We start from the raw sequence: 41,226 nt of genomic DNA, 5'->3' as shown, positions 1-41,226 counted from the left end.
GAAGCGGGCGAGCGAAGCGAGCGCCTTGACGCCGGGGGTCGGTCGGCTACCGCGCGGCCGCCCCAGGAGCCCCCGCACGAGGACCCCCGGACGCGTCAGACGAGCACGCTGAACGGCAGGTCGCCACAGGGGATCGACGTCCCCCGCTGCTCGGGAGAGACCAGCCGCCCGGTGGGCACCCGCGGGTCGGCGGACAGCACGACCCGGAAGTTCTGGTTGACCACGGTCGCCCCGGCGTCGCGGACCGCGTCGAGCATCAGCGACTCGAAGGTGTCGAGCAGGGTGTCGGCGCCGACGACGCCGACCATGCGGCCGTCGACCTCCACCGGGATGGTCGTGGTGAGCATGTACTCGTCGCTGCAGACGTAGTCGACGAACGGGCCGGTGACGTGCGGACGCCCGGACTCGGCGGGGATGCGGTACCACTCGACCCGGCTGTAGTCGACGGGGTCGCCCGAGCCGGAGACCGTCGACTGGGCCAGCAGCTGGTGCTCCTCGCCCTGCCACCAGGCGAGGTAGAGGTGGTGGTCGGCCAGGAAGCCGGGCGCGGCGACGAAGCCGCCGCCGAAGAGGGGGAGCCCGGCGAGCAGGTCGCGGGTCAGCGGGTGTGCGGCGGCGACCAGGTCGGCCGCGGGCAGCACGGGACGCCGGCAGACCTCGTCGAGGCCGGCGCGGAGCACGTCGAGCGCCTCGATGACACCGGTGAAGTAGGCCTCCACCTCGCGGGCACAGGCGAGTGCTTCCGGCGACGCCGAGCCGCTCGCCCCCTCGATCACCATCGACCCCATGGACACACTCCTTCCGGGGCCCAGCCGGACCGGTTCCCCTCGGCTACCGAACGGCACGTCCGGCCGCATGTCAAGGAACTCCACCCTCGATGACCTCTACCGGTACGACGCGTGCAGCACCGCGAGCTCGTCGAGCGCTCCCGCCAGCTGCCGTCGTACGGCGGCCCGGGCCGCCTCTCCGTCGTGGGCCCGCACCGCGGCGAGCAGCTCCTCGTGGCAGGTGCGCGTGAACGCCTGGAACGCCTCATCGCCGAGCGGCTGGCGCAGCAGGGCGCCGAAGTCGGCCTCGAGGGCCACCACCTGACGGGTCATCCGGGCCGACTGGCTGAGTGCGGCGAGGCTCAGGTGCAGCTCGGCGTCGGCGTGGCGCCAGTGGCCCGGGTCGTGGTCGTCGGCGGCGGGCAGGAGCGAGGCGAGCAGGTCGACGTCGGCCTCGTCGGCGAGCTCGGCGGCGAGCTCGGCGCAGCCGGTGAGGATGACCAGGTGCAGCGTGCCGCGGTCGCGCAGCTCGACGCGCGACATCGCCGCCAGCCGGGCGGCCTGGGCGTCGGGGTCGTGGAGGTTGGCGCGGGTGACGTAGCTGCCGCCGTTGCGGCCGCGGACCGTGCTGATCAGGCCCTGGGCGCGCAGCGCGACGAGCGCCTCGCGGGCGGTGACGGTGGCGACGCCGAGCATCGCGGCGAGCTCGGACTCGCTGGGCAGCCGTTCGCCGTCGCGGAGCACGCCGGAGCGGATCGCGTCGGCGAGCCGCTGCTCGACGCGGACCGCGCGACCGACGTCCTCGAGCGGGGCGAAGATCGCGCCGCGGGTGCGGGTGCCGTGCCGCGGGCTCGAGCGGGGGCGGGACGTCGCGCTCATCCTCACCCTCCTGGCGGCTCGTGCGGTGCAGTCACGGAAACGTTACAGAGACGACTCTAGACATATAACCTCTGGGATCATATGTTTTAGGTGTGACCCAAGCCACCACGCCTCCCGCCGCCGCCCCGGCCGCCACCGGCGCCCCGCAGACGGCGATCCGCCTGCGCGGCCTGCAGAAGCACTTCGGTGACGTGGCCGCCGTCGACGGCGTCGACCTCGACATCGCCGACGGCGAGTTCTTCTCGATGCTCGGCCCGTCGGGCTCCGGCAAGACCACCGTCCTGCGCCTGATCGCCGGCTTCGAGTCGGCCAGCGCCGGCACCGTCGAACTCGGCGGCGTCGACGTCACGAAGGCCGCACCCTTCGAGCGCGACGTGCACACCGTGTTCCAGGACTACGCGCTCTTCCCGCACATGAGCGTCCTCGACAACGTCGCCTACGGGCTGCGGGTGCGGGGGATGGCCAAGAAGCAGCGCCGCGAGCGTGCCCAGCAGGCGCTCGACACGGTCCGCCTCGGCCACCTCGGCTCCCGCCGGCCGACCCAGCTCTCCGGCGGCCAGCGCCAGCGGGTCGCCCTGGCCCGGGCGATCGTCCTCGAGCCGCGGGTGCTGCTCCTCGACGAGCCCCTCGGCGCCCTCGACCTCAAGCTGCGCGAGCAGATGCAGGTCGAGCTGAAGCAGCTGCAGCGCGAGCTCGGCATCACCTTCGTGTTCGTCACCCACGACCAGGAGGAGGCGCTGACGCTCAGCGACCGGATCGCCGTCTTCGACGCCGGCCGGATCCAGCAGCTCGGCACGCCGCAGGAGATCTACGAGCAGCCGTCCTCGGCGTACGTCGCCGGCTTCGTCGGTACGACGAACCTCCTCGACGCGGAGACCTCCCAGCGACTGCTCGGTGTCGCGGCGGAGCACGCGCTGCGACCGGAGCGGCTGCGCCTGACCCCGGCGAACGACACCGAGTCCGCCGACGCGGGCGAGGTCCGGATCCCCGCGGTCGTCGTCGAGACGATCTACCTCGGCACCGGCAACCGCGTGCACCTGCGCACCGAGGACGGCCTCGAGCTCGTCGCCCTCGAGCAGTCGACCGGCTCGCTCGACGACAGCGGCCACCGCGGCGAGCAGGTCACGGTGCGCTTCGCGCGCGCCGACGTCGTCGCCCTCACCCCAGCCCCCTGACCCGACAAGCTCCCGTCCCCACCATCCCTAGAGAAAGCGGACACCCATGAAATCCACCTTCCGGAGCGGCCGTGTGGCCCTGGCCTGCCTGTCCCTGGTGTCGGTCTCCGTGCTGACCGCCTGCGGCAGCAGCGACGACGACAAGAAGACCGACGAGGTCGAGAAGCTCGGCAAGATGGAGGGCAAGGTCTCGATCCTGGCGTGGCCCGGCTACGTCGAGGACGGCAGCAACGACCCGAACGTCGACTGGGTCTCCGCCTTCGAGAAGAAGACGGGCTGCGAGGTCACCAGCAAGGCCTACGGCACCTCGGACGAGGCGCTCAACCTCGCCAAGTCCGGTGACTACGACGTGATCGCCGCCTCCGGCGACCTGTCGCTGCGCCTGATCGCGTCGGACGAGGCGCAGGCCATCAACACCGACCTGGTGCCGAACTACGCCAACGTCTACGACTTCCTCAAGGACACCGAGTGGAACTCGGTGGACGGCAAGAACTACGGCGTCCCGCACGGCTACGGCGCCAACCTGCTCATGTTCAACAAGAAGGACGTCGACGCGCCCACCTCGTGGGGAGCGGTCTTCGAGAAGGACCAGCTCGAGAAGAACAAGGGCAAGGTCACGGCGTACGACTCGCCGATCTACATCGCCGACGCCGCGCTCTACCTCATGAAGACGCAGCCCGACCTGGGCATCACCAACCCGTACGCCCTCGACGAGGACCAGCTCGCCGCGGCCGTCGACCTGCTCAAGGTGCAGCGCCAGTACGTCGGTGAGTACTGGTCGGACTACCTCAAGGAGATCCAGGCCTTCGAGACCGGTGACTCCGTGGTCGGCACGACCTGGCAGGTCATCAAGAACAACATCAAGAACAAGGACGTCGACGTCACGCTGCCCACCGAGGGCGCGACCGCGTGGAACGACACCTGGATGCTCTCGTCGCAGTCGAAGAGCCCGAACTGTGCCTACGCGTGGATGGACTACATCCTGAGCCCCGAGGCGAACGCGCAGGCCACCGAGTACTTCGGTGAGGCCCCCAACAGCCCGCAGGCGTGCGAGAAGACCACCGACCCGAAGCACTGCGAGACCTTCCACGCCGGTGACGAGGAGTACGCCAAGCAGCTGTGGTTCTGGCGCACGCCGGTCGAGAAGTGCCTCGACGGCCGTACGGACGTCCAGTGCACCAACTACGCCCAGTGGACCCAGGCCTGGACGGAGATCAAGGGCTGATCATGGCTGGCGACGTGACTCATGACGGGATTGCCCGCACGCGTGCGCAGGGTGCGTGCATCGCAAGGCGGCCGTGCGAAGGCATACCGGGCCGTCTTCCGAGCGCGGCCAACGCCGCGAGGCGCGTGCCCGGCGCGCGCGGGTGGGTGATCCAGGCATGAGTCACGTCGCCGACCCGTCCCCCGTCCTCGACAAGGCGCCGGCCCCCGCTCTGCGGGGGCCGGCTGCCCGGCCGGTCTCCCGGCTGCTGCACCGCCGGGTGTGGCTGCGGCTGACCCTGCTCCTGTCCGCCCCACTCGCCTGGATGATCCTCGTCTACGTCGTCGCTCTCGCGGCCCTGCTGATCACCTCGCTGTGGTCGGTCGACAGCCTCAGCAGCGAGATCGACCGCACGTGGACGCTGGACAACTTCCGCACCCTCTGGGAGAGCGACGTCTACCGAAGGGTCACGATCCGCACGGTCTCGGTCGCCCTCGCGGTGACCGTGATCGACGTGGCGATCGCGCTGCCGATCGCCTTCTACATGGCCAAGGTCGCCTCACCGCGGGCGCGCCGGATGCTCGTCGTCGCGGTGCTGACGCCGCTGTGGGCGAGCTACCTGGTGAAGGTCTTCGCCTGGCGCATCGTCCTCTCCGAGGGCGGCCTCGCCGACTGGTCCGGCATCGGCTCCCCGGGCTACGGCCTGACCGCGGTGATCATCACGCAGTCCTACATCTGGCTGCCGTACGTCATCCTGCCGATCTTCGCCGCCCTCGAGCGGGTCCCCGACTCGCTGCTCGAGGCGGCCGGCGACCTCGGCGCGCCGAGCCCGATGGTGCTGCGCTCGATCGTGCTGCCCCTGCTCGTGCCCGGCATCGTCGCCGGCGCGATCTTCAGCTTCTCGCTGACCCTCGGCGACTACATCACCGTCAACATCGTCGGCGGCGCCAACCAGATGCTCGGCAACCTGGTCTTCGTGAACGCCGGCGCGGCCAACAACCTGCCGCTGGCCGCTGCCATCGCGATGATCCCGATCGTCGTCATGCTGGTCATGCTCACCGCCATCCGGCGTACCGGCGCCCTGGAGAACATCTGATGACCCTCTCCACCACCGCCAAGCGGCTGCTGGCCGCCGTCACCTTCGGGGTGCTGGCGCTGATCTACCTGCCCCTGCTGGTCGTCGTCGCGAACTCGGTCAACTCCAACGAGTCGATGACCTGGCCGCCCGACCACCTCACGTTCGAGTGGTGGCAGCGCGCCTGGCACAGCGCCGGAGCTCGCGACGCGCTGCTGACCAGCCTCGAGGTCGGCGCCGTCGCCACCGGCATCGCGCTGGTGCTCGGCACCCTGCTCGCGATGGCACTGCAGCGGTACTCGTTCTTCGGCAAGAACACCGTGAACCTGCTGGTGATCCTGCCGATCGCGCTGCCGGGCGTCGTCACCGGCATCGCGCTCAACAACGGCTTCCGCGGGATCCTCGGCATCGACCTGACGCTGTGGACAATCGTGATCGCGCATGCGACCTTCTGCATCGTCACGGTCTTCAACAACGTGCAGGCGCGGCTGCGCCGGATGGGCACCAGCCTCGAGGAGGCGTCCGCCGACCTCGGCGCGGGCGTGTTCACGACCTTCCGGCTGGTCACCCTCCCGCAGCTCCGCTCGGCCTTGCTCGCCGGTGGCATGCTCGCTTTCGCACTCAGCTTCGACGAGATCATCGTGACCACCTTCACCGCCGGCGACGGCGCGACGACCCTGCCGATCTGGATCCTGAACAACATGTTCCGGCCCAACCAGGCACCCGTCGTCAACGTCGTGGCCGTCGTCCTGATCGTGTTCTCGATCATCCCCGTCTGGCTGGCGCAGCGCCTGTCCTCCGACGTCGACGCCGTCCGCTGATCCCCCACCTCCCGAACCTCCCCGAACCCCCAGGAGCACCGCATGACCACCCCGATCGAGTACGCCGTCCGCAACCCCGCCACCGGGGAGCTGGTCGAGTCCTTCCCCACGGCCACCGACGCCGAGGTGAGGGCCGCGGTCGACGCGGCCGCGGCGGCGTACGCCACCTGGGGCCGGACCTCGGCCCTCGCCGACCGGGTCGCGCTGATCCGGCGGGTCGCCGAGCTGCACCGCGAGCGCCAGGCCGAGCTGGCCGCGGCCATGGTCGAGGAGATGGGCAAGCCGCTCGAGGACGCGGAGGGCGAGGTCGACTTCTCGGCGTCGATCTACGAGTTCTACGCCGACAACGCGGAGCGCTTCCTCGCCGACGAGGAGATCGCGCTCGGCGAGGGCGAGGGCACCGCGGTGGTCCGCCGGACGCCGGTCGGCCCGCTGCTCGGGATCATGCCGTGGAACTTCCCCGTCTACCAGATCGCCCGCTTCGCCGGCCCGAACCTGACGACCGGCAACACGATCGTGCTCAAGCACGCGCCGCAGTGCCCGCGCTCGGCCGCGCTGCAGGAGCAGATCTTCCGTGACGCCGGCTTCCCCGAGGGTGCCTACGTCAACATCTACGCCACCAACGAGCAGATCGCCGACGTCATCGCCGACCCGCGCATCCAGGGCGTCTCGCTCACCGGCTCCGAGCGGGCCGGCGCGGCCGTCGCCGAGATCGCCGGGCGCAACCTGAAGAAGGTCGTGCTCGAGCTCGGCGGCTCCGACCCGTTCATCGTGCTCTCGACCGACGACCTCGACGCGACCGTCGACGCCGCGGTCTTCGCCCGCATGGACAACGCCGGCCAGGTCTGCAACGGCGGCAAGCGGTTCATCGTCCTCGACGAGCTGTACGACGACTTCGTCTCCCGCTTCACCGAGAAGGTCCTCGCCGCCTCCGAAAGCTCGCCGCTGTCGTCCGCGACGGCCGCCGACAACCTCGCCACCCAGGTCGAGGCAGCGGTCGCCGGCGGCGCGAGCCTGGCCAGCAAGGGCGAGCGCAACGGCGCGTTCTTCCCGAGCGGGGTGCTGTCGGGCATCACGACCGACAACCCGGCGTACCAGCAGGAGCTGTTCGGCCCGGTCGCGATGGTGTTCCGCGCGAGCGACGAGGCCGACGCCGTACGGATCGCCAACGACACGCCCTACGGCCTCGGGTCCTACGTCTTCTCCGCCGACCCCGCGCAGGCGCAGCGCGTCGCCGACCAGATCGAGGCCGGCATGGTCTTCGTCAACGGCGTCGGCCTCGACGCGGCCGAGCTGCCCTTCGGCGGCATCAAGCGCTCGGGCTTCGGCCGCGAGCTCGGTCGGTTCGGCATGGAGGAGTTCGTCAACAAGAAGCTGATCCGGACCGTCTGAGGAGCGGCCGTGCCCGACCTGACCCCTCCCGCGCCGCCACAGGAGCGCCGGCTCGTCACGGCGATCCCCGGCCCGCGCTCCCTCGAGCTGCAGGCCCGCAAGGAGGCCGCCGTCTCCGGCGGCATCGGCGTGATGCTGCCGGTGTACGCCGTGGCGGCCGGCGGCGGCGTGCTCGTCGACGTCGACGGCAACTCGCTGATCGACCTCGGCTCCGGCATCGCGGTGACCACGGTCGGCAACGCGCACCCGCGGGTCGCCGCGGCGGTGGCCCGGCAGGTGGCGGCGTTCACGCACACCTGCTTCATGGTCACGCCCTACGACGGCTACGTCGAGGTCTGCGAGGCGCTCAACCGGCTCACGCCGGGCGAGCACGCCAAGCGGTCGGCGCTCTTCAACTCGGGCGCGGAGGCGGTCGAGAACGCCGTCAAGATCGCCCGCCACGCGACCGGGCGCGACGCCGTGGTGGTCTTCGACCACGCCTACCACGGGCGGACCAACCTCACGATGGCGATGACGGCGAAGAACATGCCCTACAAGGACGGGTTCGGTCCGTTCGCCGCCGAGGTCTACCGGGCGCCGATGTCCTACCCGTTCCGTGACGGCTGCGACGGTGCCACCGCCGCGGCCCGGGCGATCGACGTGATCGACAAGCAGGTCGGCGCCGCCAACCTGGCTGCCGTCGTCATCGAGCCGATCCAGGGCGAGGGCGGCTTCGTCGTCCCGGCCGACGGCTTCCTGCCCGCCCTGGCCGCGTGGTGCCGCGCGAACGGCGTGCTCTTCGTCGCGGACGAGGTGCAGACCGGCTTCGCCCGCACCGGTGAGCTGTTCGCGTGCGACCACGAGGGCGTCGTACCGGACCTGATCGTGACGGCCAAGGGCATCGCCGGCGGCCTCCCCCTCGCCGCGGTCACCGGCCGCGCCGAGCTGATGGACGCCCCGCACGCCGGCGGCCTCGGCGGCACGTACGGCGGCAACCCCGTCGCCTGCGCGGCGGCGCTCGCCGTCGTCGAGGCCATCGAGACCGAGGACCTGGTCGCCCGGGCCGCCGGCATCGGCGCCCGCCTCACCGCCCGGCTGACCGCGCTCCAGGCACGCGACCCGCGGATCGGCGACGTCCGCGGCCGCGGCGCGATGATCGCCGTCGAGCTGGTGCGCCCCGGCACGCTCGAGCCGGACGCCGACCTCGCCAAGCGGGTCGCGACCGCCGCCCACGCCCAGGGCCTGATCGTGCTGACCTGCGGCACCTGGGGCAACGTGCTGCGCTTCCTTCCGCCGCTGAGCATCTCCGACGCTCTCCTCGATGAGGGGTTCGACGTGCTCGAGGAGATCTTCGCGTCGCTCGCCTGACGCGCCGGCGGCACGGGCCAGTCCCAGCACCGAGCCCAGAGGTTTCGAGGCTCGTCGCTGGCGCTCCTCGCACCTCAACCACCGGGAGGGAGCGGTTTCAAGGGGTCGTCGCTGGCGGCTCGTGCCGCCAACTCGGGGAGCCGGGCGGCACCCGATAGCCTCGGACCCATGCCCAGCGTGCGCCCGATCAGCCCGACCGAGCACCGTGATTTCCTCACCACGCTGCCGTCCGCGAGCTTCCTCCAGACGCCCGGGTGGGCGGCCGTGAAGGGGGAGTGGCGTAGCGAGTCGATCGGATGGTTCGACGACGAAGGCGTGCAGGTGGGGGTCGCGCTGGTGCTCTACCGGCAGCTGCCGAAGCTCAAGCGCTTCCTGGCCTACCTGCCCGAGGGCCCGGTCATCGACTGGGCCGGCGACGACCTCGCCGCGTGGTTGGACCCGATGGTGGCGCACCTGAGGAAGCAGGGGGCCTTCGCCGTACGGATCGGACCGCCGGTCGTCACCCGGCGCTGGACCACGGCGCAGGTCAAGGAGGGCATCGCCGACGCCGAGGTCGCGCTGCTCAGCCAGATCCCGCCGGCCGAGCGGAACCCGGTCGGTGCCCGCGCGGTGGCCCAGCTGCACGAGCTCGGGTGGCGCCACCAGGGCGTCGAGGGCGGGTTCGCGGCGGGTCAGCCGCAGTTCGTCTTCCAGGTCCCGCTGCGCGACGCCGACGGCGCCCAGCTCTCCGAGGACGACGTGCTCAAGGGCATGAACCAGCTCTGGCGCCGCAACATCAAGAAGGCCGCCAAGGAGGGCGTCGAGGTCACCGTCGGCGGCCGCGACGACCTGGCGGCGTTCCACGAGCTCTACGTGCACACCGCCCAGCGCGACCACTTCACCCCGCGTCCGCTGCGCTACTTCCAGACCATGTACGACGCCCTGACCGCCGACGCCCCCGACCGGTTCACCCTCTGGCTGGCCCGCCACGACGGCGACCTGGTCGCGTCGACCATCGCGATCCGGGTCGGCGAGCACGCGTGGTACTCCTACGGCGCCTCGTCCACCGAGAAGCGCGAGGTCCGCGGCTCGAACGCCGTGCAGTGGGCGATGATCCGCGACGCGATCGCCCACGGCGCTGCCGTCTACGACCTGCGCGGCATCACCGAGACCCTCGACGCCGACGACCTGCACGTCGGGCTGATCCAGTTCAAGGTCGGCACCGGCGGCGAGGCGGTCGAGTACGCCGGCGAGTGGGACATGCCCGTCAACCGGCCGCTCTACAAGGCCTTCCAGCTCTACCTGGCGCGACGGGGGTGAACCGAGCATGAGCCTCACCCTCACCGTCGACGGCCCGCGCTGGCGGGCCCACCTCGAGCAGGTCGCCGCGACCCACGCCGGGCTGGTCCCGGTCGCCAAGGGCAACGGCTACGGCTTCACCCTCGGCCGGCTGGCCCGCAAGGCGCAGTGGCTCGCCGACCGCGGCCACGACGTCCGCACGCTCGCCGTCGGCACCTACGACGAGCTGCCCGAGGTCGCGCAGCGCTGGGACGGCGACCTGCTGGTGCTGACCCCGTGGCGCCCGTGGGTGCCGCTGCCCGACCCCGCGACCCGCCGCCGCCTGGTCCACACGGTCAGCCGCGTGGTCGACCTCCGCGACCTGCTGCACGCCGACCCGAGCGCCCGCATCGTGCTCGAGCGGATGACCTCGATGCGTCGCCACGGCATGGCCGCGCGCGAGCTGTGGGAGGCCGGTGAGCTGCTCCGCAAGCACCCCGGCGCCCGGATCGAGGGCCTCGCGCTCCACCTCCCGCTCGGGCAGGGCACCCACCTCGGCGAGGTCACCCGGCTGATGAACGACTTCGTCGCCGCCGAGGTCCCCACCCGCGGGACGCCGGCCGTCTGGGTCAGCCACCTGACCGACGCCGAGCTCGCCACCCTCCGCGGCCAGTACGGCGACTTCGCCTTCCGCCCGCGCATCGGCACGGGCCTCTGGCTCGGCGATCGTGGCGCGCTGAGCGTGACCGCGACGGTCCTCGACGTGCACCCGGTCGAGCGGGGCGACGCCTTCGGCTACCGCGGCCGCACCGCGCCCAAGTCCGGCCACGTGCTGGTGGTCAGCGGCGGCACGGCCCACGGCATCGGCCTCGAGGCGCCCACCGGCGAGCAGACGATCAAGGCACGCGCCGCCAGCCTGGCCCGCGGCGGCATGGACGCGGTCGGCTTCGTCCGCTCGCCGTACTCCATCGACCGCAAGCAGCGCCTCTTCGCCGAGCCCCCGCACATGCAGGCCTCGATGCTGTTCGTGCCGCACGGCGCGCGCGTGCCGGAGGTCGGCGAGGACGTCGACGTCCGCGTCCGCTACACCGCGACCACGTTCGACCGGGTCGTCATCGACCAGTAGTCCGCGAGGAACGAGCGGGCTGCGTCGGTCGACGAGGTTGAGCAAGCGCGTCGACGCGAGCTTGCGAGCGGCGAGGACCGCGCGTCGAAACCCGTCGTCTCGCGCAGCAGAGGTGCCCGCCCGGTCCCAGCACCACGGCCAGACGTCTCGAGACGGTTGCTGCGCAACCTCCTCGACGAACGAGGGCGGGTCAGCGCCGCCGGAAGCCTGCGATCTCCAGGCTCCGCGCGGCCGGCTCCCGCGGTGCGACGGGTACGTCGAGCAGCGGGTCCTCGCGCGCGGGGTCCCGGTCGGGGCGGTACATGTCGCGGACGATGACGGCCGCGAGGTACAGCTCGCCGAGCACGCGCACCGCGATGCCCACCCAGTAGAACCCGGCGTCACCGCCGCCCGCGGGCTGGAGGTAGCCGCCGAGGTACCACCACACGGTGCAGAAGTAGAGGACCTCGGTGGCCTGCCAGATGATCTGGTCGCGCCAGCGCGGCCGCGCGAGGACGGCGAGGGGCAGCAGCCACAGCACGTACTGCGGCGAGTAGACCTTGTTGACCAGCAGGAAGCCGACGACGATCAGGTAGCCGAGCTGGGCCAGCCGCGGCACCGTCGCCTCCGGGCGGATCCGGCGTCCGGCGGTCATGCCGATCACGAACACCGCGGCGCACCAGGCGCCGAACAGGATCCACGACCAGACGTTGATGGTGTGGGCCCGGAAGCCGACGTCACCGGCCTGATCGATCAGCATCCAGACCGAGCCCAGGTCGGCCGTGCGGTCGGCGTTGAACGTCCAGAAGTGCTTCCACTGCTCCGCCCCGCTCAGGTACGCCGGCGCGTTGGCCAGCAGCCAGGCGACGACCGCGGCCAGCGTGGCCGCCGCGAAGGCGCCGTAGCGCCGCCGGCGCAGGCAGATCACGAGCAGCCCGCCGAGCAGGAAGAGCGGGTACAGCTTGGCGGCCGTGCCGAGGCCGATCAGCACGCCGGTCAGCACCGGCCGGTCGCGCGACCACGACCAGAGCGCCCCGGCGACCAGCGCCACGGCGATCAGGTCCCAGTTGATCAGCCCGGTCAGCAGCAACGTGGGGGAGAGGGCGAAGGCGGCGGCGTCCCAGGGCCGCAGCGGATGGGCGCGCGAGAGCAGCCAGGTCGCCGCCAGCGCGAGCGCGCCGAAGCCCAGGGCGTTGACCAGCAGGAAGATGGTCTTCTCCTGCTCGACCTCGGGGTCGGCGTACAGGGCGTCGACGGGCTCCTTGTAGCGCGCCTCGACGTCGGGGGAGCCGTTGAGCCAGTGCGTCACCCAGGCCGTGCCCCAGGCCCAGTAGGAGATCCCGACGGGGTACTCCATCGTCTCGTAGCGCGCCCGGGTCTGCGCGTCGTCGCTGTAGGGCCACGCGTGCTCGGCCATGCCGCGCGGGACGTAGAGCGGCTTGAGGTCGGTGTAGCACATGTGGGAGTAGACCCAGTTCTGGTCCTTGCCCTCCGCCAGCGAGCACGGCGCCTTCTGCACCAGTCCGAGCGCGAAGGTGCACGCGGTCAGCAGGAGCAGCACCCGCAGCGGCGTCCACCACCGGTGCGGCCGGGCGCGCTCGCCCATCGGTCCGCCCACCACCTCGCTGAGCCCGGTGACGACCGGGTCGTCCAGCGTGGGGTGGACGTGCGGCCTGCGCTCGGTCGGCATCGGTTCAGGCAGCCTCAGGCGGCGGTACGACGGCGGCGGCCCGCCCTCGTGCGGGACCGTTCCGAGAGGGCGCCCGCGGGCTTGCCGTTGCCCCCGCCGCCGTTGACCAGCGGGTTGGTCGGCTGCGGGTCCGAGCCGTCGGGCGTGCCGTCACCGTCGGTGTCCGGGTTGTTGGGGTCGGTGCCCTGCGCGATCTCATCGGCGTCGGAGATGCCGTCGCCGTCGGAGTCGACCGGCGCCTCGGTGGTCGGCGGCACCGTGGTCGGCGGCACCGTGGGAGCGGTGGTGGTCGGCGGCGCCTCGGTCGTCTTCGACGGCTTCGGCTTCGGCTTCTTCGTCGGCTTCGGCGGCGCGGGGGCGTGGCCCTCGCTCGGGGCGTCACCCTTGACGTAGGCCGCGCCCGGCAGGTCGAGGACCTCCTCGCCCTCCAGCGCCTTCTCCATCACCGCGGTCCAAGTGAGCGCGGGGTACGTGCCACCGAAGTACGACGGCAGCCAGTCCTTGAGCTGCTCGTTGCCCTTGCCGCGGACGTACATCACGGCCGTCGAGAGCTGCGGGGTGTAGCCGACGAACCAGGCCGAGGAGACCTCGCCCTTGCCGTTGGTCGCCGTGCCGGTCTTGCCGCCGGCGGGCCGGCCCAGCGGCAGGGTCTTGGTGCCGGAGCCGGTCTTGATCACCTGCTGCAGCGCGTAGCCCACGTCATCGGAGATACCCTCGCTGATCGCGCGGTGGTCGGTCACTTTGTGCGAGTAGCGCACGTCGCCGTCGGCGTCGACGACCTTCTCGATGATGTAGGCGTCGGCGGCCATGCCGCGGTTGGCGATGGTGGCGTAGCCGTTGGCCATGTTGATCGGGCTGACCGTCTGCGCACCGAGCGCGACGCCCGTGTCCGGCTTCAGGCCGGGGCTCGACGTCGGGAAGCCGTAGGGCGGGTTGGCCGGCTCCCGCGGCGGGATGCCCATCCGGTTGGCCGTGTCGATGATCTTCTGCGGGCCGTCGTCCATCGCCAGGGTCATGTCGATGAAGGCCGTGTTGATCGAGCTCTCGGTCGCCTTGATCAGGTTGACCCGGCCGTAGTCCTCGTCACCCTGGTTGGTGAAGGGCCGGCCACCGCCCGGCAGCTCGTAGGGGGAGTTGCCGTCGAAGGTGTCCTTGAGCTCGAAGCCGTCCTCGATGCCGGCCGCGAGCGCGAACGGCTTGAACGTCGACCCGGCCTGGCCACCCGCGACCGCCCAGTTGAGCTGCGAGTCGAGGAAGTCCTGGCCGGCGTAGATGCCGCGGACCGCGCCGGTGCCGGGCTCGACCGAGGCGACGGCGACGTGGAGGTTCCTGCCGAAGCCCTCGGGCTTCTCCTCCAGCACCCCGTCCTTGGCGGCGTTCATCGCCTTCTTGGTGAAGGTCGTGGTGATCTTGAGACCGCCGCCGTTGATCTCCTGCTCGCTGAACCCGAGCCGGACCAGCTCCTTGCGGACCATCGTCAGCACGTGGCCGCGCTGGCCGCCGTACTGCTCGACGTTGCGGATCTTCGGGAACTTCGGCAGCGCGGCGCGGATCTCGGAGACCTGTGCGGACGTCGCGGTCCCCATGTCCTCCATCGAGTCCAGGACGTACTGGTAGCGACCGAGCAGCGCGGCCTCGGCAGCGTCGCCGTTGGCCGGGTCGAGGCCGACCGGGTTGTTCAGGACGGCCGACAGCACAGCCGACTGGGCCAGGGTGAGCTTGCTGGCGTCGACGTCGAAGTACGACTGCGCCGCGGCCTGGATGCCGTAGGCGCCGCGGCCGAAGTAGATCGTGTTGAGGTAGCCCTCGAGGATCTCCTGCTTGCTCTTCTGGTTCTTGATCTTGAGGGAGAGGATCGCCTCCTTGACCTTGCGCTTCCAGGTGCGCTCCTGGGTCAGGTAGAGGATCTTCACGTACTGCTGCGTGATCGTGGAGGCACCGCGGGTGGAGTTGCCCTGCGCGTTGCTGAAGGCGGCGCTGATGATGCCCTTGGGGTCGAGGCCGTTGTCGGTCCAGAAGGTCCGGTTCTCGGCGGCGACGACGCCGTCCTTCACGAACTGCGGCATCTCGTCGTAGGGGATCGACTCGCGCTTCTGGATGGCGAACTGCCCGATCTCGGACTTGCCGCCGCTGTAGTAGACCTGCGTGGTCTGGGTGAGGAACTCCGCGTTGGGGTCCGGGATGTCGATCGACCGGTAGGCGATCCAGAAGCTGACGACGCCGAGCAGGCCCATCACGACCGCGACGACGAGACCCCACAGGGTGAACCTCTTGAGCCGCTGCTTCCACGTGCGCGGGGTCTTCTCGGCTCCCTTGCGCGTGCGCTTCGGGCGTCCGGAGGCGGACCCACCTGACTTGCGCTTTCCCTCAACCACGGTGGACAGGGTACGGCGCACGCCCGAGCCCGCCCGATTCCCCGCCGGAACCCCTCGGGGACACTCCCGATCCATCGAAAGTTCACGTTCCGCGGATATATCGCTACGATAGGTCGCATGGCACGGCGTGGAGACACCATCGAGCTGGCAGTCCTCGGACTGCTGCACGAGGGACCCATGCACGGCTACGAGCTGCGCAAGCGGCTCAACCTGATGCTCGGTTGGGGTCGACTGCTCTCCTATGGGTCGCTCTACCCGGCGCTGAAGAAGATGCTCCGCGGCGACCTCATCGAGGAGACCGTGCCTTCGGGTCCGCCGACCCGCCGGCAGCGGATCGTCTACAAGGTCACCGACCTCGGCACCGAGGAGTTCGCGCGCCTGATGTCGGAGGTGGGTCCTGCTGCATGGGAGGACGACAACTTCGACATCCGGTTCCGGTTCTTCTCCTCCACGGACATGGAGATCCGGTTGCGCGTCCTCGAAGGACGCCGCTCCCGCCTCCAGGAGCGGCTCGACCGCGTCCAGCGGGAGCTGTCGATGACCCAGGCGGAGGCCGACCGATACGCCGCGGAGCTCCAGCGCCACGGTGTCGAGTCGGTGGAGCGCGAGGTCCGGTGGCTGTCGGACCTGATCAACGCCGAGCGCAACGTGCAGGTCCAGTCAACGCCAGCTCCGGACGCACCGACGGCATCACCGTCGGCGCCGTCCTGATCATTCACGAGATGTCATGAGTACCAAGGAAGGAAACCCCATGGGTTCGGTTCGAGTAGCGATCGCGGGCGTGGGCAACTGCGCCACGTCCCTCATCCAGGGCGTGCAGTACTACCGGGACGCTGACGCCACGAGCACCGTTCCGGGGCTCATGCACGTCCAGTTCGGTGAGTACCACGTCCGCGACGTCGAGTTCGTCGCCGCGTTCGACGTCGACGACCTGAAGGTCGGCAAGGACCTCTCCGAGGCCATCAACGCCTCGCAGAACAACACCATCAAGATCGCCGACGTGCCCACGCTCGGTGTCGAGGTCCAGCGCGGCCCGACGCTCGACGGCCTCGGCAAGTACTACCGACTCACCATCGACGAGTCCTCGGCCGACCCGGTCGACGTCGTGCAGGCCCTCAAGGACGCGCAGGTCGACGTGCTCGTCTCCTACCTCCCGGTGGGTTCCGAGGAGGCCGACAAGTTCTACGCCCAGTGCGCGATCGACGCCGGCGTGGCCTTCGTCAACGCCCTGCCCGTCTTCATCGCCTCCGACCCCGAGTGGGCCCAGAAGTTCGAGGACGCCGGCGTCCCGATCGTCGGTGACGACATCAAGTCGCAGGTCGGCGCCACCATCACCCACCGCGTGATGGCGAAGCTGTTCGAGGACCGCGGCGTCGCGCTGGACCGCACCTACCAGCTCAACGTCGGCGGCAACATGGACTTCAAGAACATGCTGGAGCGCGAGCGCCTCGAGTCCAAGAAGGTCTCCAAGACCCAGGCCGTCACCTCCAACCTCAACGGCTCGCTCGCCAACGTGGGCGCCGACGACCGCAACGTGCACATCGGCCCGTCCGACTACGTCGCGTGGCTCGACGACCGCAAGTGGGCCTACGTCCGCCTCGAGGGTCGCGCCTTCGGTGACGTCCCGCTGAACCTCGAGTACAAGCTCGAGGTCTGGGACTCCCCGAACTCGGCCGGCATCATCATCGACGCCGTCCGCGCCGCGAAGATCGCCAAGGACCGTGGCATCGGCGGCCCGATCATCCCGGCCTCGGCGTACCTCATGAAGAGCCCGCCGGTCCAGATCGAGGACACCGAGGGCCGCGCGCTCCTCGAGAAGTTCATCGCCGGCGAGTGACCTCACTGCGCTGACACCAGCACCGCCCCGATCCGTTCGCGGATCGGGGCGGTCCTGTTTTCGAGGTTGCCTGACAGGGTCGGGCTGGCCGCCGGGGGTCGGTCGGCGACCGCGCGGCCGCCCCAGGCCACCGCAGCAGGGGACCGTCAGCCGCCGACCTTGAAGCAGCCCAGCTCCTGACGGAACTCGAGCCGGGTCCACACCGCGCGGTGGTCGGAGACCCCCGAGGCGAGCACGACCGCCTGCAGCGGCGTGAACCAGCCGTCGTGGAGGACGTAGTCGATCCGGTTGCGCGGGTTGCGGGCCGGCACGGTGTTGCCGGCGCCGGAGCCCACCGCCCACGCGTCGCCCAGGCCGGCCGAGCGCAACGCGCGGATCGGGGCGCCGCCGGGGCCGGTGTTGAGGTCGCCGGCGAGGATCTTCGGGCGCGGGTCGGCTGCCAGCACCTTGATCGTCGTGCGGGCCTGCGCGAGCCGCGCGACGCCGCTGGCGTGGTCGAAGTGGGTGGCGTAGGCGCTGATCTCGGTGCCGTCGACGTTGATCACCGCGTGCAGCAGGCCCCGCTGCTCCCGGCCGCTCGCGATCGGCAGCAGGGTGTTGTGCCACTCGACCACGGGGAACCGGGACAGGATCGCGTTGCCGATCGGCCCCGAGCCGCGGCTGCGCTGGTTGCCGCCGTAGACCCAGGTGAGGTCGGTGGCCTTGGCGAGCGCCTCGGCCTGCTGGATGCCGCCGGTGCGGCTGCGGCCCTGGTCGACCTCCTGGAGCAGCACGATGTCCGGGTCCCAGGTCTTGATCTCGGTGCCGATCCGGCCCAGCTGCAGGTGCTCGTCCTTGGTCGCGCCGTGGTGGATGTTGAAGGTCAGCACGGTCAGCGGCTTCTTCAGCGGCGCCTTCGGGCACAGCGACGCCGGAATGCTCGGCAGCGGCGGCAGCGGGTCGGCGCGGCTGGGCTGGAAGCCGGACGACGGCGCCGTCGGCACCGTGTCGATGTCCTGCTCCGGGAGCGCGGACTTCTTGCCGCCGCCCTGCACGAGGAAGACCACGCCGAGCACGACGAGGACGACCACCACCACGGCGGCGGTCGCGACCTGGGCGACGGGGCTGGGCCCCACGGCCGCGCGCGGCAGGGGCGGCTTCGGGGCGTCCGCCGACTCGTCGGGGGTGCCCGCTCCCTCGTCGGCCGGCTCCCCCGGACGGTCGTCGCTCACAGGGTCATTCAACCCGGCCCGCCGTCACGACGGGCCGGGACCTCCGAAGTGGCCCGGCCTCGGCCCTCAGGCCTCGGCCTCGGCCTTGATCCGCTCGAGCGTCTGGCGGATGCCCTGGCGCAGCTCGTCGGTGAAGCCCTTCTGGCCGCCGAGGACGACCTTGGTCAGCACCAGCGAGACGTTGGAGACGCCCTGCGGGGTCTCCCGGCGCTCGGTCAGCTTCGTGCCTCCGTCAGCAGTGGGCTCCAGCTCGAAGGACCAGATGGTCCGGTTCTCGCGGATCTTGAACGCGAAGTCGCCCTTGGCCCCGGCGGCCGGGGGCGTGTAGCGGACCACCTTGCCGGCCGTCGGCCAACGCTTGATGCCCTGCTTGTTGAGGTTCGAGAAAGTCGCGCCGAGCTTGACCTCGCCGCCCTTGACCGACGACTTCACCACCTGGGGGCTCCACTTCGCCATCCGCGGGAGGTCGGTGACCAGCGCCCAGACCTCGGCGGCGGGGGCAGCGATCTCGATGGAGTCCTCGAGCAGCTTCTCGTACGTGTCGGTCATGGTGGAGCCCTTCTGGTGACAGCATCGTCGGATCCCGCGAAACTACCGTCGGGTAGCAGACCGGCGGTACGTGATGCCCACCACAAGACCGGAGCGCTCCTTGGTGCCCCGAGCCGAAGACGCTAGCGGGCCGCCCACCACTCCTTGAGCGCCGCCGTGGCGGCCTCCTCGGACATCGGGCCGTTGTCGAGGCGCAGCTCGAGCAGGAACTTGTAGGCCTCGCCGACCTCACGACCGGGGCCGATCCCGAGGATGCCCATGATCTGGTTGCCGTCGAGGTCGGGCCGGATCGATGCCAGCTCCTCCTCGGCGGAGAGCAGGTCGATCCGGGCCTCCAGGTCGTCATAGGTACGACGGAGCCGGTCCGCCTTGCGCTTGTTGCGCGTGGTGCAGTCGGCCCGGGTGAGCACGTGCAGGCGCTCGAGCTGGTCGCCGGCGTCGCGGACGTAGCGGCGCACGGCGGAGTCGGTCCACTCGCCGGAGCCGTAGCCGTGGAAGCGCAGGTGCAGCTCGACCAGCTCGCCGACGGCGGCGATCTCGTCGTTGCTGAACTTCAGCTCCTTCATCCGCTTGCGGGTGAGCTTGGCGCCGACCACGTCGTGGTGGTGGAAGGTGACCGCACCGTCGTCCTGGAAGCGGCGGGTACGCGGCTTGCCGACGTCGTGCATCAGCGCGGCGAAGCGGGAGACGAAGTCGGGGCCGGCGGGGAGGTCGCTGCGCTCGGACAGCCGCGGCTCGAGGTCGATGGCCTGCTCGAGGACGGTGAGCGTGTGCTCGTAGACGTCCTTGTGGCGGTGGTGCTCGTCGCGCTCCAGCTTGAGCGCGGGCAGCTCCGGCAGCACCCGGTCGGCGAGGCCGGTCTCGACGAGGAGGGCCAGCCCGAGACGGGGGTGGGGCGCGCAGATCAGCTTCACCAGCTCGTCGCGCACCCGCTCGGCCGAGATGATCCCGATCCGGTCGGCCATCTCGGTCATGGCGCGCACGACCGACGGGTCGACGGCGAATCCCAGCTGCGCGGCGAAGCGCGCTGCCCGCATCATCCGCAGCGGGTCGTCGGAGAAGGACTGCTCCGGCGTCCCGGGGGTGCGGATCACCTGGTGGGCCAGGTCGACCACGCCGCCGTACGGGTCCTCGATCTCGCGGCCGGGCAACCGCACCGCCATCGCGTTGACGGTGAAGTCGCGGCGGCCGAGGTCGCCGGCGAGGCTGTCGCCGTAGCGCACCTCGGGCTTGCGGGAGTCGGGGTCGTAGGACTCGGAGCGGTAGGTCGTCACCTCGACGACCCAGTCGCCCTTGCGGCAGCCGATCGTGCCGAACTCGCGGCCCATGTCCCACCAGGCGTCGCCCCAGGCACGCAGCAGCTTGTCCATCTGCTCGGGTCGGGCGGAGGTGGTGAAGTCGAGGTCGTTGGACGGGCGGCCGAGCATCGCGTCGCGCACCGGGCCGCCGACGAGGGCCAGCTCGTGGCCGGCCTCGGCGAAGAGCGCACCGAGCTCGTCGATGACCGGCGCGATCCGGTCCAGCTCGGCGCCGACGGCCGCCTGGACGTCGACCAGACGCAGCGGCGTACCCGGCTCGGGTGCGGAGGGGGTGTCGGCGTCGGTCACGGGCGCTGATTCTAGGCGTCGGTCGGGTGCGTCCCCGAACCGCACAGGTGTCACCACTACCCTCGGGGGGTGGTTTCCCGACCGTCACTCCTGCGCGCACTGGTGCGAGTGGTGACGGGACTGGCGCTCGCGACGTCGGTCGTGGCGGCCCCTGCGGCCACCGCGCGTCCCGACGACGACGGGTACGACGCCCCGCTCGAGATCACCATCGACCAGCTCACGCCCGGCGTCCTCCCGCGGTCGGGTCCGCTGGAGATCAGCGGCACGATCACCAATGTCGACCTCGAGACCTGGACGACGATCCGGCTCTACCCGATGTTCAACGCGGGCTCCGACTGCTCCTCCGGTGCGTGCGCCGAGGTGATGACGACCGAGGCCGAGCTGGAGGCTGCGGCCGACTCCGACCCCGAGGCGCCGGTCGGCGTGCGCGAGACGAACGCCCGCTACGACATCGCGAAGCTCGAGCCGGGCCAGTCGCTGCGGTACACGCTGCGGATCCCGCAGCCGGTCCTCCGCTCGCTCTTCCCGAAGCCGTCCTCGGGCGTCTACTGGCTGGGCGTGCACGCCCTCGGCGCCAGCGCGAGCACCCCGAACGACAGTGTGACCGCCGACGGCCGGGCCCGCACCTTCCTCCCGTACGTCGCCGGGGCCAACCCGGACCGGGTGAGGACGGCCGTCGTGCTGCCCCTGCGCAGCCGGGTCGCCCACGACGAGGACGGTGCGATCGGGCGCACCAGCAGCTGGGAGCAGGCCCTCGGGATCGACGGCGAGCTCGGTGGACCGCTCGCCTTCGGCGCGGCCGCGGGCACCTCCCCGGTCAGCTGGCTGCTCGACCCCGCGGTCCCCGACGCCGTACGACGCCTCGCGACGGGCAACCCCGCCCGCGAGGTCACGGCGACCCCCGACCCCGAGGAGCCGTCGCCGAGCGAGAGCTCGTCCGCGTCCAGCGACGCCACGTCCGACGACGACGACCCCGACCTCGAGACCCCGCTGGCCCGCTCGGCGCGGGTCTGGCTGTCCCAGGCCCGGAGCGTGCTGGCGAACGACCCCATCGCCGCCCTGCCCTACGGCGACCCCGACCTCTCCGCCGTGGCGAGCACCCTGCCCAGCCTCTACCCGGTGGCCCGGGCCCAGCAGGGCGGCGAGCTGGCCTCGTGGGACCTCGACACGATGCCCGTCGTGGGCGCTCCCGACGGCTACCTCGACGCCCGCGGGATCGACGCCGTCGACGACGGCGCGACCCTGCTGCTCGGCCAGCAGATGTTCCCGCGCGAGAGCTTCTCCGCCCGGCCGCCGGTGGCCGGACTGGTCGGCGACCGGCCCGTCGTGGTGACCGCGACCAGTGCGGCGGAGGGCGGGCCCGGACCCGACCCGGCGCTGGCCCCGATCGCGCTGCGCCAGCGGATCCTCGCCGAGGCCGCCGTCCGGATCCTCCGCTCCCGCGGCAAGGACCCCGACCCGCTCGTCGTGGTGCTGCCCGCGAGCGTGACCGCCGCCGGCGCCGCGGACTTCTGGGCCGGGCTCGACGTGCCGTGGGTCGACCTCAGCGACCTCGACGACGTCGTCGTACCGCCCGGGTCCTCGGCCGACGGCAAGACCCCGGCGGAGCGCCAGATCGACCCGACCGAGCTCAGCTACCCCGCCACGCAGGAGGAGGCCGAGCTCCCCGGCACGGTCGTCGCCGAGGCGGGACGGCTGGTCCGGGCCGCGCAGACCTACCAGGCGATCCTCGGCGAGGACTACACCGTCGGGGCCGAGCTGGTGGAGGAGGCGCTGGCGGGCACGTCGTACGCCATGCGGGCCGACGGCGACGCGGCCCACCGGCTGGCCCAGACCCGCGAGTGGGTCGAGGACCAGCTCGGCGCCGTCACCATCGACGCCCCGAGCGGCGTCACCCTCTCCGGTACGTCGGGCAGCTTCAGCGTCTCGGTCCGCAACGACCTCGACCAGCCCGTCACCGTCGCGATCCGCGCCACCACCGACTCCGGCGCCACCATCAAGGTCGCCAACCCGATCGTCCTCGCCGCGCACAGCCGCTCGTCGGTGCCGATCGACGCCGACATGAACCGCACCGGCGTCCACAACGTCACCCTCCGGCTCACGGCCGACGACGGCACCGCGCTCGGCGACGAGGACACCCTCCCGCTGCGCACCGGCCAGGCCGGCGTGGTGATCTGGGCGATCATCGGCTCCGGCGGCGGCATCCTGTTCGTCGCCATCGCGATCCGCCTGGTCCGCCGCTTCCGCCGGCGCGGGCAGGTCGAGGACACACCGACCCCGTCGGAGGCCACCGCGTGAGCGAGGCGAACGCCGAGGACCGGAGGATCCTCGCCAACACCGCCGTGATGGCGGCCGGCACGGTCGTGTCGCGCTTCAGCGGCTTCATCCGCTCGACCCTGCTGGCGGCGGCGCTCGGCATCTCGCTGCACGCCGACATCTTCACGGTCGCCAACACCGTCCCGAACATGCTCTACATCCTGCTCGCGGGCGGCGTCTTCAACGCGGTGCTGGTGCCCCAGCTGGTGCGGGCGATGAAGAACGACGCCGACGCGGGGGCGGCGTACGTCGACCGCGTCATCACGCTGGCGGTCCTCTTCCTCGGCACGGTCACCGTGCTGCTGGTCGTGTGCGCACCGCTGGTGATGCAGCTCGTCCTCGGGTCCGAGTACGACGGCCGCGGGCTCGTCGAGGAGCGCCAGTCCGCCGTCGACTTCGCCCGCTTCTGCCTGCCGCAGGTGTTCTTCTACGGCATGTTCGTGCTGATCGGGCAGGTGCTCAACGCACGCGGCCGCTTCGGCCCGATGATGTGGGCCCCGATCGCCAACAACGTCATCTCGGTCGCCGTGCTGGTGACCTACCTGTTCGTGTTCGGCCCGGCGACCAAGGCCGAGCAGCACGGGCCGTTCACGCCCGGTCAGGAGAGCCTGCTCGGCATCGGCTCGACGCTGGGCATCGCGGCACAGCTGCTGATCCTCGTGCCCTACCTGCGCTCGGCCGGCATCCGCTACCGCCCCCGCTTCGACTTCCGCGGCGTGGGCCTGGGCCAGACCTTCAGGCTCGCGGTGTGGACGGTGCTCTTCGTCGTCGTCAACCAGGTCGCGTACGTCGTCGTGGTCCGCCTCGCCTCCAACGGCACCGCCGCGGCCGACGACGGCACCGGCATCACGATCTACTCCAGCGTGATGCTCGTGGTGATGGTGCCGCACTCGATCATCACCGTCTCGCTCGCGACCGCGATCCTCCCGCGCCTGTCCGCGGCCGCCGCCGCCGGTGACATGACGCGGCTGGCCGCGACGCTCGGGAGCACGTTGCGCACCGCGCTGTCGGTCGTCGTACCGTTCGCGGCGCTGCTGCCGTCGATCGCGCTCCCGCTGGCGCAGGTGATCTGGGGCCACGGCGCCACCAGGGACACCTTCTACCGCTTCGAGTCGTCGATGGTGCTCTTCGGCTTCGCGGTCGTCGCCTTCACCGTGCACTACCTGATGCTGCGCGGGTTCTACGCCCTCGAGCGCAACCGCACGGTGTTCTGGGTGCAGTGCGTGATCGCGGCGACCAACATCACCCTGGCGATCCTCTTCGTCGGCCGGGTCGACCCCTGGGACACCTCGCCGATGCTGATCCTCGCCTACGGCGGCGCCTACACCGTCGGAGCGACGCTCTCCAGCGTGGTGCTGGTGCGGCTGCTGCGCCGCGGCGGCCACCCGGCCGGCGGGGCGCGGGCCTGGCGCGGTTTCGTGCTGCGCCTGCTCGCCGCCGCGGCGGTCGTCTGGGCCGTGGCGCGCTTCCTCGACGTGGTCGCGAGCGACACCATCGACGAGCTCGTCAGCTCGCCGGGCTGGGTGTGGGCCGGGGTCGAGCTGGTGGTCGTGTCCGCAGGCGCCGGGATGGCGCTGCTGGGCGCCGCGAAGCTGCTGCGGCTCGACGAGGTGACCTCCGTCGTCGGGACCGTGCTGGCACGTGTGCGGCGCTGACACGGACGGCTCAACCGGCGTCCTAGGATGACGATGATCGGTGAGGACCAAGGAGGGACTCCACTAGGTGGCGACGTCGACGCGGTCGGGGGATGTGCTCGCTGGCCGCTACCGGTTGATCGACCTGCTGAGCGAGAGCGGCGGCGGGCGCTTCTGGCGCGCCCATGACGCCGTCCTCGAGCGGTTCGTCGCGCTGCACGTCATCGCCGAGGACGACCCCCGCGCACCCGGCCTGGTGGCTGCCGCCCGCACCTCGGCCGGCGTGCTCGACCCCCGCATCCTGCGCGTGCTCGACGCCGAGCAGGAGGACGGGCGCTGCTTCGTCGTCAACGAGTGGGGCACCGGTACGTCGCTCGACATCCTCGTCACGCACGCCGGTCCGCTCGGTCCGCGCCGCGCGGCCTGGCTGGTCGCCGACGTCGCCGCGGCGATCGCCCGCGCCCACGCCGCGGGCGTGACGCACGGCCGGCTGAACCCGGAGAACGTGCTGATCGACCGCTACGGCTCGGTGCGGCTGATCGGCATGTGCGTCGACGCCGCCCTCCACGGCCTGCCCGCCGGCGACGTGCAGGGTGACCTCGAGGACCTCGGCGGCCTTCTCTACTGCGCGCTGACCGGCGTGTGGCCGGGACCGTCCGGCTCGATCGTGCCCGCCGCGCCCCGCGAGAACGGCGCCTTCCTCAGCCCGCGCCAGGTCCGCGCCGGCGTCCCCAACCAGCTGGACCTGCTGTGGCGCGAGTTCGAGTGCACCGGCGTCCACGTGCGCCGCCGGATGCTCGGCAGCGAGCACCCCGACGTCAGTTCGGCTCGCGGCATCGCCGAGGAGCTGCTCGCCTTCGTCGGCGACCCCACCGGGATGCCCGAGTCGCTCGCCCAGGCCATCCCGCAGGTCAACGAGCTGCGTCCGGTGTGGCTGCCGGCCGTCGCGGACCCGCTGCCCCACGACTCCTCCCGCGACGACATCCCGGTCGTGCCCCCCGCCGTGGAGGCCGACATCGACCTCGACCGGGTCGACCTGAGCGACCCGCCCGTCGTACCCGCGGCGGGGACCGGGGTCACCGACCTGCCCACCGAGCCGGGGCTGCCCGTGTTCGGCGCGGGGGAGGACGACGTCCAGTGGCTGCGCACCCGCAGCACCCCGCCGCCGCCACCACCGCCCTTCGAGGCGCTCCCGGAGCGTCCGCTCTTCGCGTCCGAGGGCACCCGGCGCCCGCGCCCCGACCTCGGGCCCGGACCCGCCGGCAACGGCTGGCCCGCCGCGCTGCCCGACGACGCCGGCGCCGGCGGCACCGGCTACTGGCCCTGGGACACCGACGGCGGACCGCCCGGCGCCCACGACCCCGACACGACCGACGACGCCGTCCCGGGCCGCAGCTGGCTGCGGCTGGCGATGGCCGTCGCCCTCGCCGTGCTGCTGCTGGTCGCCATCGCGATCGCGTTCAACCTCGGTCGCGGGCGCAACGCGCTCGGTGGCGGGGGCAGCGAGGAGGAGCCGTCGGTCGCTCCCTCGAGCAGCGCCGGTCAGCCGGCGGTCATCAAGACCGTGACCGCGAAGGACTTCGACCCGCTCGGCCAGGACGGCGAGGAGAACTCCGGCGACGTCCGGTACCTCACCGACGGCAAGGCCGGCACCCGCTGGCGCACCAGCACCTACCGCGACCAGCTCGGCCCGCCGCCGGGCCTCAAGACCGGGGTCGGGATCCTGCTCGACCTCGGCAGCGTGCAGCAGGTCAGCTCGGTCGACGTACGGCTGGGCGAGGGTCAGACCACGATCGAGCTGTACGCCGCCACCGAGACCCCCACCGCGGCACCCACCGGCAAGCCGGTCGCGCGGACCACCGGCAGCGGCCCGGTGACCCTGGCACCGGCGGACGGGCAGGCGGTGGGCGCCCGCTACCTTGTCCTCTGGCTGACCTCGCTGCCCGAGGTCGATGACGGGGACTTCCGCGGGGAGATGGCCGAGGTGGTGGTTCGTGGCGGCGCTGCCTGAGGCCTCGGCCGAGGTCGACGACGTCGTCACCGACGCCGACCTCCTCGCTGCGCACGTCGCCGGCGACGACGCGGCCTTCGGCATCCTGTTCGCCCGCCACCGCGACCGGCTCTGGGCCGTCGCCCTGCGCACCTGCAGCGACCCCGAGACCGCGGCCGACGGCCTCCAGGAGGGCATGATCGCCGCCTTCCGCCGCGCCGGCTCCTACCGCGGCGAGGCCGCGGTCACCACCTGGCTGCACCGGATCGTCGTCAACGCCTGCCTCGACCGCCTCCGTGCCGCGAAGGTACGCCGGGCCGAGCCGCTGCCCGACGACCTCGACGAGGCCCGGCCGGTCCGCCAGGCCCCGACCGACGCGGTCGACCCCGCGCAGCACGTGCTCGCCACCGAACGCAGGGGGCGGGTGCACGCGGCGCTGCGCCAGCTCCCCGACGAGCAGCGCGCGGCCGTCGTACTGGTGGACATGGAGGGGTACTCCGTCGCCGAGGTCGCGCTGATCCTCGACTGCGCCGAGGGCACCGTGAAGAGCCGCTGCTCCCGCGCCCGGGCCCGCCTGGCCGGGCTGCTCGCCGACGTCCTCGACGTGGGCGAGCCCACCGCCACCGCTCCGGTGCCCACCGATGCCGGGGGGAACCGCCCCGCCGGCCCCGACGTCGGATCCCTGACGCGTCGTGGACCGCCGGTGGCGGACGCCCCGACCGTCGACTGACCTGCCGCACCCCGAGGTGCGGCACGCACCCCAGGGACCCGAGATGACCGCACCCCACGAGCCGGACAGCCCGCTCGAGCCGCCCCTCGACGCCGCGCGCGAGGAGGCGGTCCGTCGTACCCTCGCCGAGGCCGGGGGACCCGAGACCACGCCCGCAGAGGTGGTGGCGCGGCTCGACGGCGTGCTCGAGGACCTGGTGGCCGAGCGGCGCACTCCCTCGGTGTCCCACCCCGAGAGCGCCGGGATCGTCATCCCCATGGACGCCGCCGCCCGCCGGCGCCGGCTCCGCGTGCGCGCCCTGCTCGGCGCGGCCGCGGCCGTCGTCGCCGTGGGTGTCGGCGCGGGCGTGATCCAGGGGCAGCCCGGCAGCGACGACAAGACGATGAGCGCCGAGGGGACCGCGGCCGACGAGGCACCCGCGCGCGACGACACGGCCGCCGGGCTCGAGGCCGACCAGTCGGCCAACTCTCCGGCGGCACCCGAGGTCGCCGCGTCGGGCGGCGACCAGGCGACGCCGCAGGACACCCTCGGCGACACCTCCTCCAAGTACGCCCTCGAGCTGCGCCGGGTCGTGACCGACGGCCCGGTCCGCGCGGTCCGCCCCGACCACCTGCGGGAGGACCTGGTCGCCCTGCAGCACGTCTCGGTGCCGAAGCTCGCCTCGGCCGACTACGCGATCGGCACCTTGAGCGCGCCGGACGACTTCATGTGCGGTCCGGCCGCGTACGGCACCGGCTACCTCGTCGGCGTCACCTACGGCGGCAAGCCCGCCCTGGTCGCCTTCCGCGAGCCCGTGGGCGACAACCAGGAGGCCGAGGTGCTGGCCTGCGGGACGGGCGACGTCCTGCACTCGACGGTCCTCGCCACCACAGGCTGAGCCGTCGTACGCGCGGGGAATGCGGCCGCCTACGATCGGGTTGAAGTCTTGTCCCGTTCCACCGCATTGGGGAGTCCCATGTCCGAGTCCGTCCGCAACGTGATCATCATCGGGTCCGGCCCGTCCGGCTACACCGCAGCGGTCTACGCCGCCCGCGCGCAGCTGAGCCCGCTGGTCTTCGAGGGCTCCGTGACCGCCGGTGGCGCGCTGATGAACACCACCGAGGTCGAGAACTTCCCCGGCTTCCGCGACGGCATCATGGGCCCGGCCCTGATGGACGAGATGCGCGCCCAGGCCGAGCGCTTCGGTGCCGAGCTGATCGCCGACGACATCGTCGAGGTCGACCTCACCGGTGACATCAAGGTCGTCAAGACCGCGACCGACACCTACACCGCCCGCGCGGTGATCCTCGCGACCGGCTCGGGCTACCGCAAGCTCGACCTGCCCGACGAGGAGCGCCTGTCCGGCCGCGGCGTGTCCTACTGCGCCACCTGCGACGGCTTCTTCTTCCGCGAGCAGCACATCGCCGTCGTCGGCGGTGGCGACTCGGCCGTCGAGGAGGCCACCTTCCTCACCCGCTTCGGCTCGAAGGTCTCCCTGATCGTGCGCCGCGACGAGCTGCGTGCCTCCAAGATCATGCAGGAGCGCGCCTTCGCCGACCCGAAGCTCGAGATCGTGTGGAACTCCGTCGTCGAGTCGATCAACGGCGCCGACTCCCTCGAGTCGCTGACCCTCAAGGACACCGTCACGGGCGAGACCAGCGAGCTGCCGGCCACCGGCCTGTTCATCGCGATCGGCCACGAGCCCCGCTCCGAGCTGCTGGTCGGCCAGGTCGACCTCGACGACAACGGGTACGTCCTGGTCCAGCCCGGTTCCACGGCGACCAACGTCCGCGGCGTCTTCGCCGCCGGCGACCTGGTCGACCACACCTACCGCCAGGCCATCACGGCTGCCGGCACCGGCTGCGCGGCTGCCCTCGACGCCGAGCGCTACATCGCCGAGCTCGACCACGCCGCCGCCACTGCCGGGAATGTTCCAGCGGGCGCGTAGGTTCCACCCACAGACTTCACGTTCACCCCAGATCCGAAGGAGCGCCCCCGTGGCCGACAACATCTCCGCCGTGACCGACGCCGAGTTCGACGCGCAGGTCCTCAAGTCCGACAAGCCCGTCCTCGTGGACTTCTGGGCCGAGTGGTGCGGCCCGTGCCGCCAGGTCGCCCCGATCCTCGACGAGATCGCCGGCGCCCACGGCGACAAGATCACGTTCTACAAGCTGAACGTCGACGAGAACCCGGTCACCCCGGCGTCGTACCGCGTCACCGGCATCCCGACCATCAACGTCTACTCCGGTGGCGAGGTCGTCAAGACCATCGTCGGCGCGCGCCCCAAGGCCGCGATCCTCAAGGAGCTCGACGAGTTCATCAACGCCTGAGCACGGCTCCACGCAACCCCCGGTCCCTCAGGGCCGGGGGTTGCTTGCTTCCCGGACGTGTTCGGGTGCCTGGCGGGCGTCGCGCCGCCCGCCGTGGCTGGACGGGGGAGCGAGCGCAGCGAGCCGAGACGACTCAGACTCAGGGCCGGGGGTTGCGTGCTTCCCGGGGTACGGGCGCGGTCGCTCCGTGCGGGCGTCGTACGACACCGACGATCTTCTCCCACGCCGCCTCCATCTCGCCCCGCCAGGTCACCAGCGAGCGCATCTCCATCCGCATCCGGGGCGTGCGCGGGTGCGGGCGGTGGGTCTTGAACCCGACCCGGGCCAGGAACTCGGCCGGTACGACGCACTCGCTGGTGCCGCCCGGAGGCGCGGGGGCGCGGCCTGTCCGGGCGAAGGCCTCGACGGCGCGGATGCCGTCACGCCCGGTCAGGTCCCGCGCCATGCCCTGGACCAGCAGGCGGCCCAGCCCGCCGCCGGCATACCCCGGGCGGATCCAGGCGGTCGTCAGCAGCACGGCGTCGGCCGAGACGGGCGCGGTCGGGAAGGCGGCCGCGCCGGGGACGAACGCCGCGGGGGCGTAGGTCAGGTAGCCGACCGGCTCGCCGTCGACCACGGCCACCCGGCCGCAGGAGCCCCACTCGCGCAGCACCTCCGAGACCCACGCCTCCTTCTCCCGGGCCCGTTCGGCGGGGGAGAGGCCGTCGCGGCGCACCGGCTCGCGCTCCCAGAACAGGCAGGACCGGCACGGCGCATCGAGGGCGTCGAGCAGGTCGAGGGTGAGGGGCACGGTCGTACGGGCCATCGCCCATCATGGTAGGCCCGAAATGGACTGGCGAGCACCTGCGAGAATGGGGCTCGTGCGCAAGATCCGCCAGAGCAAGAAGCTCGCCAACGTCCGCTACGACGTCCGGGGACCCATCCTCGTCGAGGCCCAGCGGCTGGAGGCCGAGGGACACAAGATCCTCAAGCTCAACATCGGCAACCCCGCACCCTTCGGCTTCGAGGCACCCGAGGCGATCGTCGCCGACATGGTGCACAACCTGCCCGACGCCCAGGGCTACAGCGACTCCCGCGGCATCTACTCCGCCCGCACCGCGGTCGCGCAGTACTACCAGTCGCGGGGGCTGAAGGACACCGCCGTCGACGACGTGTTCATCGGCAACGGCGTCTCCGAGATGATCTCGATGGTCCTCACGACCTTCCTCGACGACGGCAACGAGATCCTCGTCCCGGCGCCCGACTACCCGCTGTGGACCGGCGCGGTGTCGCTCTCCGGCGGTACGCCGGTGCACTACCGCTGCGACGAGGACAACGGCTGGATGCCGGACCTCGAGGACATCGAGTCCAAGATCACCGAGAACACGCACGGCCTGGTCATCATCAACCCCAACAACCCCACGGGTGCCGTCTACAGCAAGGAGATGGTCGAGAAGCTGGTCGACATCGCCCGACGGCACGACCTGGTCATCTTCTCCGACGAGATCTACGAGAAGATCCTCTTCGACGACGCGGTGCACCACCACGCGGCCGCCGCTGCCGGCAACGACGTCCTGTGCCTGACGTTCAGCGGGCTGTCCAAGGCCTACCGGGTCTGCGGCTACCGTGCCGGCTGGGTGATGGTGTCCGGCCCCAAGGAGCTCGCCGAGGACTTCCTCGAAGGCCTCACGCTGCTCTCGAACATGCGCATGTGCGCCAACGTGCCGGCCCAGCACGCGATCCAGACCGCGCTCGGCGGCTACCAGTCGATCAACGAGCTGATCGTGCCCGGCGGCCGCTTCTACGAGCAGGCCATGCTGGCCGACCGGCTCCTCAACGACATTCCCGGTGTCTCCTCGGTGCGCCCGCGCGGTGCGCTGTACTGCTTCCCGCGCCTGGACCCCGATGTCTACGAGATCGACGACGACGAGCAGTTCGTGATCGACCTGCTGCGCTCGAAGAAGATCCTGGTCACCCACGGCACGGGCTTCAACTGGTTCGCCCCCGACCACTTCCGCCTGGTCACCCTCCCGGACGTCGACGTCCTCGAGGAGGCCATCGGCAGGATCGCGGAGTTCCTGGCCACGCGCCGCTGAGGTCGGGGCGGTGGTTGAGGTGCGAGGCCGGCCGCGGCCGAGCCTCGAAACCTCCGGGCCTTCTTTGTTCACGGGGAGTGAATTCCCCGGGTGAATCTGCGCGACGTGCAGTCGCGCTTTCTCAGGTGCGGCTGACAGACTCGCCTCCGTGCTCGACATCACCTACCCGCCCGTCATCGTCACCGCCAAGGTGCTCTTCAAGCTCATGCGCCAGCGCGTGGTGGTGAGCGGCTCGGAGTCCATCCCGCGCAAGGGCGGCGCGCTGCTCGCGATCAACCACACCGGCTACATCGACTTCATCTACGCCGGTGCCGGTGCGGAGCCCCGGAAGCGGCTGGTCCGGTTCATGATCAAGAAGGAGATGATGGACGCGCCGGGCGTGGGCCACCTGCTGCGCTCCTTCCACCACATCCGCGTCGACCGCGCCTCCGGCATGCAGTCGATGAAGGACGCCCTGGCCTACCTCAGGGCCGGCGAGGTCGTCGGCATCTACCCCGAGGCGACCATCTCCCGCTCCTTCGAGATCAAGGAGCTCAAGTCCGGTGCCGCGCGGATCGCCGCCGACGCCGGCGTACCGCTGATCCCGGTCATCGTCTGGGGCGCGCACCGGCTGATGACCAAGGACCACGACAAGGACTTCTCCCGCTCGGCCAAGACCATCGTCGTCAAGGTGGGCGAGCCGCTGTACCCGACCGGGGAGGACGTCGTCGCCGAGACGGAGGAACTGCGCGTGATCATGAAGCGGATGCTCGACGAGGTGATCGCCGAGTACCCCGAGGCCGAGAAGGCGCCCGGCTCCTGGTGGACGCCCGCCCGCTTCGGCGGCTCGGCTCCGACGCCGGAGAAGGCCGACGAGATGGACAAGGCCGAGCTCCGCGCCCGCGCCGCCAAGCGCGCTGCCAAGGCCGCGGAGAAGAAGGCCTGATCCCCCCCGGTCAGTGTTTCCCGTGAAACATCTGTCACAGAAGGGAGACATGTTGCCAAAGTGACATGTCGCCTTGTCGACAAATACACAACGCCCCGGCTCCCTCGTGGGAGCCGGGGCGTTCTGCGTTCGCGGGTCAGATGATCCGGTCGTTGCGGTTGCGCGGGTCGATCAGGTCGACGATGCGCTGCAGGTCGCCGGTGTTGGCGAACTCGATGCTGATCTTGCCCTTGGCCTTGCCCAGGTCGATCTTCACCCGCGTCTCGAGCCGGTCGCCCAGGCGGTCGGAGAGCTCGGTCAGACCCGGTGCCTTCGGCTTCGCGCGCGTCGTGCGCTTCGGCGTACCCGTGCCGTCGCCGACGGCGATGATCTCCTCGAGGCCACGCACCGAGATCTGCTCGGCCACCACCCGCTGGGCGAGCCGATCCTGCTGCTCCGCGTCCGGTACGCCGAGCAGGGCCCGGGCATGACCCGCGGAGAGCACGCCAGCGGCGACCCGGCGCTGCACGGCGGGGGAGAGCTTGAGCAGGCGCAGCGTGTTGCTGATCTGGGGCCGCGAGCGACCGATCCGCTGGGCCAGCTCCTCGTGGGTGCAGCCGAAGTCCTCGAGCAGCTGCTGGTAGGCGTTCGCCTCCTCCAGCGGGTTGAGGTTGCTGCGGTGCAGGTTCTCCAGGAGCGCGTCCCGGAGCATGTCGTCGTCCTCGGTCTCGCGCACGATCGCGGGGATCGTGGTGAGGCCGGCGGCCTGGGTGGCGCGCCAGCGGCGCTCGCCCATGACCAGCTCGTAGCTGTCAGTGCCCGTCCGGCGGACCACGACGGGCTGGAGGAGGCCCACTTCCTTGATGGAGTGGACCAGCTCGGCCATCGCCTCCTCGTCGAAGACGGTCCGCGGGTTCACCGCATTGGGTCGGACCTGGTCCACGGGCAGCTCGGCGAAGAAGGCCCCTTCGACCGGCGTCAGACCCGAATCCTCGATCTGAGCGCCTGTCCCGGAGCCGGTGGACCCCAGGCCCGCCGAGGTGCTGGAAGGCGCTCCTGCGCGAAGGTCCGAATTGCGGTCGTCCGGGTTGACAACCACGTCCGTCGCCGGGCCGGATCCGGGGGTCGGAGTGCCGGGCGGCGGAGCCGTCGGGATCAGCGATCCGAGGCCCCGGCCAAGGCCGCGACGGGGTGCGTTGGCGTTCATGACAGCGCCCCTCGGGTGACGATCTCGCGCGCCGCCTCCAGGTAGCTGAGCGCGCCGGGTGACCCGGGATCGTAGGTCATCACCGTCTGGCCGTACGACGGCGCCTCGGACACCCGCACGGAGCGCGGGATGGCCGTCTTGAGCACCTGGTCACCGAAGTGCTCCCGGACCTCCTGGGCGACGCCGGCCGCCAGGCGGGTGCGGGCGTCGTACATGGTGAGGACGATGGTCGAGACCGCCAGCTCGGGGTTCAGGTGCGCGCGCACCATGTCGACCGTGGCGAGCAGCTGGCCGAGACCCTCGAGGGCGTAGTACTCGGCCTGGATCGGGATCAGCATCTCCGCGCCGGCGACGAGTGCGTTGAGGGTCAGCAGGCCGAGCGACGGCGGGCAGTCGATGAAGACGTAGTCGAAGCGCTCGTCGCCGATCTCCGCCGCCGTGCCGATGCGGGGGTGGGCGTCGATCGCCTTCTTCAGCCGCTGCTCGCGGGCGACGACACTGACGAGCTCGATCTCGGCGCCAGCGAGGTCGATCGTGGCCGGGACGACCCAGAGGCCGTTGGCGTCGGGGCAGGGCTGCGCGATGTCGACGATGGCAAGGCCGTCGACCAGGAGCTCGTACGTCGACGGCGTGCCCTGGCGGTGCTCGATGTTGAGCGCTGTCGAGGCATTGCCCTGCGGGTCGAGGTCGATGACCAGGACGCGCTGGCCGAGCTGGGTCAGCGCCGCGGCGAGGTTGACCGTGGAGGTGGTCTTGCCGACACCGCCCTTCTGGTTGGCGACGACCATGACCCGGGTCTCGGACGGACGGCCGAGCTGCTCCTGAGGGATGCCCGCGCGCACCATGACGGTCGCCTGCGCGGCACGGGCCAGGGGAGTGAGGTCGTCGTCGAAACCGGCGTTCCGCTCGGCGAGCTGGGCCGCTGTCAGCACACCGGACGTGGCCGGCCTCGTCGTTTCACGTGAAACGACGGGCTCCTCCGAGGAGCCGGTTTCACGTGAAACATCCGCCGCCCGGGCGCCGAACGACTCCGCACCGGTCTGTGGATAACTAGGGCCGTCCTGTGGATGCTCACGCTCAGCACCCCCCTGTCCACCGGTGGAAAACCCGTCGGGGAACGATGAGTCGGTCACGACTTCCTCCTCTTGTTCCGACCGCGGGAAGGACGTGGATCCCGAGGACCACGCTGCGGTCGGGACGGCAACGATACGCGGGCCGGGTCGGCCCAGGTCACCCGCACGACGCGGATCGGACTCACGTCCGGAAGGGCAGCGTCGCCGCTGCCCAGGGTCTCGACGACCGGCGCCGAGCAACCGAGCCGGGCGAGCTCGGGAGCCGCCGCCTCGATCTCCTCGGGGGCAGAGCTGCCCTTCATCGCCACCAACGCACCGTGCGGCGCGACCAGCGGCATCGACCACTCGAGCAGGCGGCCCAGGGGAGCCACCGCCCTCGAGGTCACCACGTCGAAGTCAGTGGATCCGTGGAGGGCGTCAGCACGGCCCCGGACGACCACCACGTTGGTGAGGTCCAGGGTGGCGACGGCTTCCTCCAGGAAGGTCGTACGCCGCAGCAGCGGCTCGATCAGGGTGATCGTGATATCAGGCCGGGCGATGGCCAGCACCAGGCCCGGCAGGCCGGCACCGGACCCGATGTCGGCGACCCGGGCGTTCGGCGGCAGTGCGGGGGCCAGCAGCGCGCAGTTCAGCACGTGGCGCTCCCAGAGGCGGGGGGCCTCGCGAGGACCGATCAGGCCGCGGACGACCCCGTCGGTGGCGAGGAGCTCGGCGTACGCCACGGCTGCGTCGACCCGGGACTCGGGGAACAGCGTCGTGACCGCCGGCGGGGGAGAGGGGAGGCCGGGCACCGATTCATCCTCGGTCATGCTGCCCCCTCGAGCTCGTTCGGTGATGGATGGAGAAACCGACGCGACCTCGACGTTTCACGTGAAACGTCGAGGTCGCGAGGCGTGGATCGATCAGGCGTCCGCAGGGAGCACCACGACGTAGCGGCGCGGCTCGACACCCGCCGACTCCGAGCGCAGGCCGGCGGCGGCGACGGCGTCGTGGACGATCTTGCGCTCGAACGGCGACATCGGCTCGAGCGAGACCGGCTCGCCCGACGCGGCCACCTGGGCGGCCGTGTCGGCGCCCAGCTGCGAGAGGCGGGTCCGCTTGTCGGCCCGGAAGCCCGAGACGTCGAGCATCAGCCGCGAGCGCTCGCCGGTCTCGCGGTAGACCGCGAGGCGGGTCAGCTCCTGCAGGGCCTCGAGGACCTTGCCGTCCTGGCCGACGAGCTGGCTCAGGTCCGCGCCCACGATCGACACGGCGGCCCGGTCGGCCTCCACGTCGATGTCCAGGTCGCCGTCGAGGTCCGCGATGTCGAGGAGCTCCTCGAGGTAGTCGGCCGCGATGTCGCCCTCCTGCTCGAGCCGGCTCACCCGGTCGCCCTCGGCCGGGGCCTCGGTGTCGTCCGTCTCCTCGGTCTCGTCGGCGTCGTCAGCGGTCTCCTCGGACTCCACCACGTCGGTGGTCTCCTCGGTCACGACCTCGGTCTCGATCTCGGCGCTCATCGCTCTTCTCCCTCAGTGGGTTCGGTCTCCCCGTCCTCGGCCCGATCGCCCGGGCTCGACGGGTTGGTCTTGGACCCGCTCTTCGCGCGCTGCGCGCGGGTCTGCTTCTTCGGCTGCTGCCGGGCGGCGGGACGACGCTCGGTGACGGTCGTCGTACCGGCGGAGGGCTCCTCCTCGGCGGCGTGGCCGTGGCGGCGGGCCTTCTCCTTGTCGCGGTCCTGCTTCGCCTTGAAGGCGGGCGTTCCGGGCGCGGGGTTGTTCCGGATGACGTAGAACTGCTGACCCATCGTCCACAGGTTCGACGTGGTCCAGTACAGGAGGACACCGATCGGGAAGGCGACGCCACCGAGGCCGAAGGCCACCGGGAGGATGTAGAGCAGCATCTTCTGCTGCTGCGCGTACGGCCCGCTCATCGCCTCGGCCGGCATGTTCTTGGCCATCAGCTGACGCTGCGTCGTGAACGTGGTGGCCGTCATGGCGAGCACCAGGAAGGCCGCGACGATCATCACGCCGGCATGCGGGTCGTCGCCCCAGGTGCGCGAGGCCCAGAAGTTTCCGTTGATCGGCAGCGTGCCGAAGATCTTCGACTCGCCGAACTGGTGCGCCTTCTCCTTGGTCAGGAAGCCGTGCGCCTTGTCGCTCTTGGCCGCGCTCGAGAGCAGGCGGAACAGGGCGAAGAAGATCGGCATCTGCAGGAGGATCGGCAGGCAGGACGCGAACGGGTTGGTGCCCGCGTCCTTGTAGAGCTTCATCGTCTCCTCGGCCAGCTTCTGCCGGTCGTGGCCGTACTTCTTCTGCAGCTCCTTCACCTTCGGCTGCAGCAGCTGCATGTTGCGGCTGGACTTGATCTGCTTCACGAACAGCGGGATCAGGGCCGCACGGATCATCAGCGTCAGGCCGATGATCGAGAGGGCCCACGAGAGGCCGCCGTCACCGTCCAGGCCGAGGGTCGTGAACAGCTTGTGCCATCCGAGGAGCACCGCCGAGATGATGTAGTACAGCGGCACCATGATGAAGTGGCCGATGTCGCCGATGATTCCCACGAGTCAGGCTCCTAGTTGGGAGTCGGAACCGCCGGCGGACGCCGGCAGAAGATCAGGTGTGTGCGCGGCGCCGTCGGCGTCGTGCCGGTGACCGCGCCGGGGCGGCACGTGGTCGACCCCGCCGGGGGACCAGGGGTGACACCGCAGCAGCCGTCGACCGGCGAGCCAGGTGCCCTTGAACGCACCGTGCACGCGCAGCGCCTCGACGGCGTACGCCGAGCAGGACGGGTAGTAACGGCAGGTCGGGCCGAGGAGTGGGCTCAGCAACAGCTGGTAGGCACGCACCAGTCCGATCAGCAGCCACTTCATCGGGCCTCCGTCGGGTCCGCGGCGGGCGGCGCGCTCGGCACGCCCACCCGCTCCAGACAACGGTCGAGGTCCGCCACCAGTTCCTGGTAGGAGATCCCGGCCGCCGCCGGCTGGGCACGCACGACGAGCACCGAGCCGCCGGGGACCGCGCCGATCCGTTCGCGGAGCGCGTGGCGCAGGCGCCGCTTGACGCGGTTGCGCACGACGGCGCTACCGACGGCCTTGCTGACGACGAAGCCGACCTGCGGCTCGGGTCCGGACATGCCGACGACCTGTTGCTCCTGGGGGAGCAACAGGTGCGTGACGACGGTGCGGGTACCGGCTCGTTGGCCCCGGCGGCTGGCGGCCCGGAATCCTTCAGGGTCGGTCAGCCGGTGGCCGGCGGCGAGCATCGGTCAGCCCCGCGGGTTCCGCAGTGCGGACACCCCCGGACGCCTGCCCGGCCTCAGACAGCGAGGCTCGAGCGGCCCTTCCGGCGACGGTTCGACAGGATGGCGCGACCCGCACGGGTGCGCATCCGCAGACGGAAACCGTGCACCTTGTGACGACGACGGTTGTTCGGCTGGTAGGTCCGCTTGCTCACGAATCGGCCTTTCAAGTGCAATGATCGGGAAGGGTCGTACGGCTGCCTGCGGCCGACCCCCGTTCGGGAGCCGTGAGGCGCGTCGGCCGCCACCGCGCAGCCACGAGCGTCCTGCTCCCGGGAGACCCGGGCACGAAGCTCGTGGACATGCGGCACCGGTCGACTCCGGTTGACCAATGAACGGTACGCGCAGGGCGGATCGGGGGTCAAACCGGCGGCCCCCTCCGCGGGCTCCCCGTGATACAGGACGCAATTTCCACCGGTGCCCGCCAAAACCTGTGGATAGCGCCTTGATCCACAGGCTGATGCACCATTAGGTTCGACTGATCCGGGTTTCCCCGCCGGTCTCGAACCAGCTCCACCGCTTCCCGCGTCGCTCCCGTCACGATCACCGCCTTGGTGCCTCTGACCTGCGCAAACGAAGCGCGAGGGTGGGTTCCGAGCGGCCTCGGTCGGGCATCGACACGACGATGATGCAAATGTTCACAACCTGTGGACAAACTTGTGGAGCCAGACCAGGCCCAGCAACCACGCACACGACAGCGAGAGGTGTGAGGCGTGACCGGCAACCCCGATCAGCCCCCGAACGACTCCAACCCCGACAGCGCCACCAGCCGGCTCGAGCTCGAGTGGGCGGCGGTGGTCGGCGACCTCCAGGCCCATCAGCGCGCCTGGCTCCAGGCGAGCAAGCCGGTCACCCTCCACGGGTCGACGGCGATCGTCGCGGTTCCCGACGACTTCACCCGCAAGCGGCTCGAGGGACGGCTGCGCGGCCAGCTCGAGGACGCGCTGACCGAGCGCTTCGGCCACGAGGTCCAGCTCGCCGTCACCGTGGACAGCTCACTGCACCACGAGCCCGGCTTCGAGAGCACGCCCCGCTTCGACCCCGTCCGCTACGACGACGGGCCCGCCTACGAGCCGGCCGAGGTCGACGTACCGAAGGTCGATTTGTCGACAAGTCGACAGGTCGATTCGTCGACGCACGACGCCCCGCGCACCGCCGCCCCCGCCTTCGAGACCGGGTACGACGCCCCCGAGCGCCCCGCCGTGCTGCCGTCCCCCGGCGCGAGCACCCCCGGCGGTGGCGAGTCGCGACTGAACCCGAAGTACACCTTCGAGACCTTCGTCATCGGCTCCTCGAACCGCTTCCCGCACGCCGCGGCCGTCGCGGTCAGCGAGGCGCCGGGCAAGAGCTACAACCCGCTGCTCGTCTACGGGGAGTCCGGCCTCGGCAAGACCCACCTGCTGCACGCGATCGGCCACTACGTCCGGACGATCTACGCCGGCAGCAAGGTGCGCTACGTCTCGAGCGAGGAGTTCACCAACGAGTTCATCAACGCGATCCGCGACGACCGGCAGGACCGGTTCAAGCGGAAGTACCGCGAGGTGGACGTGCTGCTGATCGACGACATCCAGTTCCTGGCGGGCAAGACCCAGACGCAGGAGGAGTTCTTCCACACCTTCAACACCCTCCACAACGCCAACAAGCAGATCGTGCTGACGTCCGACCGTCCGCCCAAGCTGCTCGAGGCGCTCGAGGACCGGCTCCGCAACCGGTTCGAGTGGGGCCTGATCACCGACGTCCAGGCGCCCGACCTCGAGACCCGCATCGCGATCCTCCGCAAGAAGGCCGCGATGGACCGGCTCACCGCGCCGTCCGACGTCCTCGAGTTCATCGCGAGCAAGATCCAGACCAACATCCGCGAGCTCGAGGGTGCGCTGATCCGGGTCACCGCCTTCGCGAACCTCAACCGGCAAGACGTCGACATGACGCTGGCCGAGATCGTGCTCAAGGACCTCATCCCCGACGGCGGCGAGCCCGAGATCACCGCGCCGCTGATCATCGCCCAGACCGCGGCGTACTTCGGCCTCACGATCGAGGAGCTCACCGGTCCCAGCCGCGGCCGGCACCTGGTGATGGCCCGGCAGATCGCGATGTACCTGTGCCGCGAGCTCACCGGACTGTCGCTGCCGAAGATCGGCGCGCAGTTCGGCAACCGCGACCACACGACCGTCATGTACGCCGAGCGGAAGATCAACCAGCTGCTCGGTGAGCGACGTGCGGTCTTCAACCAGGTCAGCGAGCTCACCAACCGGGTCAAGATGCAGGCCCGCCAGGGCTGAGGAAGCTGTGGAGAACTCGGCCGGAATTGTGCGAACTACACGGGGAGGATTCCGTGCACTGCGCAGGCCGGCCCTCCACACGGCGGTGCTCGTCCCCACGACCGTGTAGTTCGTCCCGATCTGTCCACAGGCGTCATCCACTGCTCATCTGGCACCTGACCTGCACGAATGACAGTTCTCCACAGTTTCCACCGAACCTATGACCACTCCCTACTGACCTACGACTCGATCGACCGCAGCACGTCTCCTGGCCCCTGACCTGTGGACCACCGACCATCCGGCCCGGACCCGAGCCACCTCGACGGACACCGAATGACCACCTCGCCCCCGACGGGCGTCGCCGCACTCAGGTCGGGCGTGGCAGGATGCAACCCCCAACCGATCCCAGTGATGAGGTACGACGAACGTGAAGTTCCGTGTCGACCGCGACGTCCTTGCTGACGCCGTCGCCTGGGCCGCGCGCAGCCTGCCGGTCCGTCCCAGCGCCCCGGTCCTCGCCGGACTCCTGATCGAGGCCAACGACGAGGGCCTGGTCCTCTCGACGTTCGACTACGAGACCTCCGCCCGCGCGACCTTGTCCGCCGAGGTGCACGACGAGGGCAAGGCGCTGGTCAGTGGCCGCCTCCTCGCCGACATCTGCCGCAGCCTGCCCAACAAGCCCGTCGAGCTGACGCTCGACGGCGCCCGGGTCCAGCTCACCTGCGGCTCGTCGCGCTTCTCGCTGCAGACCATGCCCGTCGAGGACTACCCGTCCATCCCGGAGATGCCGGCCGCGACGGGCACCGTCCCCAGCGACGCCTTCGCCCACGCCGTGGCCCAGGCCGTGACCGCCGCCGGTCGCGACGACATGCTCCCGGTGCTCACCGGCGTGCGGATCGAGATCGAGGGCGACACCATCGCCCTGCTCGCCACCGACCGGTTCCGCCTCTCGCAGCGCGAGCTGACCTGGAACCCCGGTACGCCGGACGCCACGGTCGCCGCCCTCGTCCCGGCGAAGGTGCTCGGCGACACCGCCAAGGCGCTCACCGCGGGCCCCGAGGTGACCATCGCGCTCTCCGCGTCCGGCTCGGGCGACGGGATCATCGGCTTCGAGGGCACCGGACCGGGCGGCGTGCGCCGTACCACCACCCGGCTGCTCGACG

The 41,226-nt window shown here is 71.1% G+C and carries 37 protein-coding genes (1 of these 37 running past the window's edge); 21 read left to right on the top strand and 16 right to left on the bottom strand.

Annotation, left to right across the window (positions count from 1 at the left end; all coding sequences use genetic code 11):
- Positions 1–95: 95 nt before the first annotated feature.
- A complete protein-coding gene (locus ASE20_RS23855) occupies positions 96–788 on the bottom strand; it encodes a cache domain-containing protein (protein WP_056897078.1) in 693 nt (230 codons plus the stop codon).
- A gap of 96 nt (positions 789–884) precedes the next feature.
- Positions 885–1,646, bottom strand: coding sequence for a FadR/GntR family transcriptional regulator (locus ASE20_RS23850; RefSeq protein WP_056897077.1), 762 nt, complete (start codon positions 1,644–1,646; stop codon positions 885–887).
- Positions 1,647–1,738: 92 nt separating this feature from the next.
- Here ASE20_RS23850 and ASE20_RS23845 point away from each other — a divergent pair, with 92 nt between their 5' ends.
- The 8 genes from ASE20_RS23845 (at position 1,739) to ASE20_RS23810 (ending at position 11,043) form a co-directional block, all read left to right on the top strand.
- Positions 1,739–2,821, top strand: coding sequence for an ABC transporter ATP-binding protein (locus ASE20_RS23845; RefSeq protein ID WP_056897076.1), 1,083 nt, complete (start codon positions 1,739–1,741; stop codon positions 2,819–2,821).
- 46 nt (positions 2,822–2,867) lie between these two features.
- Positions 2,868–4,046, top strand: coding sequence for an extracellular solute-binding protein (locus tag ASE20_RS23840; protein WP_056897075.1), 1,179 nt, complete (start codon positions 2,868–2,870; stop codon positions 4,044–4,046).
- A gap of 157 nt (positions 4,047–4,203) precedes the next feature.
- Positions 4,204–5,121 (top strand): ABC transporter permease, encoded by a 918-nt coding sequence (locus ASE20_RS23835; protein WP_082612860.1) that lies wholly within the window; start codon positions 4,204–4,206, stop codon positions 5,119–5,121.
- Positions 5,121–5,921: an ABC transporter permease gene (locus ASE20_RS23830; protein WP_056897074.1), complete on the top strand. Its 801-nt coding sequence runs from the start codon at positions 5,121–5,123 to the stop codon at positions 5,919–5,921. The genes ASE20_RS23835 and ASE20_RS23830 overlap by 1 nt, the downstream gene beginning before the upstream one ends.
- Positions 5,922–5,963: 42 nt before the next feature.
- Complete coding sequence (locus tag ASE20_RS23825) at positions 5,964–7,313, top strand: NAD-dependent succinate-semialdehyde dehydrogenase (protein WP_056897073.1); 1,350 nt, start codon at positions 5,964–5,966, stop codon at positions 7,311–7,313.
- A gap of 9 nt (positions 7,314–7,322) precedes the next feature.
- Positions 7,323–8,660, top strand: a complete 1,338-nt coding sequence (gene gabT, locus ASE20_RS23820; RefSeq protein WP_056897072.1) for a 4-aminobutyrate--2-oxoglutarate transaminase — start codon at positions 7,323–7,325, stop codon at positions 8,658–8,660.
- A gap of 168 nt (positions 8,661–8,828) precedes the next feature.
- Positions 8,829–9,959, top strand: a complete 1,131-nt coding sequence (locus tag ASE20_RS23815; protein WP_056897071.1) for a lipid II:glycine glycyltransferase FemX — start codon at positions 8,829–8,831, stop codon at positions 9,957–9,959.
- A 7-nt stretch (positions 9,960–9,966) separates the two neighbouring features.
- Positions 9,967–11,043, top strand: a complete 1,077-nt coding sequence (locus ASE20_RS23810; RefSeq protein WP_056897070.1) for an alanine racemase — start codon at positions 9,967–9,969, stop codon at positions 11,041–11,043.
- A 190-nt stretch (positions 11,044–11,233) separates the two neighbouring features.
- Here ASE20_RS23810 and ASE20_RS23805 read toward each other — a convergent pair whose 3' ends face one another.
- Together ASE20_RS23805 and ASE20_RS25910 are read right to left on the bottom strand one after the other, a co-directional pair.
- Positions 11,234–12,712 carry a glycosyltransferase family 87 protein gene (locus tag ASE20_RS23805; protein WP_082612859.1) on the bottom strand — a complete coding sequence of 493 codons (1,479 nt, stop codon included), beginning with the start codon at positions 12,710–12,712 and terminating at the stop codon, positions 11,234–11,236.
- A gap of 14 nt (positions 12,713–12,726) precedes the next feature.
- The gene (locus ASE20_RS25910; protein ID WP_162261026.1) at positions 12,727–15,087 is read right to left on the bottom strand and encodes a transglycosylase domain-containing protein; all 2,361 of its coding nucleotides are present in this window, start codon (positions 15,085–15,087) and stop codon (positions 12,727–12,729) included.
- A gap of 117 nt (positions 15,088–15,204) precedes the next feature.
- Here ASE20_RS25910 and ASE20_RS23795 point away from each other — a divergent pair, with 117 nt between their 5' ends.
- Positions 15,205–15,798, top strand: a complete 594-nt coding sequence (locus ASE20_RS23795) for a PadR family transcriptional regulator (RefSeq protein WP_056897068.1) — start codon at positions 15,205–15,207, stop codon at positions 15,796–15,798.
- Positions 15,799–15,838: 40 nt separating this feature from the next.
- Complete coding sequence (locus tag ASE20_RS23790; RefSeq protein ID WP_056897067.1) at positions 15,839–16,924, top strand: inositol-3-phosphate synthase; 1,086 nt, start codon at positions 15,839–15,841, stop codon at positions 16,922–16,924.
- A gap of 146 nt (positions 16,925–17,070) precedes the next feature.
- Here ASE20_RS23790 and ASE20_RS23785 read toward each other — a convergent pair whose 3' ends face one another.
- The 3 genes from ASE20_RS23785 to ASE20_RS23775 all read right to left on the bottom strand — a co-directional run bounded on the left by ASE20_RS23785 (position 17,071) and on the right by ASE20_RS23775 (position 20,291).
- Entirely contained in the window at positions 17,071–18,135 is a 1,065-nt protein-coding gene (locus ASE20_RS23785) for an endonuclease/exonuclease/phosphatase family protein (RefSeq protein WP_056897066.1), read from the bottom strand.
- Positions 18,136–18,201: 66 nt separating this feature from the next.
- Complete coding sequence (locus ASE20_RS23780) at positions 18,202–18,684, bottom strand: SRPBCC family protein (RefSeq protein WP_056897065.1); 483 nt, start codon at positions 18,682–18,684, stop codon at positions 18,202–18,204.
- A gap of 122 nt (positions 18,685–18,806) precedes the next feature.
- Entirely contained in the window at positions 18,807–20,291 is a 1,485-nt protein-coding gene (locus ASE20_RS23775; RefSeq protein WP_412778595.1) for a CCA tRNA nucleotidyltransferase, read from the bottom strand.
- Between the two features lie 69 nt (positions 20,292–20,360).
- Here ASE20_RS23775 and ASE20_RS23770 point away from each other — a divergent pair, with 69 nt between their 5' ends.
- The 7 genes from ASE20_RS23770 to trxA all read left to right on the top strand — a co-directional run bounded on the left by ASE20_RS23770 (position 20,361) and on the right by trxA (position 29,270).
- Positions 20,361–22,589, top strand: coding sequence for a DUF6049 family protein (locus tag ASE20_RS23770; RefSeq protein WP_157538551.1), 2,229 nt, complete (start codon positions 20,361–20,363; stop codon positions 22,587–22,589).
- Positions 22,586–24,262: a murein biosynthesis integral membrane protein MurJ gene (murJ, locus tag ASE20_RS23765; protein WP_225869136.1), complete on the top strand. Its 1,677-nt coding sequence runs from the start codon at positions 22,586–22,588 to the stop codon at positions 24,260–24,262. The genes ASE20_RS23770 and murJ overlap by 4 nt, the downstream gene beginning before the upstream one ends.
- A 67-nt stretch (positions 24,263–24,329) precedes the next feature.
- A complete protein-coding gene (locus ASE20_RS23760; protein WP_157538552.1) occupies positions 24,330–26,252 on the top strand; it encodes a protein kinase family protein in 1,923 nt (640 codons plus the stop codon).
- Positions 26,236–26,961, top strand: a complete 726-nt coding sequence (sigM, locus tag ASE20_RS23755; protein WP_225869137.1) for an RNA polymerase sigma factor SigM — start codon at positions 26,236–26,238, stop codon at positions 26,959–26,961. Before ASE20_RS23760 ends, sigM begins: the two co-directional genes overlap by 17 nt.
- Before the next feature lie 43 nt (positions 26,962–27,004).
- Positions 27,005–27,838, top strand: coding sequence for a hypothetical protein (locus ASE20_RS24900; protein WP_157538553.1), 834 nt, complete (start codon positions 27,005–27,007; stop codon positions 27,836–27,838).
- A 78-nt stretch (positions 27,839–27,916) separates the two neighbouring features.
- Positions 27,917–28,888, top strand: a complete 972-nt coding sequence (gene trxB, locus ASE20_RS23745) for a thioredoxin-disulfide reductase (protein ID WP_056897061.1) — start codon at positions 27,917–27,919, stop codon at positions 28,886–28,888.
- Positions 28,889–28,937: 49 nt separating this feature from the next.
- Positions 28,938–29,270 carry a thioredoxin gene (trxA, locus tag ASE20_RS23740; RefSeq protein WP_056897060.1) on the top strand — a complete coding sequence of 111 codons (333 nt, stop codon included), beginning with the start codon at positions 28,938–28,940 and terminating at the stop codon, positions 29,268–29,270.
- Positions 29,271–29,409: 139 nt separating this feature from the next.
- Here the strand turns inward: trxA and ASE20_RS23735 are convergent, their stop codons facing one another.
- Positions 29,410–30,075, bottom strand: coding sequence for a GNAT family N-acetyltransferase (locus tag ASE20_RS23735; protein WP_056897059.1), 666 nt, complete (start codon positions 30,073–30,075; stop codon positions 29,410–29,412).
- A 46-nt stretch (positions 30,076–30,121) separates the two neighbouring features.
- Here ASE20_RS23735 and ASE20_RS23730 point away from each other — a divergent pair, with 46 nt between their 5' ends.
- Both ASE20_RS23730 and ASE20_RS23725 read left to right on the top strand, forming a co-directional pair.
- Positions 30,122–31,345 (top strand): pyridoxal phosphate-dependent aminotransferase, encoded by a 1,224-nt coding sequence (locus ASE20_RS23730; RefSeq protein WP_318655575.1) that lies wholly within the window; start codon positions 30,122–30,124, stop codon positions 31,343–31,345.
- 148 nt (positions 31,346–31,493) lie between these two features.
- Positions 31,494–32,270: a lysophospholipid acyltransferase family protein gene (locus ASE20_RS23725; RefSeq protein ID WP_056897058.1), complete on the top strand. Its 777-nt coding sequence runs from the start codon at positions 31,494–31,496 to the stop codon at positions 32,268–32,270.
- Between the two features lie 136 nt (positions 32,271–32,406).
- On the opposite strand, the gene ASE20_RS23720 is transcribed toward ASE20_RS23725, so the two are convergent.
- The 8 genes from ASE20_RS23720 to rpmH form a co-directional block, all read right to left on the bottom strand.
- Positions 32,407–33,192: a ParB/RepB/Spo0J family partition protein gene (locus ASE20_RS23720; protein ID WP_318655576.1), complete on the bottom strand. Its 786-nt coding sequence runs from the start codon at positions 33,190–33,192 to the stop codon at positions 32,407–32,409.
- A 260-nt stretch (positions 33,193–33,452) separates the two neighbouring features.
- A complete protein-coding gene (locus tag ASE20_RS23715) occupies positions 33,453–34,388 on the bottom strand; it encodes a ParA family protein (RefSeq protein ID WP_056897056.1) in 936 nt (311 codons plus the stop codon).
- Positions 34,389–34,585: 197 nt separating this feature from the next.
- Positions 34,586–35,338 (bottom strand): 16S rRNA (guanine(527)-N(7))-methyltransferase RsmG, encoded by a 753-nt coding sequence (gene rsmG / locus ASE20_RS23710; RefSeq protein WP_056897055.1) that lies wholly within the window; start codon positions 35,336–35,338, stop codon positions 34,586–34,588.
- A 93-nt stretch (positions 35,339–35,431) separates the two neighbouring features.
- Positions 35,432–36,025 (bottom strand): protein jag, encoded by a 594-nt coding sequence (locus ASE20_RS23705; RefSeq protein WP_082612853.1) that lies wholly within the window; start codon positions 36,023–36,025, stop codon positions 35,432–35,434.
- The gene (yidC, locus tag ASE20_RS23700; protein WP_412778598.1) at positions 36,022–37,035 is read right to left on the bottom strand and encodes a membrane protein insertase YidC; all 1,014 of its coding nucleotides are present in this window, start codon (positions 37,033–37,035) and stop codon (positions 36,022–36,024) included. Before yidC ends, ASE20_RS23705 begins: the two co-directional genes overlap by 4 nt.
- A 36-nt stretch (positions 37,036–37,071) precedes the next feature.
- Positions 37,072–37,377: a membrane protein insertion efficiency factor YidD gene (yidD, locus tag ASE20_RS23695; RefSeq protein WP_056897053.1), complete on the bottom strand. Its 306-nt coding sequence runs from the start codon at positions 37,375–37,377 to the stop codon at positions 37,072–37,074.
- On the bottom strand, positions 37,374–37,769 hold the full coding sequence (rnpA, locus tag ASE20_RS23690; protein WP_056897052.1) for a ribonuclease P protein component: 396 nt from the start codon (positions 37,767–37,769) through the stop codon (positions 37,374–37,376). The genes yidD and rnpA overlap by 4 nt, the downstream gene beginning before the upstream one ends.
- A gap of 53 nt (positions 37,770–37,822) precedes the next feature.
- Positions 37,823–37,960, bottom strand: coding sequence for a 50S ribosomal protein L34 (gene rpmH, locus ASE20_RS23685; RefSeq protein ID WP_056897051.1), 138 nt, complete (start codon positions 37,958–37,960; stop codon positions 37,823–37,825).
- A gap of 558 nt (positions 37,961–38,518) precedes the next feature.
- Here rpmH and dnaA point away from each other — a divergent pair.
- Positions 38,519–40,084, top strand: coding sequence for a chromosomal replication initiator protein DnaA (gene dnaA / locus ASE20_RS23680; RefSeq protein ID WP_082612851.1), 1,566 nt, complete (start codon positions 38,519–38,521; stop codon positions 40,082–40,084).
- Positions 40,085–40,490: 406 nt separating this feature from the next.
- A protein-coding gene (gene dnaN / locus ASE20_RS23675) for a DNA polymerase III subunit beta (RefSeq protein ID WP_056897050.1) crosses the window boundary here: on the top strand, positions 40,491–41,226 show its 5' portion. 407 nt of this gene lie beyond the right edge of the window; 736 of the gene's 1,143 nt are visible here — the first part of the coding sequence; it begins with the start codon at positions 40,491–40,493; its stop codon lies beyond the right edge, outside the window.

It is taken from the genome of Nocardioides sp. Root240 (assembly GCF_001428825.1).
Lineage (GTDB): Bacteria > Actinomycetota > Actinomycetes > Propionibacteriales > Nocardioidaceae > Nocardioides.
Note: the sequence above shows the minus strand (reverse complement) of the source record. Positions and strands in the feature narration are given on the sequence as shown.

Coding starts and splice junctions, on each gene's coding strand:
- ASE20_RS24900 (WP_157538553.1), top strand. CDS start 27,005: ATGACCGCACCCCACGAGCCGGACAGCCCGCTCGAGCCGCCCCTCGAC.
- ASE20_RS23850 (WP_056897077.1), bottom strand. CDS start 1,646: ATGAGCGCGACGTCCCGCCCCCGCTCGAGCCCGCGGCACGGCACCCGC.
- ASE20_RS23855 (WP_056897078.1), bottom strand. CDS start 788: ATGGGGTCGATGGTGATCGAGGGGGCGAGCGGCTCGGCGTCGCCGGAA.
- ASE20_RS23840 (WP_056897075.1), top strand. CDS start 2,868: ATGAAATCCACCTTCCGGAGCGGCCGTGTGGCCCTGGCCTGCCTGTCC.
- rsmG (WP_056897055.1), bottom strand. CDS start 35,338: ATGACCGAGGATGAATCGGTGCCCGGCCTCCCCTCTCCCCCGCCGGCG.
- ASE20_RS23830 (WP_056897074.1), top strand. CDS start 5,121: ATGACCCTCTCCACCACCGCCAAGCGGCTGCTGGCCGCCGTCACCTTC.
- ASE20_RS23780 (WP_056897065.1), bottom strand. CDS start 18,684: ATGACCGACACGTACGAGAAGCTGCTCGAGGACTCCATCGAGATCGCT.
- rnpA (WP_056897052.1), bottom strand. CDS start 37,769: ATGCTCGCCGCCGGCCACCGGCTGACCGACCCTGAAGGATTCCGGGCC.
- ASE20_RS23815 (WP_056897071.1), top strand. CDS start 8,829: ATGCCCAGCGTGCGCCCGATCAGCCCGACCGAGCACCGTGATTTCCTC.
- ASE20_RS23730 (WP_318655575.1), top strand. CDS start 30,122: ATGGGGCTCGTGCGCAAGATCCGCCAGAGCAAGAAGCTCGCCAACGTC.
- ASE20_RS23825 (WP_056897073.1), top strand. CDS start 5,964: ATGACCACCCCGATCGAGTACGCCGTCCGCAACCCCGCCACCGGGGAG.
- ASE20_RS23735 (WP_056897059.1), bottom strand. CDS start 30,075: ATGGCCCGTACGACCGTGCCCCTCACCCTCGACCTGCTCGACGCCCTC.
- ASE20_RS23795 (WP_056897068.1), top strand. CDS start 15,205: ATGGCACGGCGTGGAGACACCATCGAGCTGGCAGTCCTCGGACTGCTG.
- ASE20_RS23835 (WP_082612860.1), top strand. CDS start 4,204: ATGAGTCACGTCGCCGACCCGTCCCCCGTCCTCGACAAGGCGCCGGCC.
- ASE20_RS23705 (WP_082612853.1), bottom strand. CDS start 36,025: ATGAGCGCCGAGATCGAGACCGAGGTCGTGACCGAGGAGACCACCGAC.
- trxB (WP_056897061.1), top strand. CDS start 27,917: ATGTCCGAGTCCGTCCGCAACGTGATCATCATCGGGTCCGGCCCGTCC.
- ASE20_RS23810 (WP_056897070.1), top strand. CDS start 9,967: ATGAGCCTCACCCTCACCGTCGACGGCCCGCGCTGGCGGGCCCACCTC.
- ASE20_RS23805 (WP_082612859.1), bottom strand. CDS start 12,712: ATGCCGACCGAGCGCAGGCCGCACGTCCACCCCACGCTGGACGACCCG.
- yidC (WP_412778598.1), bottom strand. CDS start 37,035: ATGGTGCCGCTGTACTACATCATCTCGGCGGTGCTCCTCGGATGGCAC.
- yidD (WP_056897053.1), bottom strand. CDS start 37,377: ATGAAGTGGCTGCTGATCGGACTGGTGCGTGCCTACCAGCTGTTGCTG.
- ASE20_RS23790 (WP_056897067.1), top strand. CDS start 15,839: ATGGGTTCGGTTCGAGTAGCGATCGCGGGCGTGGGCAACTGCGCCACG.